The sequence below is a fragment of the Pseudomonas sp. PB106 genome, assembly GCF_009764645.1.
Classification (GTDB): Bacteria; Pseudomonadota; Gammaproteobacteria; order Pseudomonadales; family Pseudomonadaceae; genus Aquipseudomonas.
The window spans coordinates 1-56,041 of record NZ_RWIM01000051.1 but is presented as its reverse complement, the minus strand read 5'-3'; the positions used below and the strand labels follow the sequence as shown (position 1 = coordinate 56,041).

49 protein-coding genes and 1 pseudogene are annotated in these 56,041 nt (G+C 60.2%); 18 read left to right on the top strand and 32 right to left on the bottom strand.

Translation table 11 applies throughout. The annotated features are described in order from the left end of the window. Positions 1–77 precede the first annotated feature (77 nt). On the bottom strand, positions 78–1,028 hold the full coding sequence (locus EJA71_RS06705; RefSeq protein ID WP_158955359.1) for a DUF1853 family protein: 951 nt from the start codon (positions 1,026–1,028) through the stop codon (positions 78–80). A gap of 115 nt (positions 1,029–1,143) precedes the next feature. Here EJA71_RS06705 and EJA71_RS06700 point away from each other — a divergent pair, with 115 nt between their 5' ends. The 6 genes from EJA71_RS06700 to pepN are packed head-to-tail and all read left to right on the top strand — an operon-like array spanning position 1,144 to position 7,660. Then, on the top strand, positions 1,144–2,034 hold the full coding sequence (locus EJA71_RS06700) for an NAD(+) kinase (protein WP_003224174.1): 891 nt from the start codon (positions 1,144–1,146) through the stop codon (positions 2,032–2,034). Further along, a complete protein-coding gene (locus EJA71_RS06695) occupies positions 2,034–3,005 on the top strand; it encodes a metallophosphoesterase (protein ID WP_158955357.1) in 972 nt (323 codons plus the stop codon). The genes EJA71_RS06700 and EJA71_RS06695 overlap by 1 nt, the downstream gene beginning before the upstream one ends. Continuing rightward, the gene (locus EJA71_RS06690; protein ID WP_158955355.1) at positions 3,002–3,871 is read left to right on the top strand and encodes a rhomboid family intramembrane serine protease; all 870 of its coding nucleotides are present in this window, start codon (positions 3,002–3,004) and stop codon (positions 3,869–3,871) included. Before EJA71_RS06695 ends, EJA71_RS06690 begins: the two co-directional genes overlap by 4 nt. A gap of 33 nt (positions 3,872–3,904) precedes the next feature. Next, a complete protein-coding gene (locus EJA71_RS06685; protein WP_003224178.1) occupies positions 3,905–4,165 on the top strand; it encodes a YeaC family protein in 261 nt (86 codons plus the stop codon). Next, entirely contained in the window at positions 4,162–4,992 is an 831-nt protein-coding gene (locus EJA71_RS06680; protein WP_038366003.1) for a DUF2797 domain-containing protein, read from the top strand. Before EJA71_RS06685 ends, EJA71_RS06680 begins: the two co-directional genes overlap by 4 nt. A 10-nt stretch (positions 4,993–5,002) precedes the next feature. Further along, positions 5,003–7,660: an aminopeptidase N gene (gene pepN / locus EJA71_RS06675; RefSeq protein WP_158955353.1), complete on the top strand. Its 2,658-nt coding sequence runs from the start codon at positions 5,003–5,005 to the stop codon at positions 7,658–7,660. A gap of 130 nt (positions 7,661–7,790) precedes the next feature. Here the strand turns inward: pepN and katG are convergent, their stop codons facing one another. Continuing rightward, on the bottom strand, positions 7,791–10,061 hold the full coding sequence (gene katG / locus EJA71_RS06670; RefSeq protein WP_158955351.1) for a catalase/peroxidase HPI: 2,271 nt from the start codon (positions 10,059–10,061) through the stop codon (positions 7,791–7,793). Positions 10,062–10,213: 152 nt separating this feature from the next. Beyond that, positions 10,214–12,424 carry an LTA synthase family protein gene (locus tag EJA71_RS06665; protein WP_158955349.1) on the bottom strand — a complete coding sequence of 737 codons (2,211 nt, stop codon included), beginning with the start codon at positions 12,422–12,424 and terminating at the stop codon, positions 10,214–10,216. Positions 12,425–12,794: 370 nt separating this feature from the next. On the opposite strand from EJA71_RS06665, the gene EJA71_RS06660 reads away from it, so the two are divergent. Further along, entirely contained in the window at positions 12,795–13,811 is a 1,017-nt protein-coding gene (locus tag EJA71_RS06660; protein WP_158955348.1) for an ABC transporter substrate-binding protein, read from the top strand. Between the two features lie 115 nt (positions 13,812–13,926). Further along, the gene (locus EJA71_RS06655; RefSeq protein ID WP_158955346.1) at positions 13,927–14,673 is read left to right on the top strand and encodes a hypothetical protein; all 747 of its coding nucleotides are present in this window, start codon (positions 13,927–13,929) and stop codon (positions 14,671–14,673) included. 193 nt (positions 14,674–14,866) lie between these two features. Here the strand turns inward: EJA71_RS06655 and EJA71_RS06650 are convergent, their stop codons facing one another. From EJA71_RS06650 to EJA71_RS06635, 4 genes are all read right to left on the bottom strand, one after another. Next, on the bottom strand, positions 14,867–15,064 hold the full coding sequence (locus EJA71_RS06650; RefSeq protein WP_122599577.1) for a helix-turn-helix transcriptional regulator: 198 nt from the start codon (positions 15,062–15,064) through the stop codon (positions 14,867–14,869). Beyond that, positions 15,061–15,435, bottom strand: coding sequence for a hypothetical protein (locus tag EJA71_RS06645; protein ID WP_158955344.1), 375 nt, complete (start codon positions 15,433–15,435; stop codon positions 15,061–15,063). Before EJA71_RS06645 ends, EJA71_RS06650 begins: the two co-directional genes overlap by 4 nt. 137 nt (positions 15,436–15,572) lie before the next feature. After that, positions 15,573–16,052, bottom strand: a complete 480-nt coding sequence (locus tag EJA71_RS06640) for a copper chaperone PCu(A)C (protein WP_158955342.1) — start codon at positions 16,050–16,052, stop codon at positions 15,573–15,575. After that, positions 16,052–16,657 carry an SCO family protein gene (locus tag EJA71_RS06635; protein ID WP_122595523.1) on the bottom strand — a complete coding sequence of 202 codons (606 nt, stop codon included), beginning with the start codon at positions 16,655–16,657 and terminating at the stop codon, positions 16,052–16,054. Before EJA71_RS06635 ends, EJA71_RS06640 begins: the two co-directional genes overlap by 1 nt. 345 nt (positions 16,658–17,002) lie before the next feature. Here EJA71_RS06635 and ycaC (EJA71_RS06630) point away from each other — a divergent pair, with 345 nt between their 5' ends. Beyond that, complete coding sequence (ycaC, locus tag EJA71_RS06630; RefSeq protein ID WP_090284017.1) at positions 17,003–17,635, top strand: isochorismate family cysteine hydrolase YcaC; 633 nt, start codon at positions 17,003–17,005, stop codon at positions 17,633–17,635. Between the two features lie 71 nt (positions 17,636–17,706). Here the strand turns inward: ycaC (EJA71_RS06630) and EJA71_RS06625 are convergent, their stop codons facing one another. Both EJA71_RS06625 and EJA71_RS06620 read right to left on the bottom strand, forming a co-directional pair. Then, a complete protein-coding gene (locus EJA71_RS06625) occupies positions 17,707–20,169 on the bottom strand; it encodes a PAS domain-containing protein (protein WP_158955340.1) in 2,463 nt (820 codons plus the stop codon). A gap of 137 nt (positions 20,170–20,306) precedes the next feature. Next, positions 20,307–21,845, bottom strand: a complete 1,539-nt coding sequence (locus tag EJA71_RS06620; protein ID WP_158955338.1) for a cryptochrome/photolyase family protein — start codon at positions 21,843–21,845, stop codon at positions 20,307–20,309. A 278-nt stretch (positions 21,846–22,123) separates the two neighbouring features. On the opposite strand from EJA71_RS06620, the gene EJA71_RS06615 reads away from it, so the two are divergent. Then, a complete protein-coding gene (locus EJA71_RS06615; protein ID WP_158955336.1) occupies positions 22,124–24,250 on the top strand; it encodes a TonB-dependent siderophore receptor in 2,127 nt (708 codons plus the stop codon). A gap of 39 nt (positions 24,251–24,289) precedes the next feature. Here the strand turns inward: EJA71_RS06615 and EJA71_RS06610 are convergent, their stop codons facing one another. From EJA71_RS06610 to EJA71_RS06595, 4 genes are all read right to left on the bottom strand, one after another. Continuing rightward, the gene (locus EJA71_RS06610) at positions 24,290–25,246 is read right to left on the bottom strand and encodes a 2-hydroxyacid dehydrogenase (protein ID WP_158955334.1); all 957 of its coding nucleotides are present in this window, start codon (positions 25,244–25,246) and stop codon (positions 24,290–24,292) included. 32 nt (positions 25,247–25,278) lie between these two features. Next, entirely contained in the window at positions 25,279–26,037 is a 759-nt protein-coding gene (locus EJA71_RS06605; RefSeq protein ID WP_158955363.1) for an SDR family oxidoreductase, read from the bottom strand. A 50-nt stretch (positions 26,038–26,087) separates the two neighbouring features. Beyond that, positions 26,088–26,780, bottom strand: coding sequence for a fumarylacetoacetate hydrolase family protein (locus EJA71_RS06600; RefSeq protein WP_158955332.1), 693 nt, complete (start codon positions 26,778–26,780; stop codon positions 26,088–26,090). A 99-nt stretch (positions 26,781–26,879) separates the two neighbouring features. Then, entirely contained in the window at positions 26,880–28,229 is a 1,350-nt protein-coding gene (locus EJA71_RS06595) for an MFS transporter (protein ID WP_122854486.1), read from the bottom strand. A 558-nt stretch (positions 28,230–28,787) separates the two neighbouring features. On the opposite strand from EJA71_RS06595, the gene EJA71_RS06590 reads away from it, so the two are divergent. Continuing rightward, positions 28,788–29,720, top strand: a complete 933-nt coding sequence (locus EJA71_RS06590; protein WP_158955330.1) for an AraC family transcriptional regulator — start codon at positions 28,788–28,790, stop codon at positions 29,718–29,720. Between the two features lie 61 nt (positions 29,721–29,781). On the opposite strand, the gene EJA71_RS06585 is transcribed toward EJA71_RS06590, so the two are convergent. Further along, on the bottom strand, positions 29,782–30,831 hold the full coding sequence (locus EJA71_RS06585) for an NAD(P)-dependent alcohol dehydrogenase (RefSeq protein ID WP_158955328.1): 1,050 nt from the start codon (positions 30,829–30,831) through the stop codon (positions 29,782–29,784). A 189-nt stretch (positions 30,832–31,020) separates the two neighbouring features. On the opposite strand from EJA71_RS06585, the gene EJA71_RS06580 reads away from it, so the two are divergent. After that, positions 31,021–31,947 (top strand): Gfo/Idh/MocA family protein, encoded by a 927-nt coding sequence (locus EJA71_RS06580; protein ID WP_158955326.1) that lies wholly within the window; start codon positions 31,021–31,023, stop codon positions 31,945–31,947. Between the two features lie 6 nt (positions 31,948–31,953). On the opposite strand, the gene EJA71_RS06575 is transcribed toward EJA71_RS06580, so the two are convergent. Next, a complete protein-coding gene (locus EJA71_RS06575; RefSeq protein ID WP_158955324.1) occupies positions 31,954–33,075 on the bottom strand; it encodes an alkene reductase in 1,122 nt (373 codons plus the stop codon). 83 nt (positions 33,076–33,158) lie between these two features. After that, positions 33,159–33,836 carry a type 1 glutamine amidotransferase domain-containing protein gene (locus EJA71_RS06570; RefSeq protein ID WP_158955322.1) on the bottom strand — a complete coding sequence of 226 codons (678 nt, stop codon included), beginning with the start codon at positions 33,834–33,836 and terminating at the stop codon, positions 33,159–33,161. A gap of 211 nt (positions 33,837–34,047) precedes the next feature. Between EJA71_RS06570 and EJA71_RS06565 the strand changes: the two genes are divergently transcribed. From EJA71_RS06565 to EJA71_RS06550, 4 genes are all read left to right on the top strand, one after another. Beyond that, entirely contained in the window at positions 34,048–34,632 is a 585-nt protein-coding gene (locus EJA71_RS06565) for a TetR/AcrR family transcriptional regulator (RefSeq protein ID WP_158955320.1), read from the top strand. 172 nt (positions 34,633–34,804) lie between these two features. Further along, entirely contained in the window at positions 34,805–35,437 is a 633-nt protein-coding gene (gene ycaC, locus EJA71_RS06560) for an isochorismate family cysteine hydrolase YcaC (protein WP_158955318.1), read from the top strand. Positions 35,438–35,584: 147 nt separating this feature from the next. Next, positions 35,585–35,785, top strand: a complete 201-nt coding sequence (locus EJA71_RS06555) for a hypothetical protein (protein ID WP_158955316.1) — start codon at positions 35,585–35,587, stop codon at positions 35,783–35,785. A 29-nt stretch (positions 35,786–35,814) separates the two neighbouring features. Next, entirely contained in the window at positions 35,815–36,027 is a 213-nt protein-coding gene (locus EJA71_RS06550) for a DUF2945 domain-containing protein (RefSeq protein WP_158955314.1), read from the top strand. A 5-nt stretch (positions 36,028–36,032) separates the two neighbouring features. Here EJA71_RS06550 and EJA71_RS06545 read toward each other — a convergent pair whose 3' ends face one another. The 9 genes and pseudogenes from EJA71_RS06545 to EJA71_RS06510 all read right to left on the bottom strand — a co-directional run bounded on the left by EJA71_RS06545 (position 36,033) and on the right by EJA71_RS06510 (position 44,618). Continuing rightward, positions 36,033–36,971 (bottom strand): AraC family transcriptional regulator, encoded by a 939-nt coding sequence (locus EJA71_RS06545; protein WP_158955312.1) that lies wholly within the window; start codon positions 36,969–36,971, stop codon positions 36,033–36,035. Between the two features lie 11 nt (positions 36,972–36,982). Continuing rightward, positions 36,983–37,816: an oxidoreductase gene (locus EJA71_RS06540; protein WP_158955310.1), complete on the bottom strand. Its 834-nt coding sequence runs from the start codon at positions 37,814–37,816 to the stop codon at positions 36,983–36,985. 91 nt (positions 37,817–37,907) lie between these two features. Beyond that, complete coding sequence (yddG, locus tag EJA71_RS06535) at positions 37,908–38,804, bottom strand: aromatic amino acid DMT transporter YddG (RefSeq protein ID WP_158955308.1); 897 nt, start codon at positions 38,802–38,804, stop codon at positions 37,908–37,910. 60 nt (positions 38,805–38,864) lie between these two features. After that, positions 38,865–39,233, bottom strand: a complete 369-nt coding sequence (locus EJA71_RS06530) for an ethanolamine utilization protein EutQ (protein ID WP_158955306.1) — start codon at positions 39,231–39,233, stop codon at positions 38,865–38,867. Next, positions 39,230–40,561, bottom strand: coding sequence for an FAD-binding oxidoreductase (locus EJA71_RS06525; RefSeq protein ID WP_158955304.1), 1,332 nt, complete (start codon positions 40,559–40,561; stop codon positions 39,230–39,232). Before EJA71_RS06525 ends, EJA71_RS06530 begins: the two co-directional genes overlap by 4 nt. 10 nt (positions 40,562–40,571) lie before the next feature. Further along, positions 40,572–41,822, bottom strand: a complete 1,251-nt coding sequence (locus EJA71_RS06520; protein WP_256671497.1) for an FAD-dependent oxidoreductase — start codon at positions 41,820–41,822, stop codon at positions 40,572–40,574. Further along, positions 41,811–41,972: pseudogene (locus EJA71_RS27515) on the bottom strand (rubredoxin); the annotation flags it as partial. The gene EJA71_RS06520 and the pseudogene EJA71_RS27515, both read right to left, overlap by 12 nt. Positions 41,973–41,982: 10 nt before the next feature. Further along, complete coding sequence (locus EJA71_RS06515; RefSeq protein ID WP_158955300.1) at positions 41,983–43,422, bottom strand: aldehyde dehydrogenase family protein; 1,440 nt, start codon at positions 43,420–43,422, stop codon at positions 41,983–41,985. A 14-nt stretch (positions 43,423–43,436) separates the two neighbouring features. Beyond that, positions 43,437–44,618, bottom strand: a complete 1,182-nt coding sequence (locus EJA71_RS06510; protein WP_158955298.1) for an aromatic ring-hydroxylating dioxygenase subunit alpha — start codon at positions 44,616–44,618, stop codon at positions 43,437–43,439. A 300-nt stretch (positions 44,619–44,918) separates the two neighbouring features. On the opposite strand from EJA71_RS06510, the gene EJA71_RS06505 reads away from it, so the two are divergent. Beyond that, positions 44,919–46,589, top strand: coding sequence for a BCCT family transporter (locus tag EJA71_RS06505; protein ID WP_158955296.1), 1,671 nt, complete (start codon positions 44,919–44,921; stop codon positions 46,587–46,589). A gap of 54 nt (positions 46,590–46,643) precedes the next feature. On the opposite strand, the gene EJA71_RS06500 is transcribed toward EJA71_RS06505, so the two are convergent. From EJA71_RS06500 to EJA71_RS06470, 7 genes are all read right to left on the bottom strand, one after another. After that, positions 46,644–47,558, bottom strand: coding sequence for a LysR substrate-binding domain-containing protein (locus tag EJA71_RS06500; RefSeq protein WP_158955294.1), 915 nt, complete (start codon positions 47,556–47,558; stop codon positions 46,644–46,646). A 109-nt stretch (positions 47,559–47,667) separates the two neighbouring features. Beyond that, positions 47,668–48,363: a class I SAM-dependent methyltransferase gene (locus tag EJA71_RS06495; RefSeq protein WP_306110079.1), complete on the bottom strand. Its 696-nt coding sequence runs from the start codon at positions 48,361–48,363 to the stop codon at positions 47,668–47,670. A gap of 110 nt (positions 48,364–48,473) precedes the next feature. After that, positions 48,474–49,739: an FAD-binding oxidoreductase gene (locus tag EJA71_RS06490; RefSeq protein ID WP_158955292.1), complete on the bottom strand. Its 1,266-nt coding sequence runs from the start codon at positions 49,737–49,739 to the stop codon at positions 48,474–48,476. Continuing rightward, positions 49,729–51,321, bottom strand: a complete 1,593-nt coding sequence (locus EJA71_RS06485) for an aldehyde dehydrogenase (NADP(+)) (RefSeq protein ID WP_158955290.1) — start codon at positions 51,319–51,321, stop codon at positions 49,729–49,731. Before EJA71_RS06485 ends, EJA71_RS06490 begins: the two co-directional genes overlap by 11 nt. A 72-nt stretch (positions 51,322–51,393) precedes the next feature. Continuing rightward, positions 51,394–52,341: a dihydrodipicolinate synthase family protein gene (locus EJA71_RS06480; protein WP_158955288.1), complete on the bottom strand. Its 948-nt coding sequence runs from the start codon at positions 52,339–52,341 to the stop codon at positions 51,394–51,396. A gap of 55 nt (positions 52,342–52,396) precedes the next feature. After that, complete coding sequence (locus EJA71_RS06475) at positions 52,397–53,323, bottom strand: 4-hydroxyproline epimerase (RefSeq protein WP_158955285.1); 927 nt, start codon at positions 53,321–53,323, stop codon at positions 52,397–52,399. 22 nt (positions 53,324–53,345) lie between these two features. Next, complete coding sequence (locus tag EJA71_RS06470) at positions 53,346–54,971, bottom strand: APC family permease (protein ID WP_158955283.1); 1,626 nt, start codon at positions 54,969–54,971, stop codon at positions 53,346–53,348. A gap of 230 nt (positions 54,972–55,201) precedes the next feature. Here EJA71_RS06470 and EJA71_RS06465 point away from each other — a divergent pair, with 230 nt between their 5' ends. Beyond that, entirely contained in the window at positions 55,202–55,975 is a 774-nt protein-coding gene (locus EJA71_RS06465) for an AraC family transcriptional regulator (protein ID WP_158955281.1), read from the top strand. Positions 55,976–56,041 lie beyond the last annotated feature (66 nt).

Genomic DNA, 56,041 nt, shown 5'->3' with positions numbered 1-56,041 from the left:
TCGCTCCCACATTAGAATGCATTCCAAATGTGGGAGCGAGCTTGCTCGCGAAGGGGCCATATCAAACACCAAAAAACTCAGGCCTGGCCGGGGACATTCGGCCAAAGATCCGACACCAGAAACAATCGCTCCGCCTCTTCCCATTCCCCTCGCGCATTCTCGGTCAGGCGCACCAGCAACTGCGCCGGGGCCAGCGGTTCGAGATCTTCCAGCCACATCTGCAAATGCTCCGCCGCCCAGGTCTGATCCGCCGGATAATGCGCCGGTGCCAACCAGGCGTGGCGGGGCAGGGGTTGCCAGCGCCCGGCCGGGCGTTGTGCGACAAACGCCGGCCAGTCCTTCTGATGCAGCCAACTGCCACGCAGATGTTGAGGGTGCGCGCCACTCGGTGATTCGGATTGGCCGGGCCACGGATACAGCAGATAGCCGCCCAACCACAGCTGCGCACTGAACACCTCGATGTCCAGCTTCGCCAGCACTTCGCGGCTTTCCGGGCGCGCCGAAATCGGTAATTGATGTTGCGCCAGGTGCGTCAGTTTACGGTCCAGCCGATCATGACAGCCCGGCCCCAGCCACTGCGCCGAATCACGACCGTCGCCATCCTGCGGGCCGAGGTAGAGCTTGATCGCCAGTTCCAGGTGATGCACGCCATCACGGTCACGCAGCAGCATGTCCAGCTCGCCAAGCGTGTGGCCCTCGCGGCGGATTGGCAGGTTGGCGGCAATCAATTCAATGCCCGGCGCATGTTCCACGGCGAACTGCCACAGCCGTTCGTAATACAGGCCCAGGCGCCGGGTGCGTGCCTGCGACAACCAATGCAGCAAGCCATAGCTGTCGCGATCGAGCTGACGCAGCCAATGTTCCAGCCGTTGAGGGTCATGCACCCACTCGCTGCCGGCCAGCGGATGGCGCTGCGGCCATGGCGTGCTGGAGAGCATCGGCGGGGCGAGGATCACCCACGCCAGATCCCGCACTTCCGGATGGCGTAATTGGTGGGGTAACTGAAGCAAGTCGGGAAATAGGATCATCTTGCGAGCATAGCCGTAAACACGAGCACACCCTTGAGGCTGAAAGGATTTTGTCTATCTGGCGCTTTCGCCCATAATCCTGTTTTTCGCGTTTTCGATTGTCCGCAGAGGTCCCATGGAGCAATTTCGTAATATCGGCATCATCGGTCGCCTGGGCAGTTCCCAGGTGCTGGATACCGTCCGCCGACTGAAACGGTTTCTGCTCGATCGTCACCTGCATGTGATCCTCGAAGACACCATCGCCGAAGTGCTGCCGGGCCACGGCCTGCAAACTTCGTCGCGCAAGATGCTTGGCGAAGTCTGCGACATGGTCATCGTCGTCGGCGGTGACGGCAGCCTGCTCGGCGCTGCCCGGGCGCTGGCCAAACACAATATTCCGGTGCTGGGGATCAACCGTGGCAGCCTCGGTTTCCTCACCGACATTCGCCCGGACGAGCTGGAAGTCGAAGTCGCCAAGGTGCTCGACGGCCACTATCTGGTGGAAAACCGTTTCCTGCTGCAAGCCGAAGTGCGCCGTCACGCCGAGGCCATTGGCCAAGGCGATGCGCTCAACGACGTGGTGCTGCACCCCGGCAAATCGACGCGGATGATCGAGTTCGAGCTGTACATCGACGGCCAGTTCGTCTGCAGCCAGAAAGCCGACGGCCTGATCGTCGCCACGCCGACCGGTTCCACCGCGTACGCGCTGTCTGCCGGCGGACCGATCATGCATCCCAAGCTCGATGCCATTGTGATTGTGCCGATGTATCCCCATATGTTGTCGAGCCGGCCAATTGTGGTCGATGGCAACAGTGAGCTGAAAATCGTCGTGTCGAAAAACATGCAGATTTACCCGCAAGTCTCCTGCGACGGGCAGAACCACTTCACCTGCGCGCCGGGCGACACCATCACCGTCAGCAAGAAAGCGCAGAAGCTGCGCCTGATTCATCCGCTCGACCACAACTATTACGAAGTCTGCCGCACCAAGCTCGGCTGGGGCAGCAAGCTGGGCGGTGGAGGCGACTGATGCTCGATCCCGCGCGCAGTTATGACCTGATTGGTGACGTGCACGGATGCGCCCTGACCCTCGAACACTTGTTGGACCGACTCGGTTACCACAAGCAGGGCGGGGTCTGGCGGCATCCATCGCGCATGGCCGTGTTCGTCGGCGACATCATCGACCGTGGCCCGCGCATTCGCGAGGCGCTGCACATCGTCCACGACATGGTCGAGGCCGGTCAGGCCTTGTGCATCATGGGCAACCACGAATTCAACGCCCTCGGCTGGAGCACCCTGGCGCCACCGGGCAGCGGCAAGCAGTTCGTGCGCGAACACACGCCGCGCCATGCGCGCCTGCTCCACGAAACCCTGACGCAATTTGAAGGCCATCCCGCTGACTGGCATGACTTCCAGCGCTGGTTCTATGAGCTGCCGCTGTTTGTCGACGCCGGACGTTTCCGCGTGGTTCACGCGTGTTGGGATGCCGGGTTGATCGAGCCGTTGCGCGCGCTGTTCCCCAATGGCTGCATCGATGAACATTTCCTCCAGTCCTCGGCGGTCCCGGACAGCTTTGCCTGCACCGTGTTCGACCGTTTGCTGCGCGGCACCGACATGCGTCTGCCGGATGGTCTGACCATGACCAGCGGCGATGGTCTGGTGCGTTCGTTCTTCCGCACCAAGTTCTGGGAAGACGACCCGAAAACCTACGGCGACATCGTCTTCCAGCCTGATGCCCTGCCGGAGCCGGTGGCGCAGAAGCCGCTGACCTCCAGCGAAAAAAACAACCTGCTGCGCTACGGCGTTGACGAGCCGTTGCTGTTTGTCGGCCATTACTGGCGCAGCGGCAAACCGGCACCGATTCGCCCGAACCTTGCGTGTCTGGATTACAGCGCGGTGCTCTACGGCAAACTGGTCGCCTATCGTCTGGATCAGGAAACCCGTCTGGATCCGCATAAATTTGTCTGGGTCGATGTTGAGCGGCCGGAGGTGCTGCAATGAGTGCGGTAGCGGTATTGCGTCTGCCCTTGGCGGTGGACCTGAGCGGTTTCGTCAAACTGCTGCAACGCATGCAGGTCCCGCATCGGGTCAGCGAAGAGGCCGGCGAACAAGTGCTGTGGGCGCCGTCGGAGATCAGCGAAGACGTGCGTTCGCTGTACGAACGTTTCCCGGCCGGCGATCCCGAGCAAACGCTGGACATTCCCGTCGCGCAGACCGTGAAACGCCCGAGCTTCGCGGAACAATTGAAGTACGCCAAAGCCACCGGTTTCATTCTGCTGCTGTGCCTGATTGTCGGCGGCCTGACGTATCTCGGCGAAAACCTGCAGACCCTGCGCTGGCTGACCTTTCTCGATTTCCAAGTGGTCGGCGAGTACATCCATTTCGTGCCGTTGGCCGACAGTCTGGCGGCGGGGCAGTGGTGGCGTCTGGTCACGCCGATGCTCATTCACTTTGGCATCCTGCACCTGGCCATGAACGGCATGTGGTACTGGGAGCTGGGCCGGCGCATCGAGTCGCGTCAGGGCAGCATCAACCTGATCGGCCTGACGCTGCTGTTCAGCCTGGTGTCCAACTACGCGCAGTTTGTCTGGAGCGGCGCGACCTTGTTCGGCGGCCTGTCGGGGGTGCTTTACGGCCTGCTCGGGCATTGCTGGATCTTCCAGCTACTGTCGCCGAACCCGGCTTATCGGCTGCCGCGTGGTGTACTGGCAATGATGCTGATCTGGTTACTGGTGTGCATGTCCGGGCTTATCTCGGTGATCGGCTTCGGCGAAATCGCCAACGCCGCCCACGTCGGCGGGTTACTCATCGGATGCTTCACCGGTTTGTTGGGCGGTTTGTATAACCGCCGTAAACTGGCCGCCTAAATTTTTCAGTAGATAAAGAGCACGGAGACCCTGATGTCCTCTTTTAACGACATGATCAAGAACATCACCCCGGACATCTACGAGAGCCTGAAACTGGCCGTGGAAATCGGCAAATGGTCCGACGGTGGCAAGCTCACCGCCGAACAGCGCGAGCTGTCGCTGCAGGCGATGATCGCCTGGGAAATCCAGAACCTGCCTGAAGACCAGCGCACCGGTTACATGGGCCCGCAGGAATGTGCATCGAAGTCGATCGAAGTGCCGAACATCCTGTTCAAGTCGGATGCTATCCATTGATCGAGATTGGCCGCGGTGCAATCAGCAAAATGTCGGCGCGCCTGGACGGGCCGAACGTGCAATACGCGTTTCGTCTGGATGACGTCGAGGTGCCGGTCAACCCATTGATCGGCACCACAGTGCGTCTGGAGTATTTGGGGGCGATCCACTGCACCCATTGCGGGCGCAAGACCAAAACCAGTTTCAGTCAGGGCTATTGCTACCCGTGCATGACCAAACTGGCGCAATGTGACCTGTGCATCATGAGCCCGGAGCGCTGCCACTATGACGCCGGCACCTGCCGCGATCCGGCGTGGGGCGAGCAGTTCTGCATGACCGATCACGTGGTTTACCTGTCCAATTCGTCGGGCATCAAGGTTGGCATCACTCGTGCTACGCAACTGCCGACTCGCTGGATCGATCAGGGTGCCTGTCAGGCACTGCCGATCATGCGCGTCTCGACACGGCAGCAATCGGGCTTCGTTGAAGACTTGTTCCGCAGCCAGGTTGCCGACAAAACCAACTGGCGCGCGTTGCTCAAGGGCGATGCGGTGGCGGTGGATCTGGCGCAAGTGCGCGATCAGCTGTTTGAAAGCTGCGCCGAAGGTCTGCAAGGTTTGCAGGAGCGATTCGGCCTACAAGCCATTCAGACGATTGCCGATGTAGAACCTCTCGAAATCCGCTATCCGGTCGAGCAATACCCGGCCAAAATCGTCAGCTTCAACCTGGACAAGAACCCGATTGCCGAAGGCACGCTGTTGGGCATCAAAGGCCAGTACCTGATCTTCGATACCGGCGTGATCAATATTCGCAAGTACACGGCTTATCAGCTCGCCGTGCATCAATAAGGACTCCAGCATGCGCACCGAACAACCGAAGATGATTTACCTGAAGGACTATCAGGCCCCCGAGTACCTGATCGACGAAACACACCTGACCTTCGAGTTGTTCGAGGATCACAGCCTGGTGCACGCGCAGTTGGTCATGCGCCGCAACCCGGCGCGTGGCCCGGGCCTGCCGCCGCTGGTGCTCGATGGTCAGCAACTGGAACTGCTCTCAGTGACCCTGGCTGATCAAGCGCTGGCTGAAGGCGATTATCAGGTGTCCGAAAACCACCTGACCCTGCAGCCGACCAGCGAAACCTTCACGGTCGACACCAGCGTCAAGATCCACCCGGAAACCAACACCGCGCTGGAAGGCCTGTACAAGTCCGGCACAATGTTCTGCACCCAGTGCGAGGCCGAAGGTTTCCGCAAGATCACCTATTACCTCGACCGCCCGGACGTGATGAGCAAGTTCACCACCACCGTGGTTGCCGAACAGCATAGCTATCCGGTGCTGCTCTCCAACGGCAACCCGATTGCCTCGGGTCCGGGCGAAGACGGCCGGCACTGGGCAACCTGGGAAGACCCGTTCATGAAGCCGGCGTACCTGTTTGCGCTGGTGGCCGGTGATTTGTGGTGCGTAGAAGACACCTTCACCACCATGACCAACCGCAACGTCGCACTGCGTATTTACGTCGAGCCGGAAAACATCGACAAGTGCCAGCACGCGATGAACAGCCTGAAGAAGTCGATGCGCTGGGACGAAGAGGTCTACGGTCGCGAGTACGATCTGGACATCTTCATGATCGTTGCCGTGAATGACTTCAACATGGGCGCGATGGAGAACAAAGGCCTCAACATCTTCAACTCCAGCGCCGTGCTGGCCCGCGCCGAAACCGCAACCGACGCCGCGCACCAGCGCGTTGAAGCGATCGTCGCTCACGAATACTTCCACAACTGGTCGGGTAACCGCGTGACCTGCCGCGACTGGTTCCAGCTGTCGCTCAAGGAAGGCTTCACCGTGTTCCGCGATTCCGGTTTCTCCGCCGACATGAACTCGGCCACGGTCAAGCGCATTCAGGACGTCGCCTACCTGCGTACCCACCAGTTTGCCGAAGACGCTGGCCCGATGGCCCACGCCGTGCGCCCGGACAGCTTCATCGAGATTTCCAACTTCTACACCCTGACCGTGTACGAAAAGGGCTCGGAAGTGGTCGGCATGATCCATACCTTGCTCGGCGCCGAAGGCTTCCGTAAGGGCAGCGATCTGTACTTCGATCGCCACGATGGTCAGGCAGTGACTTGCGACGACTTCATCAAAGCCATGGAAGATGCCAACGGCGTCGACCTGACCCAGTTCAAACGCTGGTACAGCCAAGCGGGCACGCCGCGTCTGGCGGTGAGCGAGTCTTATGACGCCGCCGCGAAAACCTACAGCCTGACTTTCCGCCAGAGCTGCCCGGAAACCCCGGACAAAGTCGAAAAACTGCCGTTCGTGATTCCGGTCGAGCTGGGCCTGCTGGACAGCCAAGGCAACGAGATTGCCCTGCGTCTGAGCGGCGAAGCAGCGGCGCAAGGCACCACCCGCGTGATCTCGGTGTCCGAAGCCGAGCAGACGTTTACCTTCGTCGACATCGCCGAACAGCCGCTGCCATCGTTGCTGCGCGGTTTCTCGGCGCCGGTGAAACTGAGCTTCCCGTACAACCGTGATCAGTTGATGTTCCTGATGCAGCACGACAGCGACGGCTTCAACCGCTGGGATGCCGGTCAGCAACTGTCGGTGCAAGTGCTGCAGGAGCTGGTTGCCCAGCAGCAGAAGGGCGAAAGCCTGAAACTTGACCCGCGTCTGGTGTCAGCGCTGAAAACCGTGCTGTCGGACGAATCGCTGGATCAGGCGATGGTCGCGGAAATGCTTTCGTTACCGGGTGAGGCGTACCTCACTGAAATCAGCGAAGTGGCGGACGTCGATGCGATCCACGCCGCTCGCGAATTTGCCCGCAAGCAACTCGCGGACAGTTTGTTCGAAGCGCTGTGGCTGCGTTATCAGGCCAACCGCGACCTGTCGAAGAAAACCCCGTATGTGGCCGAAGCCGAGCACTTTGCTCGTCGCGCATTGCAGAACATCGCGCTGTCGTACCTGATGCTCAGTGGCAAGCCGGAAGTATTGGCGGCGGCACTGGAACAATTCGAAGCGGCGGACAACATGACCGAGCGCCTGACCGCGCTGGCGGTATTGGTCAACTCGCCGTTCGAAGAGCAAAAGGCCTTGGCACTGGCCAGTTTCGCCGAGCACTTCAAGGACAACCCGCTGGTCATGGATCAGTGGTTCAGCGTCCAGGCTGGCAGCACGTTGCCGGGCGGGCTGGAGCGCGTGAAGGCGTTGATGCAGCACCCGGCGTTCAACATCAAAAACCCGAACAAGGTGCGTGCGCTGGTTGGCGCGTTTGCCGGACAGAACCTGATCAACTTCCACGCGGCGGATGGTTCCGGCTATCGCTTCCTCGCGGATCTGGTGATCGAGCTGAACGGCTTCAACCCGCAAATCGCTTCGCGCCAATTGGCACCGCTGACCCGCTGGCGCAAATATGACGATGCGCGCCAGGCCTTGATGAAAGGTGAGTTGGAGCGGATTCTGGCGTCGGGGCAGTTGTCGAGTGATGTGTATGAAGTTGTAAGCAAAAGCTTGGCGTAACCTGATCTGAATACAGTCCCTGTGGGAGCTGGCTTGCCAGCGATTTCGGTGTACCAGTCAACGTTGATGTTGAATCTGCTGCCGTCATCGCTGGCAAGCCAGCTCCCACAATGGTTTTGCGTTTAGTCAGTTATTTCAGGTCAAAACGATCCAGATTGGTGACTTTCGTCCAGGCTGCAACAAAGTCTTCGACGAACTGCTCCTTCGCATCCGCACTGGCATACACCTCGGCCAGCGCCCGCAGTTGCGCGTTGGAACCGAACACCAGATCAACCCGCGTCGCCGTCCATTTCACGCTGCCGGTTTTCCGGTCGCGCCCTTCGAACTCGTCCGCATCCCTTGAAGTCGGTTTCCACTCCACGCCCATGTCCAGCAGGTTGGTGAAGAAGTCGTTGCTCAGCGCCTCCGTTTGCGAAGTGAAAACACCATGACGGGTTTGCCCGACGTTGGTGTTCAGCACCCGCAGGCCGCCCAGCAGCACGGTCATTTCCGGTGCGGTGAGGGTCAGTAGTTGCGCCTTGTCGATCAGCAACGCTTCGGCTGAAACGGTGTATTTGCGTTTGCTGTAGTTACGGAAGCCATCGGCAATCGGTTCGAGGAACGCGAACGACTCGACATCGGTTTGTTCCTGAGACGCATCAGCGCGGCCCGGCGTGAACGGTACAGACACCGAATGACCGGCGTTTTTCGCTGCTTGTTCAACGCCAGCATTACCGGCCAGCACGATCAGATCGGCCAGCGAGACTTTCTTGCCAGCGGCACCGCTGTTGAACTCGTTCTGAATCCCTTCGAGTGTGCTCAGCACCTTGTCCAACTGCTCAGGCTGGTTGGCCTGCCAGAATTTCTGAGGAGCCAGACGCAGTCGTCCACCGTTGGCACCACCGCGTTTGTCCGAACCACGGAACGTCGAGAGCGCCGCCCAAGCGGTCGAGACCAGTTGCGAGACCGACAACCCGGAGGCGAGGATTTTGCTTTTCAGGCCGGCGGCGTCGCTGTCGTCGATCAGCGGATGAGTGACATCAGGAATCGGGTCCTGCCAGAGCAGTTCTTCGTTCGGCAGTTCCGGGCCGAGGTAGCGGGACAGCGGGCCCATGTCGCGGTGAATCAGTTTGTACCAGGCGCGGGCGAAGGCGTCGGCCAGTTGATCCGGATTTGCGAGGAAGCGCCGCGAAATTTGCTCGTACGCGGGATCGAAACGCAGCGCCAAATCAGAGGTGAGCATGGTTGGCGAGAGTTTCTTGCTCGGGTCATGGGCATGGGGAACGGTGCCGGCACCGGCGCCGTTTTTTGGAATCCACTGATGCGCGCCCGCCGGGCTCTTGGTCAGTTCCCATTCGAAACCGAAGAGGTTTTCCAGATAGTTGTTGCTCCAGCGGGTTGGCGTGGTGGTCCAGGTCACTTCCAGGCCGCTGGTAATAGTGTCGGCGCCTTTACCGGTGCCGAAAGCGTTTCTCCAACCGAGGCCTTGCTCTTCCAAACCAGCGGCTTCGGGCTCAGGCCCGACATTGTCGGCAGGGCCGGCACCGTGGGTTTTGCCGAAGGCGTGGCCGCCAGCGATCAGCGCCACGGTTTCTTCGTCGTTCATGGCCATGCGGCCAAACGTTTCGCGGATGTCCAGCGCCGAGGCCACCGGGTCTGGATTGCCTTCAGGGCCTTCCGGGTTTACGTAGATCAGACCCATCTGCACCGCCGCCAGCGGGTTTTCCAGATTGCGTTCGCCTTGATCGGTGCGGCTCTCTTCTTTGCCGTGCAGATCCGGTTCCGCGACCAGTGTGCCGTCGCCGGGTTCCTGCATGGGTTCCTTGTCTTTGCCGTAGCGGCTGTCACCGCCCAGCCATTCGTGCTCCGAACCCCAATACACGTCTTCGTCCGGTTCCCAGACATCGGCGCGACCGCCGGAGTAGCCGAAGGTCTTGAAGCCCATGGATTCCAGTGCGACGTTGCCGGTGAGAACGATCAGGTCGGCCCAGGAAATGTTGCGGCCATATTTCTGCTTGATCGGCCACAGCAGGCGGCGGGCCTTGTCGAGACTGACGTTGTCCGGCCAACTATTGAGCGGGGCGAAACGTTGCTGGCCGGAGCCGGCGCCACCGCGGCCATCGGCGGTGCGATAGGTGCCTGCGCTGTGCCAGGCCATGCGCACGAAGAGAGGGCCGTAGTGCCCGAAGTCGGCCGGCCACCAGTCCTGGGAGTCGGTCATCAACGCATTGAGGTCTTGTTTCAGCGCCTGAAAGTCCAGACTTTTGAAGGCTTTGGCGTAGTCGAAATCCTTGCCCAGCGGGTCGGACTTGGGCGAATGCTGGCTAAGAATTTTCAGATTGAGTTGATCCGGCCACCAGTCACGGTTCGTCGTACCACCACCGGCAGCGTGGTTGAACGGGCATTTCGATTCGTTTGCCATGTTCGGGTCCTTATCAGGTCTTCTACGGCCGGCTCGTGCCGACTTCGGACTTGTAAGGCTAGACCCGACTTGGCAAGTCAGCTAATAGCCCGACTATTGGACGCTGATAGGCAAAGTCTTTCAGCGGCCCAGCAGCGGCTGGGCCCCATGGATCAACTCGATTGCGCAGTATCGTCCTCCGGCATGTCGTCGATAATGTCCTCCTGACCGGGCAACTGCGTGATGACGCTGAAGTCGGTCACTTCGACTGAACCTTGCCCATAACCCAATAGATGGAATGAAAAGGCTTTACGCTCTTGCGGGTTGTCGAAGCTGAAGTTCATTTCCAGTGGTTTGTCCGGGGTGGCGACCATTTCCTGCGGCAAACCGATCTGTACGTCCTGCTCGAACTCCTTGGCCTTGAGTTGAATGTACGCAACTTGTTCTGGATCGACCGAGCGCACGGTCAGGCGTACGCGGGTGTGCGAGCCCTTGGGCATTTCCAGGTACTGCGCACCGATCAGGTTGTCAGCCCAGTCATTGTTGATCTGCGCCTGCAACGGGATGACGTTGGTGCTGCCGAACTGATAACGATGGTTGAGCGGGGTGCGCAGCAGCGACAGGTCCAGCGCATTGGCGCGCGCCGCAATCTGCCGGGCCGGGTGACCGCTGTAGTTGCCTTTGTAGGTGGCGCTTTCGGCGATGAAACCGGCGCTTTCGTAGTAGCGGCAGCGGCGCGGCATGTCGCACTCGGAAAAGATGCCTTGACCGTTGTGATAGCGCAGTTTGCCGTTGGTGAACGACATGATTTCGCGACCGCTGTCGTAGTCGCGGAACAGCGAGCGGCCGCTCAGCGCGGAAGGCACCGGCAAGTCGAAGTAGTCGAGGATCGAGGTGCTCAGATCGACGTGGCCATAGACCCCTTTGTTCAGGCGCGGCAGTTGTTCGTGCTCCGGCGCCAGCGTCAGGTTGAAGCCCCACGAAGAAGCGAGGCGCACGCCGTCGATGCCGTGGGATTCGTCCGAGGTGATCACGACCAGGGTGTCTTTCAAAACGCCTTGGCGTTCGAGACCGTTGAGAAACTGATCCAGGGCGTCGTCGAGGTAGCCGACAGCGGCCTGCTTGGGCGTGTCGTAGCGTTCCAGATAGTCCTCGGACGCGGAGTAGGGCTGGTGGGTGCCCACGGTCAGCAGCGTGAGCATCCACGGTTTTTTCTGTTTTTTCAGTTGGCCGACGTAATCCAGCGCGCCTTCGAAGAACGCCTTGTCATCTTTACCCCACGGGAATTCCAGATAGTTACTGTTGCTGAACCACTCCAGGCCATGGGTCGCATCGAAACCGATGTGCGGCATGATCTTGTCTTTGGCCATGAAGCGCAGGCCGGCGCCTTGCAGGTAGTGGGTACTGAAGCCGTGCTCGCGTAATTGCGCGGGCAGGCAGGCCTGATTGCGATCGTTGAGGGTGAGCATTTCCACGCCCTTGGGCGTGCCGTTGTTGAGTTTGTCGTAATCGCCGCAGAGCATCGCGTACAAGCCGCGAATGGTCTGGTGGGTGTGCAGGACGTAATCCGGCGTGTTCATCCCGCGCTCGGCCCAGCGACTGAGGTTGGGCATCAGGTCTTCCTGATAGTGGCTGCCAATGGCCTCGCGGTTGGCGCGAATGTAGGCACCGGGAATGCCTTCCAGCGCAATGATCAGTACGTTGCGTGCTTGACCGGGCGCGTTCAGCAATGGGTGGCCGTTGAGATCGACATCGGTGAGTCCGGCCATGGCCGGTGCGGCCTCTTCGACATCGCCGTCGAGCCATTCCTCGGCCTGAATCTGCAGGTCGGCGACTTGAGAGGCGAGCAACTGGTGCGGCAGGTTGTACTGGCGCCACGGATCATCTTCGTTGGGCCATTGGTTCTGCACACCCCAATGCGCCGCGAACAGCACCAGCGGCACGCTCCACGCAGCGCGGGGCAGGGTCGGGCGCGACGTGCCACGCGCGGTGAATTGGGTCAGCAGCCAGAACATCAGCGCGAGCAACAGAACAATACCTACCGCCGGATGTGCGAGGCCGCCCCCCGTGGAGTTCTCGACGAACTGTGGGTCGATCAGATAATGAAAGTCAGACGGCGTCGGTAAGCGGCCAACGGCACTGACCAGTTCAGCCGTCGCCACCGCCAGCAGTCCCCAGAACAGCAACACTGGCAATGCCAGCCACCACGGGCGGCGATGCAAAACCACCATCAGCAAACTGCCGATGGCCAGATCTGAGACGTAACCCAGCGGCGTCGACCAGCCAAGTGCCGCACGGAGGCCGACCGGTACGATCAGTAGCAGAAACAATAAAGAAAAGAGGCGGGCATTGGGCTGCCGCAACCGGTGAAAAAGAGCACTCACAAAAAAAGACCTTCCAGTCATCAAAACGTCAAAAAAGTGTGGGCGATGATACCAAGGGTGGCCGGTCTGATCGCCCCTTTAAACGCTGGGGTGATCCGCTGTTCGGGTCAGTGATGAAGATGAGGATGGTCTGCAGCCCGGACGGGCTCTCGGGTTGCACGGCAATCGGCCACATTAGCGCAGGAGGATTTATTGTTTCAGGCTGTTTAAGCAGTCGAGAGCGACGAAGATCCCGTGTGGGAGCGGGTCGACGTTTGTTGCCGGGTTAACGTCCTCGTACTATCGATATTCTATAAAGGTATTTAATTTCTGTTTTTTATAGCGATAAAGTCGGGCCTTTCAGCACACCACTTTCTGCTGCGAGGTTGTCATGGCCACACCGTTCAAACGTTCCGCGCTGACCCTGTTGGCCGCTTCCCTGGCAGCGAGTGCACTGTTCAGCACTGGCGCCCAGGCCGAAGGCAAAATCAGCATCGCCCAGCAATTCGGCATCGGTTACCTGATTCTCGACGTCGTGCGTGATCAGCAACTCATCGAGAAGCACGGTAAAGAGCAGGGCCTGGATATCAAGGTCGACTGGAACAGCATTTCCGGTGCCACGGCGATGAACGAAGCGTTGCTGACCGGTTCGCTGGACGTGGTTTCCGCTGGCGTGCCGCCGATGCTCACGGTGTGGGATCGCACCAAAGGCAAGCAGAACGTCAAAGCCATCGCCGCGCTGGGCTCGATGCCCAACTACCTGCTGACCAACAATCCGAACATCAAGACGCTCAAGGATTTCAGCGACAAGGATCGCATTGCCGTGCCCGCAGCCGGCGTGGGCTTCCAGTCGCGCACCTTGCAGATTGAAACCGCCAAGGAGTTCGGGGATGACCAGTTCAAGAAGTTCGACAACATCTCCGTCAGCCTCCCGCACCCGGACGCGACCGCCGCGTTGATTGCCGGCGGCTCGGAAATCAACTCGCACTTCTCGAGCCCGCCGTTTCAATATCAGGCGCTGCAAAACCCCAACGTGCACAAAGTGCTGAGTTCGTACGACATCCTTGGCGGTCAGGCCACGTTCAACGTGCTCTACACCACGGAAAAATTCCACGACGAAAACCCGAAAACCTACAAGGCGTTCTACGACGCACTGGCTGAGGCCGAGAAGATCATCAAGGCTGACAAACCCGCTGCGGCGCAGGCCTATATCCGCGTCGAGCAATCGAAGTTGCCGCTGGCGCTGGTCGAGCAAATCGTCAAGGACCCGGAAATCGACTTCACCGTAGTGCCGCAGCGCACCTTCATTTATGCCGAGAAATTGCAGGAGCTCGGCGTGCTGAAGAACAAGGCCGCGAGCTGGAAGGACTACTTCTTTGAAGAAGCTCACGGTGGCGCAGGAAGCTGAGTCGGGCAAAGAGTGATGCGGCGGGGCGTTCTGGACAGGGGGATGGCCACTTAGTAGCATTCGCGGCCTAAGGATTTCTTTCCCCGCACGTCCATCGACGCATCAAGGACCCCCAATGCACCAGTTCACCCATGGCGATGTAACCGTTGATTTCACCGTGCTGAGCGGTGAAGTGGTGGGCAGCGAGAAAATGAGCGAAACCCACATCACCTCCACCGGTGGCAACGGTCAATTCGACAGTAATGGTCAGCCTATCGCGGTGCACATCAACTCGGTGATGGTGATCAACCATGAGTTCTGGATCAGAACGGCGGATGGCATCGAACACGATGTAAATTTTCGCGGGCTCGATATCCCGCTGCGCAGCGGCCAGGATATTTCGCTGATCAGCGCAGTGAGCAACGATCGCAAGAAGTTGCTGCACACCCATCTGCAAAACCAGGCTTCGGCCAAGACCTACCTGATTCGCGATGGCAAGGCGCTGAACACTGACCTGGGCCTTTCACCGTTTCGCTGGAAGCCCTTGCTGATTGCCTTTGCCTTGTGGATCGGCCTCGGTTTGCTTGCCGGTGTGTTGGGCTTTCTGGTGGGGACGGGCTATTACATCTATGAGTGCGTCAAAGGCTCCAAGCGCAAGAAGCTGCTGATCAGCGAACTGGACGCCTTTCTCGCCCGTTTGAACCAGCAGGTCGAAAGCAACTACCACGCCGGGCGGTCGGGCCAGGTGCAAATGCCTGAGCAACCTCAGGCTCAGGCTCAGGCGCAACCGCAACCGCAACCGCAACCGCAACCGCAGGCAACCGCCGAACCTGCAGGCATGACCAGCAGCAGCGTGCGCAAAGCGCTGTCGCGTAACGGTTGAGGGGTGATTCCTGCACTCCACACGCACATAGAAACGCTGGGGAAAGTGGATGCGGCCCGGCAAATGATTGCCAGATCCATCTCACGTGCGTTGAAGCGGCGACGGTTCAGCATTTCGCCGCTTTCGGCATGCGTTGCCCGTTAATGGTCTGTCGCTGCGTTTGCATTGGAAATTTTTTTCCTGTGGATGCAGCTCAGGTTTTACTGTCGTCGAAGATATCTTCCAATGGCATTTCGAATGCCCGGGCAATCTGAAAAGCCAATGGCAGACTCGGGTCGTAGCGTTCGTTTTCGATGGCGTTGATGGTCTGGCGTGACACGTTCAAGCGTTCCGCCAGATCGACTTGCGACCACTTGCGCTCGGCGCGCAATTCCTTGAGGCGGTTTTTCATTGGTAACGGCGTCGCGCAATTTGCAGGCCGACAATCCACATGAGTCCCATCACCGGCCACACGCACGTCCACGGAATGTGCGGCGCCCCGACGTTCTCCAGAAAACCATAACTGAAGGTCAGCAGGGCCGAGGCGGCGAAGGCAAAACCCAGGGCTTCGAACTGGATACGCAGGTGCATTTCGTCCATGCGCCGCATGTTGCGCACGATGGCCCAGCACATCAGGCCAGATGGAATGATCGGGGTCAGCGCCACCAAGGATCGCAAGATAATGTTGGCATCCATCAAGTGTTGGCTGGCGATCAGGGAAAGGATCAACACCAGCACATAGAGCAGCAATGCGGCGCCCATTTCGAGGTAGTAGCGGTTCATTCTTCACTTCCTATGTAAAAGACCCTTTACATATTTACCGAAGAGATCTCGCATGTAAAGTACGCTTTCCATCGGCGCATAAAAAACGGGGCGGTCTGATCATTGATCAGGCCGCCCCGTTTTTTGTAGCCGTCAGATCAATGCATCTTGCTGTGATCGTGACCTTCCATGTTGGTCAGTGCGCGAACCGGCGCTTTGACTTCGATGGTTTCTTTCTCGCCCTTGGCGTTCTCGACGGTCAGGGTCAGCGGCACGCTGTCGCCTTCTTTCAACTGAGCGGTCAGGCCCATCAGCATCACGTGGTAGCCATTCGGATCAAGCTTGACGGCTTTGCCGGCCGGCAGTTCGACGAACTTCACCGGGCCCATGCTCATGACGTCGTTCTTCATGGTCATTTCGTGGATCTGCACGTCTTTGGCCACGGGCGTGGCAACGCTGAGCAGCTTGCTGTCGCTGTCGGCAGTGACGGTCATGAACGCGCCGCTGGCGGTTTGGGTCGGCACGGTGGCACGGACCCAGGCGTCGTCGATTTTGGTCTGTGCCGATGCCTGGAATGCCAGGCCCATCAGCGACAGAGCCAGCGCGGCGCGTTTGATGTGGTTCAGAACAGGGTGCATCAGCAAACCTCCATAACAGTAAGCAAATCTTCCGTGCATTCTTCTGCCGAAAGCGAGGTGGACAGGCCCATGCGCAGGCCGCCACGGGAATCGTAGACGTAGCTGGTGGATGTGTGCGAGATGGTATAGGTGTCGCCGGCCGGGACTTTCTCGTAGAACACGTCGAATTCCTTGGCGGTGGCCTTGGTTTCCTCAACGGTGCCGTACAGCGCGACGAAGCTCGGGTCGAAGGCTTTCATGTAAGCGTCGAGAATTTCCGGCGTGTCGCGTTCCGGGTCCAGAGTGATGAAGATCACCTGCAAACGGTCGCCGTCCTTGCCCATCAGTTTCTTGATTTTCGCCGCGCGGGCGAGGGTGGTCGGGCACACTGCCGGGCACTGGGTGAAGCCGAAGAAGATCATCGGCATCATGCCGCGGAAGCTCGACAGCGACATGGTTTCGCCGTCGGTGTTCTTCAGCTTGAAGGTGCGTCCGAGGATCTTGTCGCTCAGATCCTTGCCGTACTTGTACGACAGTTGGCCGCGGGTGTCGCAACCGGCGAGCAGGCCGAGCCCGAGTACGCCCATTCCCGCAAGCACCTTGCGGCGAGTCAACAAAGCCGTCATCTAATACCGCCTTTTGCAGCCCGTCAGTCAGCAGGACTGGCGGGGGGTTAACCGTAAAAGCGGCGCATGATACCAAACTGAGACCAGAGGACGGCTGCGGATCGCCGTGCGGCGTGGGATAGAGCGACAAAAGGTGTAAGAAAAAGTGACGGGTGCTCGCTGTCATCGACCCACGGCCGAGAATTCCGGTGCATACGCACCGCGCCATTGCTCCTGCGTTGTATTGTCCTGTCTGTGTTGACGGTGAAACACATCCCAGCCGATTTATCCCTTTTCGATGCGTCAGTAATCTGTACCCAACTTGAACGCAACAACAAATTCCAACTTCGAAAAGGGACGCAGACCATGACCACTCCAACCTACAACCGCCTGAACAAAGACGACGCTATCGTGCTGCTGGTTGACCATCAGACCGGGCTGATTTCGCTGGTGCAGGACTTCTCGCCGAACGAGTTCAAGAACAACGTGCTGGCCTTGGCTGACCTCGCCAAGTTCTTCGATCTGCCAACCATCCTCACCACCAGTTTTGAACAAGGCCCGAACGGTCCGCTGGTGCCAGAGTTGAAAGAGATGTTCCCGGATGCGCCGTACATTGCCCGTCCAGGCCAGATCAACGCTTGGGACAACGAAGACTTCGTCAAAGCGATCAAGGCTACTGGGCGCAAGCAGATCATCATTGCCGGTGTGGTGACGGATGTGTGCGTAGCGTTCCCGACCTTGTCGGCGCTGGCGGAAGGGTTTGATGTGTTCGTGGTGACCGATGCGTCCGGCACCTTCAACACCACCGTGCAGCAGGCAGCATGGAGTCGCATGACCCAGGCCGGCGCACAGATGATGAACTGGTTCTCGGTGGCGTGTGAGTTGCACCGCGACTGGCGCAACGACATTGAAGGCCTGGGTAATTTGCTGTCGCAGCGGATTCCTAACTACCGCAACCTGATGAACAGCTACTCGGCGCTGACGGCTCAGCAAAAGTAAGCCGACGCGATTCAACCTGAAGCCTGCCCTGAAAAGCGGGCTTCAGCTATTTGAAGTACCGTGCGCGACGCTCATTCGTCGTCGATGGCCAACAGGCCACCGACCCGTGAAACCAAGGTGTCGACGGCGAAGGGTTTGGTCAGCACCTGCATGCCCGGGCCGAGTTGACCGTTACCGATCACCGAGTTTTCCGCATACCCGGTAATGAACAAGGTCTTCAGCTTGGGCCTGATTTGCCTGCCTGCATCGGCCATCTGCCGGCCGTTCATGCCGCCCGGCAAACCGACATCGGTGATGAGCAAATCGATGTGCGCGTTGGAGCGCAGGACTTCAAGCCCCTCAACGCTGTCGCCCGCTTCCAGCAGGTTGTAACCGAGGTCGATCAGCACATCCTTGAGCAGCATGCGCACGGTGGGTTCGTCGTCGACAATCAGGATGGTCTCACCTGCCTTTGTTTGCGGTGAGGTCATGCTTTGCGCGTCATCGTGATGGTTCAGTGCCTCGCCGCAGTAGCGCGGCAGGTAAATCAACATCGTGGTGCCGTGACCCACGGTCGATTGCACCCGGACTTGTCCGCCGGATTGCTTGGTAAAGCCGTAAATCATCGAAAGCCCCAGCCCGGTGCCTTGGCCCAGCGGCTTGGTGGTGAAAAACGGATCGAAGGCTTTGGCAATCAATTCAGCGCTCATGCCCGTGCCAGTGTCCGTGACGGACAGACACAAGTATTGCCCTTCAGGCATGTCCAGCAGCCGCGCCGCTTCGGCATCCAGGGCGCGATTGGCGGTTTCGACGGTGATGCTGCCGCCATCGGGCATCGCATCGCGGGCGTTGATGCACAGGTTGAGCAGGGCGTTTTCCAGTTGACTGGCATCGACTAGCGCCGGCCAGAGATCGGCGGCGGTCACTGTCTTCAGGCGAATGCTCGGGCCAACCGTGCGCTGGATCAGCTCGCTCATGCCGGCGATCAGCGCATTGATTGCGGTCGGTCGCGGATCGAGGGTCTGGCGGCGGGAGAAAGCCAGCAGGCGATGGGTCAGGGCGGTCGCGCGTTTGGCGGCGTCCTGGGCGATCAGCATGTATTTGTCGATGTCGTTCACACGGCCTTGGGCGATGCGCTTTTCCATCAGCTCAAGCGATGCGCAGATGCCCGCCAGCAGGTTGTTGAAGTCATGGGCCAGACCGCCGGTGAGTTGCCCGACCGCTTCCATTTTTTGCGATTGGCGCAGCTTTTCTTCGGCCTGCATAAGGTCAGCGGTACGCGCCGAAACCCGCTGTTCCAGTGTGTCGTTGAGCGCTTTCAGGGCGGCGGTGACGCGGTCGCGCTCGGCTTCGACATTGCGCCGGTCTTCGACATCGATGAGCACGCCGGGAAAGCGCAGCGGCGTGCCGTCTTCAGCGCATTCAACGCGCCCGTTCGCTTCAATCCAGGTGTAATGACCATCGGCACCGCAGACCCGGTACTGGTGAGAGTAGGGGCCGCCGCGGGCGATGACTTCATTGATCGCTGTCGTGAGTCCATCGCGGTCATCGGGGTGCACGGTCCTCACCACTTGCTCCAGGCTCAGACCGTCACGGCCCAGCGCTGGATCAAGGTTGAACACCCGAGCGAAGGCTTCATCGACGCTGAAGCGATCGGAAGGCAAATGCCAGTGCCAAGTGCCGATAATGGCGCCTGCGGAGAGGGCCAGTTGCACGCGCTCGACGTTTTCCCGAGCGACGGCTTCGCTGATGCGCAAGCGTTCTTGCGCATCGCGGCGCTCGGTCACGTCGCTGAAGAAAATCGCAATCTGCCGTTCGGCCGGGTCGCCGACACGCACGGCGCGCACGTCGAACCAGCGTTCGAAGGTATTGGCGTAATTCTCGAAGTTCGCCGGCTCGCCGGTCTTGGCGACATGGCCGTAAGTTTCGAACCAGAAGCTTTCCAGATTGGGCGCGAACTCGGTCACCCACTTGCCGCGCAAATTGACGCCGGCCTGACGTTCGAACGCTGGGTTGGCTTCGACGAAGCAATAGTCGATCGGGCGGTCGTCGGCGTCGAATTTGACTTTGACGATGGCGAACGCGGCTTCGATGGTTTCCAGAATGGTGCTGAAGCGCTCCTCGCTGCGGCGCAGTGCGGATTCGGCGCTGCGCGAGCGGGTCAGGTCGAGCATCGCACCGATCATGCGTTCGGCCTGGCCCTCGATATTGCGGATCAGATGGCCGCGATCCAGCACTTCGGCGTAGGAACCGTCCTCACAGCGGAAGCGATATTCAGCGCTCCAGACAGTGCCCGCGCCATCGATCGCCGCGCGAATGGAGGTCTCGACCCGCGCGCGATCCTGCGGGTGGATCTGCGCAAACCGCCAGTCACAGGTGGGTTCGATGGCCGTCGACGCGTAGCCATAGGCCTCCTGCAGCGCGTCGCTCCAGCGGATCTTGTCCGTCGTCAGATCCCAGTCCCAGACGGCATCGCTGGTCGCCTTGACGGCCAGACGCAGGCGCGTGACCTCGGACTCAAGCTCCTCGCGATTAAGCTGTTTCAGGATGTCCACCCTTCTTGCGTTGTGAGTTGTCTTGCTTGCGCGCAATCAGCGTTTATCCAACGAACGGCCGTGAGCTTCACAAGTTTTGTCAGCCATTGACCCGAGGCCACTGGTTTAAGTTGCACGAGGTCCAAGGCTTGCGCGTTTCATAACGATTCGCCGCGATCCAGTCGGTCGAGCAGACTCTGCCCGCGTTGCCACAGTGCCTGCTGCTTTTCTTGCGGCATGCGATCGAGGTTTTTGTACATCATGCCCATGCGCTGATTGCCGCGCAGCAGGTCGCCGTGGCGCATCAGAAAGTGCCAATACAACGCATTGAACGGGCAAGCGTTGTCAGCCGTGGTTTCGCGCACCGAGTAAGCACAGTCGCGACAGTAGTCGGACATCCGATTGATGTACTGGCCGCTGGCGCAATAAGGCTTGGAGCCGAGGTAACCGCCATCGGCGTGCATGACCATGCCGAGGGTATTGGGCAGCTCGACCCAATCGAACGCGTCCATGTAAATGGCCAGATACCACTCACAGATCTGACTCGGCGCGATGCCGGCGAGCAGGGCGAAATTGCCGGTCACCATCAGGCGCTGAATGTGATGGGCGTAGGCGTGCTTGAGGCTTTGGCCGATGGCCTGGCGCATGCAGTTCATCTGCGTGGCGCCGGTCCAGTAAAACTCGGGCAAAGGCCGGGTGTTACCGAAAGCATTGCCCTCGGCGTACTCGGGCATGGTCAGCCAGTAAACGCCACGCACGTATTCGCGCCAGCCAATCAGTTGACGGATGAAACCCTCAGCCGCGTTCAGTGCGATGCTGCCGGACCAATAGGCAGACTCGACATCGCTGCACAGCTGCCGCAGGTCGAGCAAGCCAATATTGAGCGCAGCGCTGATGCGCGCATGGAACAGAAACGGTTCGTCGCTGGCCATGGCGTCCTGATAATCGCCAAACCCAGCCAGGCCGTAGTAGAGAAACCACACCCACAACGCCTGGGCGTCGGCGTGGGTCACCGGGTAGTTGAACGTATCCAGGCTGCCGTAGTGACTGGCGAAGCGTTCTTTGACCAGTGCGAGCACGTCGAGGGTGATTGCATCGTTGGCAAAACCAACTGGGTAGGGCGCCTTTACGTGTTTAGGCAAGGTTTTGCGATTGTCTTCATCGAAGTTCCACGCACCGCCGACCGGCGTGCCGTCACCGTTGAGCAACAGGCGACTTTTGCGGCGCATCTCGCGATAGAAAAACTCCATGCGCAACTGCTTTTTGCCAGCAGCCCACGCGCGGAATTCGTCGCGACCGCAGAGGAAACGGTTGTCGGCATGCCAGTGGATCGGCAAGCCGCAATCCTTGAGCGACTGCTCCAGACGCCAGTCGCCGCATTCGGTCAGGTGCAATTCGCTCGCCTGCAGGTGCGCCTGCCAGCGCCTTAATTCGCCGGATACCGAGCCGCTGTTCTGCGGGTCGTCGAGGGTCACGTAATGCACGCGCAGACCCTGCTGCTGCAGCGCCTGAGCGAAGTGACGCATGGCGCTGAAGATCAGCGCGATCTTTTGCGGATGATGGGCAACATGGGTGGCTTCCTCCATGACCTCGACCATCAGCACACTGTCGTGCGCGCGATCCAGACCTGTCAGTGAAGCCAGATCAAAAGACAATTGGTCACCGAGGACCAGGCACAGCCGTTGGGTTTTGTTCATGGGCACGGGTTCAGCGTAATAAGCGATAACGCTGGATAGTTGTACAGATTGTAGTTGGTGTATAGGTTTTTGCCGGTGAATCAAGAGAAAAGCAGCATTTTGCTCTTGGAAGCACCCTAAAAATTGCGCCATTCGCCACGAAGCGGACTGGCTCGGTATTCCTGACTCTCGCGGCAAATAAGAATAAGTGTCAATTACGCGAAACTGGTATACCATGCGCCGCGTTTTGCTGGCAGTTCCGCCCTCCGTTTTGGCTTATTCGTAAGGTTCTCACCCCCATGCGTCGAACTCTGCTTTCCATTTGCGTGCTGCAAGCCTTGTCGCCTTCTGCGTGGGCTGAAGAGACCGATGCAACAACTTCAGCTTTGGAGCTCGAAGCCACTGATGTCATCGGTGCCGCAGATTACGAACGTGCCGACGGGCCGGTGCAAGGCTATCGCGCCACGCGCTCTGCCAGCGCCACGCGCACCGATACCTCGATCCACGAAACGCCTCAATCGATCAGTGTGGTGTCCCAGGATGCCGTCGAAGACCTCGGCGCCACGCGTCTGCAGGACGCCCTGGATTACGCCGGTGGCGTAGGCCGGGCGAACAATTTTGGCGGACAGGGGCTGACCACGTTTACCGTGCGCGGCTTCACCACCGGCGAGTTTTACCGCAATGGTTTCCCGATCAATCGCGGCTATCCGAACATGCCCGACGCCAACACCATTGAACGTCTGGAGGTGCTGCGCGGCCCGGCCACGATGCTGTACGGACGTGGCGATCCGGGCGGCACTTTCAACGTGGTTTCCAAGCAGCCATTGCCAGAAAGCAAGGTCACATTGGGCAGCCAACTGAATGACCAAGGCATGAAGCGCGGGACGCTGGACGCTTCCGGTCCGATCGACGAGGACGGTCGACTGGCTTACCGACTCAATGTCATCGGCGAGGGCGGGGATACCTTCCGCGATCATGTCGAGACTGAGCGCTATGGTGTGGCGCCGGTCGTGACCTGGCAGGCGACCGACGCTACCCGCGTGATCTTCGAGGGCGACTTCATGCGCAACAACGCGCCGCTGGACCGTGGCGTCACGCGCTACCCCAAGCAGATCGGCACCGCCTCGCGTGACACGTTCTTCGGCGAGAAAGACGTTGGCAAGTTGCATAACGACAACAACATGGCGCAGTTGCGTTTCGAGCACATGCTCAATGATGACTGGACATTGGGCGGCGGTTTCCAGTGGCTTGATGGCTCGCTCAAGGGCGACGCGATCGAGGCGAATGGCATCGGCGCTGACGGTCGAACCCTGGGGCGCAACTTCAACTACCGCAAGCTCGAGTGGACGGACAAGGACACTCAACTCAACCTGACCGGTCACTTCACCCTGGGCGGCTTGCAGCACACATTGCTGACCGGCGTCGAATACGAAGATTACGACTACCAGTCGATTATCCAGCGCTCCAGCGGTGCGATCAGCGCCTACCCGATCGACATTTTCAACCCGGTCTACGGTCAGCCTCGCCCGGCATTGACCCGGACACCGACTCACGACAAAGAAAACCTCAAGACCTACGCAGCGTTTGTGCAGGATCAAGTGGCACTGACCGAGCGCTTGAAAGTGCTCGCTGGGGCGCGTTTCGAGCGTTTCGAACACGATTATGAAACTTATGTGCCGGGCGGCAAAAACTGGCAGGCCAGTGACAACGCGGTCACGCCGCGCCTAGGCGTTTCCTATGACTTGACCGACACGGTTGCGCTGTACGCCGACACCGCGCGCTCGTTCAAGCCCAACACCGGGGCCAGTCGCCAGGGCGGTGGTTTTGAACCCGAGAAAGGCAAATCCTGGGAAATGGGGGTGAAGTGGGAGGCACTGGATCAACAGTTGAGCGTCGATGCCGCGATCTATCAGATCGAAAAGCGTAACGTGCTGACCACCGATCCCGTGGACTCGACGTTCAGTGTGGCGGCGGGAGAAGTGCGCAGTCGTGGTTTTGACCTGAACGTCGCCGGCAATCTCACCCCCGAGTGGCGAGTGATCGGCGGCTACGCCTATGTGGATGCCGAGGTCACCAAGGACAATGTGATTCGTTCGGGCACACGCCTGATGAACATCCCGCAGAACAGCTTCAGCCTGCTCAACGTCTATGAGTTTCAGGACGGTACTTTCAAAGGCCTGGGTCTGGGCACAGGGTTGAAGTATGTCGATGAGCGCGCCGGGCAAACGGCCAACACCGCGTTCTCGATGGGCAGCTACACCGTCGTCGACCTGCTCGGTTTCTACAAGGTCAATGACAAAGTGCGGCTCAACCTCGACGTGAAAAACCTGTTTGACCGTGATTACGAAGAAGGCGCGTTCGGCAACGTCTACGCCTATCCCGGTGCGCCGAGAACGCTGCAGGTCGGGATTGCCTATACGTTGTGATTCGCAGCGGGGGCTGTTCGCCCCCGCTGGGATCAGGGCTTAGCCGGTGACGCATCCTTGCGGTGTTTTGCCGGCAAAGCTGTCCAGCAGACTGGCCACCACCATCTCCCCCATTCGCGTCCGCGTCTGCAATGTCGCGCTGGCGCGGTGCGGCTGCAATACCACGTGTTCGTTGCCGAACAAGGCTTCTGGCACGTTCGGTTCATCGACGAACACGTCCAGCCCGGCACCGGCAATTTCGCCCCCGGCCAAGGCCGCCACCAGATCGGCCTCGTTGACCAGTTTGCCGCGTGCCACGTTGATCAGATAACCATCCTTGCCCAGTGCCTGCAGCACTTCGGCGTTGATGATGGCTTCAGCCTTGTCGGCAGCGGCCGCGAGAATCAGCGCATCGCTGTCGCGGGCCAACTGCTTGAGGTCGGCAACGAAGGTGTGGTTCACATCGCTCATCGGTTGCAGATCGGTGTAGCTGATCGGACAGCCAAATGCGGCGGCGCGAGTGGCGACCGCACGGCCAACCCGGCCCATGCCGACGATGCCGACACGCATGCCGGACACCTGGCGCGCCAGAGGCAACGGTGCCAGCGGTGTCGCGCTGTGCGGCCATTGGCCGGAGCGCACGTAGCGATCGCTGGTGCACAGGCCGCGGCATACCGACAGCAGCAAGCCGATGGCGAGGTCGGCGACGTCCTCGGTCAACGCGCCGATGGTCGCCGTCACGCGGATTCCGCGATCCCGGGCGTAGGCCAGGTCAACGGCATCGGTGCCCACGCCGTTGACCGCCACCACTTCGAGTTTGGGCAGTTGCGCCATGACTGCCTGGGTGATGCCGGTGTGGCCGCCGGTGATCACGCCGCGAATATTGGCACCGTGTTCCTGCAAATAGGCCGGTTTGTCCGCCTGCTGAAAGTAGCGTCGAACGGTAAACAGTTCGTCGAGACGCGCATTGATTTCAGGTATCAGGATCGGGCTGAGCTGCAAGACTTCTGGCTTCATGTGAACCTCACTTACCGAATAAAAAGGCCGGCTCAACCGCGGCCGGCAAACGGCATGGCGGTGGCCATGACCGTCATGTTCAGAACGTTGGCCGACAGCGGCAGGCCAGCGATATAGCGCACGGCATCGGCGACATGCTTGACGTCGACCATCGGCTCGACGGCGATTGTGCCGTTGGCCTGGCGTACGCCTTTGGTCATGCGCACCGACATTTCGGTCAAGGCGTTGCCGATGTCGATCTGGCTGCACGCGATGTTGAACTCGCGACCGTCCAGCGCCAGGGATTTGGTCAGCCCCAGCACCGCATGTTTGCTGGCGGTGTAGGCACTGCTGAACGGACGCGGTGTGTGTGCCGAAATCGAACCGTTATTGATAATCCGGCCGCCCTGAGGCTGCTGGCGACGCATGAGTCCGAAGGCGCCACGGGCACACAGGAAGACCCCGTTGAGATTGGTGTCGATCACGTTTCGCCATTGTTCGAACGTCAGTTCGTCCAGGGGCACGGCGGGGGCATTGACCCCGGCATTGTTGAAGACCACATCCAGACGTCCGTAAACTTCGGCAATGGTTGCGAACAGCGCATCGACACTGGCCGGGTCGCGCACATCGGTAGGCACCGCCAAGGCTTCGTGGCCTTCGCTCGCCGCCAGTTCGACCAGGGCCTGCAAAGGTTCCGGCCGGCGCCCGGCGAGGACCAGGGTGTAACCGTCGGCCAGCAAACCCAGCGCTACGCTGCGGCCGATACCGCTACCGGCGCCGGTGACCAGCGCGACTTTCAGAGGTTGAGTGATGGACATGTTGTTGTTCTCCTGTCTTCAAATCACAAAGGCGTGCGAGCGGTTCAGGCCCGTGGGCCGACGCGCATTTCGAGTTGGCCGATACCGTCGATTCCGGCGTTGATCACATCGCCCGGATGCAATCCGTCGACGCCGGCCGGGCTGCCGGTCATGATCAAGTCGCCGGCCCTGAGCGCCACGGATCGGGAGATCCGGCTGATGACTTCAGCGACCGACCAGATCTGGCTGTCGAGGCTGTCGCGCTGCCGCTCCTCGCCGTTGACGTTCAGCCACAGCTCACCTTCGGGATGGCCGGCGCGCGTCACCGGCACAATCGCCGTCATCGGTGCGGCGCCGTCGAACACCTTGGCACCTTCCCACGGCAAACCGCTGCTCTTGGCGGTGCGCTGAACATCGCGACGGGTCAGGTCGAGCCCGGCGGCGTAGCCCCAGACATAAGCCAGGGCCTCGTTCTCAGGGATATTGGCGCCGCCTTCACCGATGGCCACCACCAGTTCGATTTCGTGGGCGAAGTCTTCGGTCAGCGACGGGAACGCCACCTCACCGATAGCATCGACAACGCTGCTCGAAGGTTTCATGAAAAACACCGGCGGCTGGCGCGACTGCCCCTGGGTATCTGGCCATGGGTAATTACGGCCGACACAAAACACTCGACCGACGGGAAACCGTTGTTCAGTGCCGACGATGGGCAAGGTCACGGGCAGGTCCGGGGTGAAGGCGTATTCGGTCATGTTCATCCTGTTGTTGTCCTTGTCTGGAGAGTCAGCGTACGGCGGCAATCGTTGGCGAAGTTGGACGAATGCCGCCTCTTGTTGGAGAAAACGGTGTTCGTGGGCTCAACGCACTTTCAATTCGATGCGGTACAAGCGGCCCAGCAACAGCGAATAGGAGAGGGTGCCGATCAGGGCCACGCCGCCGATAAACCAGAAGGCCCAGGCGAATGAACCGGTGGCGTGAACAATCGCGCCAATCACGATCGGCGTAACAATGCCGCCAATGTTGGCGGCCAGGCTGGTGATCCCGCCGGTCAGCCCGATCAGTTCCTTGGGCGCCACTTCTGACACCGCTGCCCACGAAGATGACGCGATGCCTTGCGCGAAGAACGCGATGGTCAGCACGGCAATGCAGATCAGGTTCGAGTCGGTGAAATTCACCAGCACGATGGACATGCCCAGCATCGAGCCGATCACCAGCGGCAACTTGCGGGCAAATGACATCGAGTAGCCACGGCGGATCAGCAAGTCCGAGACAATGCCGGCGAGAAGGATGCCGACCGTGGCGCCCACGAATGGCAGGACGGCGAAGATCCCGGCCTTGATCATGGTCAATTTGCGTTCTTCGATCAGGTAGGTGGGGAACCAGGTCAGGAAGAAATACAGCGCCGAGGTGCTGGCGAACTTGCCGATGCAAATCGCCCAGATTTGCCGATAGCTGAACAATTCAGCGATCTGTCGCCAGTTGAATTTTGTGCGCTCCTGACTGCTTTTGACCAAGCCGCCACCGGCTTCGATGTATTGCAATTCGGCTTTGCTGACTTTCTTGCAGTTCAACGGGTCGCGATACAGATACAGCCACAACACGCCGAATACGATGCCGAGTACGCCGGTGCTGTAGAACACGTGACGCCAGTCGAAGGTTGTCGCCAGCCAGAGCAGGGCGCCGGTAAACAGCGCCGTTCCCAGGTATTGGCCGCACACGTAAATGCTGCTCGCCAGCCCGCGTTCTCGCGCCGGGAACCACACCGTGACCGCGCGGCTGTTGGCCGGAAATGCCGGGGCCTCCATGGCGCCGACCGCCAGACGCAAGCCGAACAAGGAGGCGAAGCCCGTGGCAAACCCTTGGCACACGGTCACCGTTGACCAACTGATCAGTGAAACGCCGTAAGTGAAGCGCGAACCGAAGCGATCGGCGATAAACCCGGCAGGCACCAGGGCCAAGGCATACGTCCAGGCAAATGCCGAGAAAATCAGGCCCATCTCGATCTTGTCCAGCCCCAGATCCTTGGCCATGAACGGTGCGGCGATCGAAATGTTTACCCGGTCAATGTAATTGATGATCGTCGCAATCAGCAGCAGCGAGAGCATGAACCAGCGACGTCGTGAGGGCAGGCGTTGCGGCACCACGGCGTCTCGGGGGCCGGCGATCACTGGCGGCACGCTGGCTTGGGAAGCATGTGAGTTGGACATGAAGAAACCTCGTTATTGTTAGAAGAATCGAGATGTTTTCGAGCAGCCGAAGGCGTTGCCCGCGAGGGTCGGGGCATAGCAATCGAACGGAACTGGCTGCCGGCGTCGGACGTTCAGAGACGTCTTGCGGGCGGCGTGATCGGAGAGATGTCGGGAGGGGCGGCGAGGGGCAATAGCAACTTCATGACGTGCACACCTTTGATTATTTTTGGAGGAGGTTGGGCTGCGTCGTTCAACAGTGGTCGTACAACATTGGTAAATCAACCGATGGGTTAGATCATTTTTTCTCTATGGGAATCGCGTTGTTAAACGTGTCCAAGAATTCAAATGAGGGAGTGGCCGAGGTTTTCATCTGATTAGTTTTTCAAGCCATTGATAATTAATGGAAAAATATTCCACGTAGTTACAGGATCTTTTGGACAGGCAAAACGCCACCGTGAAGACGAAAAAATCGTTTCAGATGGATGTCGTCGTATGACTGCTTGCGTGCCTGGCCGGCTTGTCGGCAAGATGAAGGTCGCCTGTTCACTGTAAATACCTGTCGAGGATTCCGCGCCGATGTCGTCCCCCAGTCGTATTCCCACCTATGTCATGCAGCAGCGCAGCGAACTGACGGACTTCTATATCCGCGACAAAAAGGGCCGTCGGGCCGAGACCGGGCCCCATCGTCACGAGTATTTCCAGATTCAGGTCAACCTCGGTGGCGACACCGTGCAGCACATCGGCAACGTCGTGCGTCCATTCCCGCGTAACACGCTGGCGTTCATCCTGCCGCACCGCATGCATGTGATCCCGCACCCGGCGGACAGCAATTTCATGGTGATCAATTTTTCCCAGACCTTTCTCTTGCCGCATTTGCAGTGCGATCCGATGGATCTGGAAGAAGTGTCAATCCTCCTGGCACCTGAGTTGTCGCCATTCCGTTTTCAGGAACATCTGGATTTCATTTTGGGCGATCAGGATTTCCACAAAGTCTGTGGCTTGATCGAGCAGATGCGCACCCTCGACGAGAATCGTCAGTTCGGTACGCGTGAAATGCTCAAGGGCTTGTTGCTGCAACTGATTGGCAGCGTGTGCTTTCTGTATGCCGAACCACTCAAGCGTCTGGCCGAAGAGAATGCGGCCGAGGTCAGCCGCCGGGATGCGCTGAGCCGAATGTTCGAGTACTTGCGCAAGAACATCGCCGACCCCGACCTCAATCTGATCAAAGTGGCGGCTGCGACGTACCTGTCACCGACCTACCTGACGCACTGGCTGCGCAAGGAAATCGGCAAGACCTTCACCGAACTGGTACTCGAACGCAGGATGCATGCGGCGCGCAATTTCCTGCTCAACAGCACGCGCTCGGTGGGCGAAGTGGCGCGGCTGTGCGGCTTCGCGGACGAAGCGTATTTCTCCCGACGTTTTCGCCAGATTCACGGCCAGCCGCCGGGACAATTTCGCCGCCGGCAACTCAATCCCGATACGCCGCAATCGCCGCTCAATACCTGACGTTGCCTTTCGCCAGAACCTGTTCGACGTACTGCGACGCTTCGCCCGCTGATGCTGCTTTTCAGCCTGCCAACGTCGCGTTATCGATCACGAATCGATATTTCACATCGCCCTTGAGCATGCGCTCGTAGGCATCGTTGATTTGATCGGCGCGGATCAATTCGATGTCGGAGACGATGCCGTGTTCGGCGCAGAAATCCAGCATCTCCTGGGTTTCGGCAATGCCGCCGATCATCGAGCCGGCAATGGTGCGACGCTTCATGATCAGGTTGAACACGTTCGGTGACGGGTGCGAGGTGGCGGGCGCGCCGACCAGGGTCAAGGCACCGTCGCGCTTGAGCAACACGAGGAAGGCGTCGAGGTCGTGCGGCGCGGCGACGGTGTTGAGGATCAGGTCGAAACTTTTCGCATGCGCGGCCATTTCTTCCGGGTTGCGCGAGACCACAACTTCATCGGCACCGAGTGCTTTTGCCGCTTCGCGCTTGGATTCCGAGGTGGTGAAGGCGACAACGTGCGCGCCCATGGCGTGGGCCAGTTTGATGCCCATGTGACCGAGGCCACCGATACCGACCACGCCAACTTTCTTGCCGGGCCCGGCGTTCCAGTGACGCAGTGGCGAGTAGGTGGTGATGCCGGCACACAGCAGTGGCGCGACGGCGGCCAATTGCGCCTCGGGATGGCCAATGCGCAACACGTAGCGTTCATGCACGACGATGTTTTGCGAATAGCCGCCCAGCGTCCAGCCCGGTGCGTCCGGGGTCGGGAAGTTATAGGTGCCGATCATGCCGTCGCAATAGTTTTCCAGGCCGCTTTCGCAGTCGTCGCAGTGTTTGCAGCTGTCGACGATGCAGCCGACACCGACCAGATCACCGACTTTGTAATCCGCGACGTGGGCGCCGACGGCCGCGACGCGACCGACAATTTCGTGCCCCGGCACACAGGGGAATTGCGTCCCGGCCCATTCGGCGCGGACCTGATGCAGGTCCGAATGGCAGATGCCGCAGAAGGCAATGTCGATCTGCACATCGTGGGCCGCAGGTTCGCGACGGTTGATCTGCATCGGCTCAAGGGGTTTGTCGCCAGCGTGGGCGCCGTAGGCTTGTACAAGCATGGGAACATCCTCAATCGTTTGGTCGTGGGACCATTCTTGCGGTTCCGCCGGGCCGCGCACTAGTGCATTCCTGTGCAATCCTTGCCTGATCCTGTGAGTCGTTGTGACGTTGCGTTGACAGACGTCCGACGCGTTTGCCGTTAATCTGCCGACTCGCTGACTAAAACAAGATAAAAAACGGAGTCATTGATGCAACCGATTCGTCTCGGTCTGGTGGGCTACGGCAAGATTGCCCAGGATCAACATGTGCCGGCGATCCTCGCCAATCCGGCGTTTACGCTGGTGTCTGTCGCCACCCAGGGCAAGCCTTGCGCCGGCGTGGAAAACTTTCAGTCGTTGGCTGAGTTGCTGGAAAACGGCCCGGCGGTAAACGCGATTGCGTTCTGCACACCGCCACAAGGGCGCTTCGCTTTAGTGCAACAGGCATTGGCTGCGGGCAAACATGTGCTGGTGGAAAAGCCGCCGTGCGCGACCTTGGGGGAAGCGCAGGCGCTGGTTGATCTGGCTGCGGAGCAGGGCGTCAGCGCCTTGTTCGCCTGGCATTCGCGTTACGCGCCGGGGATCGAAGCCGCGCGTGACTGGCTCGCCTCGCGCACCTTGCAAAGCGTGCAGATCGATTGGAAAGAAGACGTGCGCAAGTGGCATCCCGGCCAGACATGGATCTGGCAACCGGGTGGCCTCGGCGTCTTCGATCCGGGCATCAATGCCTTGTCGATCGTTACCCATTTGCTCGAACTGCCGCTGTTTGTCGAATCCGCAGAACTGCGCGTGCCAAGCAACTGCCAATCGCCGATTGCCGCGTCGATCAAGATGTCTGACGCGCGCCACCTCGATGTGCGTGCCGAATTCGATTTTGCCCATGGCCACGACGAACTCTGGAGCATCGAGATTCGCTGCGCCGAAGGCACACTGCGTCTGGACAACGGTGGCGCACTGTTGAGCATCGACGGGGTGCGCCAAACGGTGTCGGAGGAGGGTGAATATCCGGCGGTGTATCGGCATTTCCAGCAGTTGATCGCTGACAAGGTCAGCGATCTGGATTTGCAGCCGCTGCGCCTCGTGGCCGACAGTTTTTTTGTCGGCAGCCGAGTGTCAGTCGAGGCGTTTTATGACTAGCGCTGACTAGGCGCTGTAAACCGGGTAATCGACATAGCCTTCACCAGTCCCGCCATACACCGTGGCGGGATTCAGCGCATTCAACGGCCAGTCATTGGCAATGCGCGCTGGCAGGTCCGGGTTGGCCATGAACGGGCGACCGAACGCGACAAAGTCCGCCAGCCCGGAGTCGAGCAGACGCGCACCTGATTCGGCGTTGTAGCGCCCGGCGTAAATGATCGCGCCGCTGAAGGTGTCGCGCACCGCCTGACGAAATGTCTGCGGCATCGCCGGGGCGTTGTCCCAGTCGGCTTCGGCGATGGACAGGTAGGCAATGCCCACGTCTTCCAGGACCTTGATCGCCTCGATGTAGGTGGTGTGAGGATCTTCCTCGACCATGCCCAGATAGGTCCGCGCTTCATCGGTGGTGGTGAACAGCGGCGCAAACCGAACGCCGACTTTTTCCTTGCCGATGCACTCGGCGACGCCGGCCACCACTTCCTTCAGAAAGCGCAGGCGATTGTGCAGCGAGCCACCGTATTGATCGGTGCGCAGGTTGCTGTGGGCGGAGATGAACTGGTTGACCAGGTAACCGTTGGCGCAGTGCAGCTCGATGCCGTCGAACCCGGCTTCCATCGCATTGCGCGCCGCTTGAATGTACAGCTGAACCAAATCCTGGACTTCGTCGGTGCTCAGCGCGCGCGGCGCGGACGGTGGCACCAGTTCGCCGGCCCCGGGCGCGGTTTCGATGAACACGCTGACCCGGTCAGTGGCCACGGCGGAGGCAGACACGGGAGCGGCGCCACCCGGCTGCAACGCGGTGTGGGATACACGGCCAACGTGCCAGAGCTGGGCGAAAATCACGCCGTCCACGGCATGCACCGCTTCGGTGACTTTGCGCCATCCGGCGATTTGCTCAGGGCTGTGAATCCCGGGTGTCCAGGCGTAGCCCTGGCCTCGCGGTTCGATCTGCGTGCCCTCGGTCACCAGCAGACCGGCGCCGGCACGCTGCTGGTAATACTCGGCCATCAGCTCATTGGCAACGTTGCCCGGTTGCGTGCTGCGCTGACGTGTCAGCGGTGGCAGGACGATGCGGTTTTTCAGGGTATGCAGACCCAGTTTTGCAGGGGTGAAGTAGGCGCTATTCATATTTATTAGACCAGTCAACTATTGAGTAAGCGAAAAAAAAGCCGTGCAACACGCACGGCGTTCAGAGGATGTAGACGCTCGGCTCAGCCCAAGATCTTCAGCAGCTTTTCAGCGACAGCGGCAGAGCTGGCGGGGTTTTGACCGGTTACCAGTTTTCCATCGACGACCACATGAACCTGCCAGTCCGCGACTTTCGAATAGTAGCCGCCGAGGCGCTGGAACTCGTCTTCGATGAGGAACGGCACCACGTCAGTCAGGCCGACGGCGGCTTCTTCGGCGTTGGTGAAACCGGTCACTTCGCGATGCTGGATCAGCGGTTTGCCGTCAGCGGCGAGTACATGACGCAGTACGCCGGGCGCATGGCAGACAAAACCGTGCGGCTTGTTGCTGCGGTCGAACGCTTCGATCAGGGCGATGGAGTGTTTGTCTTCAGCCAGATCCCAGAGCGGGCCGTGGCCACCTGGGTAGAACACGGCATCGAAATCGTCGGCACTCACATCGGCCAGCAGACCGGTATTGGCCAATGCCTGCTGGGCAGCCGGGTCTTTGCGAAAGCGATCGGTCTCGGCGGTTTGCGCATCGGGCTCATCGCTTTTCGGATCGAGCGGAGGCTGGCCACCGGCTGGCGACACCAGCGTAACGTCGGCGCCCGCGTCCTTGAAGGCGTAGTAAGGGGCGGCGAACTCTTCCAGCCAGAAACCGGTTTTTTTGCCGGTGTCGCCGAGCTGATCGTGGGAAGTCAGAACCATCAAGATTTTCATAGAGCACCCTGGGTTGGTCAGGTGGTAGCGCTGCACGAGGCATTCGTGTCGCATCGACACCCGTTGAATTAGGTTGACGAAGCGCAGCATAGTTTCCTATTAGACCAGTCGTCTAGTAATTTTTTTCGACGGAGGTTTTTCCCGCTTGGCTGTGGCAAACTCCGCAGCCTATGAAATATACGACTGGTCTATTGTCTGGACTTTGCGCCCCATGAAACCGACTTACGACGATACACGCCAACACTTGCTCGACACCGGCCACCGAATGATGGCCGAGAAGGGCTTCACCAGTGTTGGCCTGAATGAAATCCTGCAAACCGCCGGCGTGCCCAAGGGTTCGTTCTATCACTATTTCAAATCCAAAGAGCTGTATGGCCAGGCCTTGCTCGAGGATTACTTCGTCGGCTACCTCGCCGACATGGAGCGACGCCTGACGCTGCCGGGGCTGACGGCGTTTGAGCGGCTGATGGACTACTGGCAGGGCTGGCAAAATCGCTGCACCCTCGAAGGACACGGCGATGAGTGTCTGGTGGTGAAGCTCAGCGCCGAGGTCGCCGATTTGTCCGAGTCGATGCGCCTGACCTTGCGCGATGGTGCCGAGCGCGTGGTGGCGCGCATTAGCGTGTGCATCGAAGAAGGCCAGACGCAAAAGAGCCTGCCTACTGGCGACGCGCGGCATCTGGCGGAGACGTTGTATCAGCTGTGGCTGGGTGCGAGTTTGCTAAACAAACTGCAACGGACAGGGCAATCGCTGAACACATCGATGGCGATGACCAAACAGCTTTTGCGGGTCTGAGGCCGTTTTGGCTTAAGCCTCTCATCGTTCATAGAGTACTTGCATCTCTATTGTCCCGTTCGAGTTGACGGTGAAACACATTCCAGCCGATTTATCCCTTTTCGATGCGTCAGTAATCTGTACCCAACTTGAACGCAACAACAAACTCCAACTTCGAAAAGGGACGCAGACCATGACCACTCCAACCTACAACCGCCTGAACAAAGACGACGCAATCGTGCTGCTGGTTGACCACCAGACCGGGCTGATTTCGCTGGTGCAGGACTTCTCGCCGAACGAATTCAAGAACAACGTGCTGGCCCTGGCTGATCTGGCCAAGTTCTTCGATCTGCCGACCATCCTCACCACGAGTTTCGAACAAGGCCCGAACGGTCCGCTGGTGCCGGAGTTGAAAGAGATGTTCCCGGATGCGCCGTACATTGCCCGTCCAGGCCAGATCAACGCTTGGGACAACGAAGACTTTGTTAAGGCGATCAAAGCCACCGGCCGCAAGCAGATCATCATTGCCGGTGTGGTGACGGATGTGTGCGTAGCGTTCCCGACCTTGTCGGCGCTGGCGGAAGGGTTTGATGTGTTTGTGGTGACCGATGCGTCCGGCACCTTCAACACCACGGTGCAGCAGGCAGCATGGAGCCGCATGACCCAGGCCGGCGCGCAGATGATGAACTGGTTCTCGGTGGCGTGTGAGTTGCACCGCGACTGGCGCAACGACATCGAAGGCCTGGGCAATCTGCTGTCGCAGCGCATTCCTAACTATCGCAACCTGATGAACAGCTACTCGGCGCTGACCACGCAACAGAAATAAGTCCAAACTCACCCCGCGAAAAGCCTGCCCTGAAAAGCAGGCTTTTTTCGTTCGCGCGCCGTTCGTCCAGTGCCCGGCACTTGCGCTGCGCTGTTGCCTCTCACGTTTAGGCACGGATTTCCCGTGTGTCAGTACGGAGAGCCAGGCATGGACATCGATGAAAATGCACCGGGCAACCGGTCACAGCAAGACGTGACCCGAACCACCGACAATGAGACGGGGCATGACCCGAAACGCGATCAGCCCGAGGTTCCATTGCCCGCCGATGACGAGGCGCCGCTTGATGAAGACATGTCGGATGTGGCGGCCAACAACTCGGTGTCGAGTGAGCATCCTGAGTCGCAATGACTCGATTGAACAACGGTTGAGGGCAGACCATGAGCACGTCATTCAAGGTCGGCGACGCGGTTCATTGGAACAGCGAGGCCGGCGAGATTCGCGGCAAGGTTGTCAAAGTGCACACACGGGATGTCGAGTTCATGGGGCGCCATCGGCCTGCTTCGAAGGAAGCGCCGCAATACGAAGTCAAAAGTGACAAGACCGGGCATCTGGCGATGCATCACGCGGCCGCGCTTCATCCCGCGAAGTGACCGATCTAATGCGACGAAACATATTCTGAAGGCGTTGTCGGTGCCGGCAACGCATACGTCGCCTTCATCCATTCAATCTCGGCCTGCGGCGTCCGCCCGAAAAAGCGTTTGAACTCGCGGCTGAATTGCGAGGCACTTTCATAGCCGACGTCGAACGCTGCCGCCGATGCGCTCATGGACTGGCGCAGCATCAGCAACCGGGCCTGATGCAAGCGTGTCGACTTCAGGTACTGCATCGGCGAGGTATCGGTCACGCTGCGAAAGTGCAGGTGAAAACTTGGCACGCTCATGCTCGCTTCGTGGGCCAGTTGCTCGATGTCGAGGCGTTGCTGATAGCAACTGTGGATCTTGCGGATCGCTCGGCTGACCTTGCCGAAATGCCCCTGACGCTGCAGCGCGGCGCGCATTGAGCCTCCTTGCTCGCCCGTGAGAATGCGGTAATAGATCTCCCGTACCAGCGCCGGCCCGAGGATCTGCGCCTCACCGGCCACGCTCATCGCCTCAAGAAAACGCAAGGTTGTGGCGCGCAACGCGTCGTCCATCGGCGAGGCGTACATGCCTTTGGGTTGGGCATCGCTGGCGCCGTGCACCTCATCGACTTGCAGCATCAACTCGCTGGCCAGATGGAAATCCAGGTGCATGTAAATCGCGAGCATCGGCTCGGCGGCCGTGGCGTCGGTCTCCATGGTGAAGGGAATCGGCACAGAGACGACAAGGTAATGCTGAGCGTCATAGACGTAGGTGTCCTCGCCCAGATAACCGCGTTTGCGACCCTGGCAGAGGATGACGATGCCCGGGTCATACAGCACTGGGGTGCGGGTCAGCGGCCGATTCGAGCGCAGAAAACGCACGTCATCGAGCGCGCTGAGGTTGTAGCCCTCGACCGGCGCGAGGGTCTCCATGAGTTGCACCATGCGGGCGGTGGTTGCGTCGGCCTGGGTCATTGCGTCCTCTGTCAATGGTCGGTGGAGCGGGTCAGGGCTTGCCATTGATCGATCTCGTCGAGGGCCCGTTGCAGCTTGTCCCGCACCAGCGATAAAGCATCGCTACCGAGCAGCAGATGGGCGGGCGGCGTCGGGCTGGCGATGATCTGCAGCATCGCTTGCGCAGCCTTTTGCGGATCGCCGAGCTGTTTACCGCTTTTCTCTTCCCGGGCTTGGCGGATCGGGTCAAAACTGGCGTCGTAGTCAGCAATGCTGCGCGCGGTGCGTTGCATCGAGCGGCCAGCCCAGTCCGTGCGAAACGAGCCGGGCGCCACCGCGGTGACGAAGATATTGAAGGGCTGCAGCTCTTTGCTCAGGGTATCGGAGATTCCTTCAAGGGCAAATTTGCTGCCGCAGTAATAGGCGATGCCGGGCATCGTGATCGTGCCGCCCATGGACGTGATGTTGAGGATGTGCCCCGCGCGGCGCTGACGAAAATAGGGCAGGAAGGCCTTGGTTACGGCGACCGCGCCGAACACATTGACGTCGAACTGCCGGCGCATGTCCTCCAGCGGCGATTCTTCGAAGATGCCTTCGTGACCGTAACCGGCGTTGTTGACCAGCACATCGACCGGGCCGTGAGTCGCTTCCACCTGGGCGACGACGCTGTCGATCCGCTGAAAGTCGGTGACATCCAGCAGCACGGCGTGTGCATTGTCCGGGGACAGCGACTGGAAGTTTTGCAGGTCGGTTTCATTGCGCACCGTACCGATGACGCGGTGGCCCGCAGCCAGCGCTTCTTTCGCCAGGGCGTGGCCAAAGCCGCTGCTCGCGCCGGTGATGAACAGGGTTTTGCTACGGTTCATGACAATCTCCCAAAGGCTGGTGTGAAGTCATGGTAGCGATCAGGCAGCGAGGCACCTATGCCGGTTTGTCTTGGAGCCTTGCCTATTCCTATCAGGCGTCGCTGTGTTGACGAGTCGCCCACCAACACAGCAGCGAGCCCACCGTCACCAGCACCGCACCTTGCCAGAACTGAGCGGCCAGCGCCGCCCCGAGCCAAACGGATGCAAACGCCGAGGACAACACTGGCGCCGAATACGAAGCGGTGGCGAGCAGGGTGAGGTTGCCGCGCAAGATGCCGATATTCCACAACGCGTAACCACCGGCCATGGCGGTGCTCGCGGCGATCAATTCGAGGCTGTTGCGCAGGCTGAACGGCGGGATCACCTCACTGCTCAAGGCGTATTTGCCCCACAGCACAAGGGCGGTCAGCGCAAAGAACAACACCACCAGATTCTGTCCGCCGGCATAGCGCCTAGTGATGTTGCAGTACAAGGCAAAAGTGATCGCGCAGGCCAACGCCAGGCTGTAGCTCAACGGGTTGGATTGGACGTTGGCCACAATCGAGTCAACGGAAAGTCCCTCGCCACTGACCACCCAGACGATGCCGAACAACGCCAGCGCGGTGCCCGGCACAATCAGCCAGCGCGCCTTTTGCCCGTTCATGACAATCGCCAGCAGCACGGTCAGGCATGGCCAGAGGTAATTGACCACGCCCAACTCGATGGCCTGATGCCGGTTACTGGCAAAACCCAGTGCCAGCGACAAGCACACTTCATAGGCGACAAACAGCGCGCTGCCCCAGATCAGATAACGCCACGACGTCGCACGCAAACGCGGCCGGCCGAGCAGGGCAACGAGCATCACCGCGCCCAGCGAGTAGATCAGCGCCGAACCGCCCAACGGGCCGAACATCTCGCTGACGCTACGGATCAGCGCGGCGGCGGTGCTCCACAACAGGATTGCCAACAAGCCACAGGCTGTGGCGCCACGCTCACTTCTGACTGACATCAACGCTCTCTATCGCGACGGTTTGTTCACTGCGCTGCCTGATCAGGCAGCGCCACACTTTCAGCTCAAACCGTGTCGTTGTTTCCAGTCTCCCGGATAAACCACGTAGCCAAACAATGCATGGCCGCCGTAAACGAGCTCGGTGCCTTCGGGAATCCACAGCATCTGTCCGGGTTCGACCCGATGATGCTCGCCGTTGGCCTTGAGCTCGAAGCAGCCTTCGATGACAAAGATGACTTCGTCATAGAGCAAAGTCCAGCTGACCTCGGCGCCTTCCCAGCGCGCGAAGCCGACGCCGAGATTCGGCGAGACTTCGTTGCTCAGCGCGCGAGCAACCATCGCGCCACCGGGCGGGCCGCCGCGATGAACGAAGTCGAGGTCGCGATGGTCGATCCGCCGCACCGGGCCTTTTCCAGAGGTGCGGCTCACAGTTCGCTCCGGCTGTTCCACGCGGCCAGGCGGATGCGTGTGCGGACGCCCATCCCGAGTAACGGCTCGGGCGGATTGCGCGACGGCATGCCGGTGACATTGCGAATATCGCGCAGCGATTGCGAGTCGGCGCCGACGGCCAGATCCGCCAGCAGCGTCCCCGACACCGTGCCCCATGCAGCGCCGACTCCGTTGTCGCAAGCCGTCGCGTAGACACCGTCTTCCAGTTCACCAAAGAAGTTGGTGAAGTTGCGCGAGATCGCGTAGACGCCACCCCAGGTGTGAGTGAATTCAACGTTGGCCAGTTGCGGATAGCGCGACACCAGCGCCTTGCGATGGCCGGCGCGGATCTCCTGGCGAGTGCTGTCACTGACGCTTTTGCCGTAGCGCGGCACATGCTTGTAGGTGTTGCGGATCATCAAACGGCGATCCTGGGTCATGCGCACCGTAGTGCCAGCGTGGTCGGCCGGCGTCAGGCCCCAGTCTGCCTGGATGCCGATGGCGTCCATTTCGGTCTGCGTCAGCGGCCGGGTCCAACTGGCAAACGTCATCACCGGCAACAGACGGCTGCGCAGATAGCCGAATTCCTGGGTGAAAATGCTCGTTCCCAACAACAGGCGCGGCGTGCGGATTTGCCCTTCGCGACCTTGCAACAGCCATTGGCCTTGAGCGTCACGTTGCAAACCCTGAATCGGCGATTCTTCGAGCAACTCGACATTGCCCGGCAACGAATCAGCCAAGCCGCGCACCAACGCCGCCGGTTGCATCAGATAGCTGCCCGGCGTGTACACCGCACGGCTGTAATGGCGAGTGCCGAGAACGTTGGCCAGCTCATCACCCTCGACACTGCGAAACGGCTCGCCGAGTTCGCGCATCAAGTGTTCGAAATGCTCGAGATACGCCAGGCCGCGCGCACCGACTGCGCCCTGATATTTACCGGCGTGTGACCATTGGCAGTCAATTCGGTGTTCACCGATCAAGCGCTGCAACTGGGCGATGGCGGAACGGTTGAGGCCGAGCAGGCGCTGCTTGTGCGCGGGATCGGGATGTTCCAGGGCCATTTTGTGCGGCAAGTCGATGACGAAACCCGAGTTGCGTCCCGACGCGCCGTAACCGACACGCTGAGCATCGACCAGCACAATGTGTGCATCGGGCTGGTGGTCGGCGAGTTGGCGGGCGGCGGCCAGGCCGGCGAAACCGGCGCCGATCACGGCGTAGTCGACCTGTTGCCGACCCGTCAACCGGCGTGGCGCGGCGGGTGCGGGCAGGGCGGCGTACCAGCCGCAGTCCTGGTCATCGTGTGGCAGGTGAATAGCGCGGTTGTTCATATTGTTGTTCTCAGGCCACGTTGGATTGAGCGAGTTGGCAGTTCTGCAGCCAAACGCTGCGTTGTTGCTGTGCCTGCCGACCGAGCAGGGCAAAGGCGCGCAGGGCACCGGCGTCGTCGTGAAACGCCGCGCTCAGGCCATCGGCAGTCGGTTCGATGCGCCATTCGCCTGTGCAATCGAACGGCACCGGCAACAGGCACAACGGCGCCGCCGGGGTTTTCACCGTCACCGGCATAAGCGGATAACGCACGGCGGTCGGCTGTCCCAGCAGGGTGCGGGCCAAGGCCTCGATGCCCTGATTGATCGGCGCCAGATACGGCAGCAGTTGCCCGTTGATCTCGATGCAGTCACCCAAGGCGTAAATTCCCGGTGCGGACGTCTGCAGATAGTCGTCGACCTTGATCCCGCGTCCGCACGCCACGCCGCTGGCCATAGCCAAATCATGGTTGGGGCGCAGGCCGACTGCCGACAAAACCAGATCAGCCTGATGCTTTTCACCGTTGGCCAGGCTCAGGTTGAAGCCATCTTCACCGCGATCAATGCGCTGCAACGTGGTTTGCAAACTCCAGTGCACGCCCAAATCGGTCAGAGCCTTTTGCAGATGCTCACCGGCCGCTTGCGGCAACAGGCGCTCCATCGGCCACGTGCCGAGGCCGATGACGCGCACCTCGTAGCCACTGCTGACCAGGTCGTTGGCAAACTCGCAGCCGATCAGTCCATCACCGAGAATCGCGATGCGCCGCACGCCTTCGAGTTGCGTACGGAAGGCCTGGTAATCGGCGAGATTGTTGACGCTGACCATGGCCTGCGCATCGCCCTCGACCGGGATGCGAATGGGCGCCGCACCGCTGGCCAGCACCAATTGGCCGTAGCTCATCTCGCCGAGGTTGGTGTGCAGGCGTCGTGACTGCACGTCAATGCGCTCGACATGGCAGTGCGGGTAAACGCGAATGCCCAAGCGCTGCTCGATGGCCAACGGACTTTCACTGGCCAGGGCTGCCGCATTGCGCCCCTGAGCCAGAGCAATCGAGAGAGCCGGTTTCGAGTACACATGCCCGCACTCACGGGTCAGCACGCGAATGTCGATGTTCGGATCCTGCTTGCGCAGCGCCGCCGCCAAACCGTAACCGGCATGACCGCTGCCGATGATCACCACCGGGCCGGCAATAGCGGCCAAGGGTTTTGGTGCGACGACGGGCGCAATCACTGGTTTGATGCCGACGGCGACGACCGGAGCCGGGGCTTCACTGATCTCGATCATCTCGAAATCACTTTTACCGACCTTGCACTCCGGGCACAGCCAGTCTTCGGGCACATCTTCCCAGCGGGTGCCGGCGAGGATGCCGTCCTCGGGCCAGCCGAGGGCTTCGTCGTAGATCAACCCGCAGATAATGCACAGCCACTTTTTCATGGTTCAGTCCTCACTCGCCCTGGATACGCACGGCCAGATTCTTGGTGCGCACATAGCTGTAGAGCGCTTCCTGACCTTTTTCACGACCGTAGCCGGACAGGCCGACGCCACCGAATGGCGTTTCGATGCCGCCGGCATACCACTCGTTGATGAAGACCTGCCCGGCGCGCAAACGTCGCGCGCAGCGCAGGGCACGGTTCAGATCCTGGGTGAAGACACCGGCCACCAGACCGAAATCCGTGCCGTTGGCCAAGGCAATCGCTTGTTCTTCGCTGTCGAACGGCATGATCGCCAGCACCGGGCCGAACACTTCGCTGCTGGCAATTTCCATGTCCGGGGTGACGTCGCAGAACACCGTCGGCTGCATGTAGTTGCCGTGGGTGCCGCTGACGGCTTCGCCACCGGCCACCACCCGCGCACCTTGCGCCTGCGCCCGTTGGCACATGGCTTCGATCCCGCGCAACTGGCCGGCGGAAATCACTGGGGTCAGCTCGGCGTTTTCCACGCCCGGGCCAACGCGCAGATTGCGCGCCATGTCGGCGACTTGCTCGACCACTTCGGCGTAAATCGAGCGCTCCACCAGCAACCGTGACATCGCCGAGCAGACTTGCCCGGCATTAAAGAAAATCCCGTTGCGCACGCTGCTTAGCAGTTGCTCACGATCAACATCGGCGAATGCCAGTGCGGCGGATTTTCCACCCAGTTCCATCACACTCGGCACGGCGTTTTCAGCGGCGGCACGGAGGATGCTTTGCCCGGTCGGCACCGAGCCGGTGAAGACAATCTGGTCGACCTGCTTGTGTCCGGCCAGATAAGCCCCGACTTCGCGGCCACGGCCACAGATCAGGTTGACCGCACCTTGTGGCAGGCCGGCGCGTTCGATGGCCTGCATCAACACGCACAGGCCCAGCGGCGAAAGCTCGGGCGATTTCACCACCACGGCATTGCCCGCCGCGAGGGCTGGTGCCAGTGAGCGCGCACAGATCGACACGGGGAAATTCCACGGCACGATCTGCAGCGAAACGCCCATCGGTTCGTACACGGTGAAATCCATGTAGCCGTTGCCCAGCGGCACGGAGATGCCTTCGATCTTGTCGGCCATCCCGGCGTAATACTCGAAGTACCGCGCCGCTTCGGTGAACTCGTCGCGGGCGTCGTTCAGGGTCTTGCCGTTTTCGGCGCAGAGAATCTGCGCGCCTTCATCGGCCACCAGACGAATCTGCCGGGCAATTTCCAGCAGCCAGGTGACGCGCTGCGCCGGCCGCACACGCGTCAGCTCGCCGCTGTCGGCGCAACGCCGGGCGGCTTGCAGCGCACGCTCGGCATCAGCGACGCTGGCCTGGGCCATGGTTGCCACCGGCTGATTGTCCGCCGGGTTGAGAATGGTCAGTTGCTGATCGCTGTCGAGCCACTGTCCGTCGATGTAGTTGAGCCAATGTGTGATGGTCATGGTGATTCTCCGGCTCAGGCTGGTTTGACGGTGTCGAGCAACGAACGCGCGGCCCACTTGTGGAAGTAGTGAGTCGGCAGGTCCATTTCCGGCGAGAAAGCGCCGCCGTTATAGCCCGGTGAGCTGCGACCTTTCTGCATGCCTTCAACCGAAGCGATGTCCTCGGCAAACACCACGCGCCAGGATTCCATCACCGCGTTGCGCGCGGCTTCGTAATGGGGGTCGAGCGCTTCGTCACCGACGTAGAACAGGCGCAGGTGCTCGACGGTTTTGCCGGGGGCGATTGGCTCCAGCATCATCGCGAAGGCGTGGTCGGCCTGGATGCCCAGCAGCACGTTAGGGAAGAACGCTACGTATTCGGCGTTGCGCAGTCGGTCGGTCGGCCACGACGGGAACATCGGCAAATGCGTGCCGGCGACGTCCGAGAGGTTGTAGGCGTAGCTGCCCTGACCGGCGAACTGGTCGAAGAGAATGTTGTAGTGATCTTCCAGGCGCGAGTAGGTGTTCAGGCTCGGGTGCACCCACGGCAGGTGATAGGCCTCGCAATAGTTCTCGACCGCGAGTTTCCAGTTGCAATTGACCTCGATCGCCATCGCACCGCTGTGGGCTTCGCGACGCATCAGACTCATGCCGTCGTCGCCAAGGAATTGCTTCCAGCGTTCAGTCAACGGGGCGAGGGCGTCTTCCAGTGCCGGGGCATCGCCGGACAGGTTAACGAAGACCATGTCCATCCAGATCGCACTACGCAATGCTTTCAGACCGTGCTTTTCACAGGCGAAACGTTCGTCCTTGTGCTGGTTGATCCCGCCCACATGCGGCGTGCCGCGCAGGGCACCGTTCAGATCATAAGTCCAGGAATGGTAAGGGCAGCGGATCATGCCTTGAATGGTCCCGGCCTCCTGCACCAGTTTCACGCCACGGTGGCTGCAGACGTTGTGGAACACCTGCACCTGGCCTTCGCGGTTGCGCATCATCAGCAGCGGCAGGCCCATGAAATCGACGGGTTTGACGTAGGCATTGGTCGGCAGGTCAGTGGCAAAACCGATGCACGCCCAGTTCTTGCCCAGCACCTGATCACGGTCCAGTTCGAAGTAGCGTTGTTCGGTATAGAAGTCGTTGGTCAGGCCGTGGGCGTGCTCGATAGGGGCGAGGACGTTTTCCAGGCTGTGGACGGGAATGAGGTTGGCGATGCCCATTATTGTTTTCTCCAGATCGCACGGTAGGTCGGCCTTGTCGGCCTGTTGTCCGGAGTGATTCTTCAGGGCGTGGCGGGTGGCGAACAAACCATTTTTCAACGCCGATTAATGAGAAAAAGTCATTTATGACGGAGTAGAAAACCGCATGGATACTCATGCTGAAATCTCATTAATCCATGAGATTAAATGGTTTGTTGAGCGCTCAAGGCTCGCTCATTGTTGGCCGCGCAATGAGCGACAGACATTGCCTACAAAAAAATCCCGTAAAGCGCTGTACTACAAAAACAAGGGAGACAGCTGATGCGTGCCACCAGTGGCCTTTTCAAAGGGCTCAATCCAACCGTGACTGTCGTGTCGGTCGCCATGGTCATTGCCTTCGTTCTGCTCTGCGCCCTGAAGGGCGATCAGGCAACCGTCGTGTTCAAGACCGCTTCCGATGCCATCCTCCACAACTTCAAATGGTTCTATCTCGCCTTGGTCAGCGGCCTGCTCGGCGTACTGCTGATGATTGCGTGCAGCCGATACGGCGCACTCAAACTGGGTCGAGAGCATGACGTTCCGGAGTTCAGTTTCAGCGCATGGATTGCGATGTTGTTCAGTGCCGGCATGGGCATTGGCTTGATCTTCTGGTCGGTCGCAGAACCGGTTCTGCACTACGCCAATAACCCCTTCGCACCTGGCCTGAGCGACGAAGCGGCGACCGTTGCGATGCGCCTGACCCTGTTCCACTGGGGCCTGCACCCGTGGGCGATCTTCACCATGATCGGCGTCAGCCTGGCCTATTTCGCCTACTGCAAAGGCTTGCCGCTGGCGCTACGTTCGATTCTTTATCCGCTGATTGGCAAGCGCATCTACGGGCCGATCGGCCATGTGGTGGACATCCTAGGCGTGGCGATCACCGCGTTCGGTGTGTCGCAGTCGCTGGGTCTTGGCGTGGTGCAGATCAACACCGGTTTGCATCAGGTGTTTCAGTTGCCGGTGAGTATCGGTTTTCAGCTGTCGATCATCGCCTTCGTCAGCTTGATTGCGGCGGTGTCGCTCGTGGCCGGGTTGTCCAAGGGCATGAAGCGCCTGTCGACGCTGAACATGTGGATGTCGTTCGCCTTGATGCTGGTGGTGCTGTGGCTCGGTCCGACCCGTTACATCCTCAACTTTTTCTTCGAAGCGACGGGCGATTACGTTCAGCACATCGTCGGCCTGAGTTTGTGGACGGACACCCAGGCCGACAGCGGCTGGCAGAACAGCTGGACCGCGTTCTACTGGCCATGGTGGATGACGTGGGGGCCGTTTGTGGGCTTGTTCATCGCGCGCATTTCCAAGGGCCGGACGATTCGCGAACTGATCCTCGGCGCGCTGGTGGTGCCGACGCTGGTGACCATTCTATGGATGTCGGTGTTCGGTGGCTCGGCCCTGAATGATGAGCAACAGGCCCGCCACGCCCATGCACAATTGCCGGTGGCCGAGCAGGTTGAAGCAACGCCGTTTACTGGTGGCCCGGTGTTGCAGGCAACCCAAAAAGAAACCACGGCCGCGATGTTTACCTTGCTGGAACGTCTCGACGGCCCGGTCACTGGCGGCATTCTTTGCGTGATCGTCTGCCTGCTGTTGGCGGTGCATTTCGTCACCGCCGCCGATGCCGGGACGCAAGTGCTGTGCATGCTCAACTCGGTGGGCAGCATCAATCCGCCGAACTGGATCCGCGTGCTGTGGTGCGTGCTGGAAGGGGCGATTGCTGGCGGATTGTTGTTGGCTGGCGGCCTGGTGGCGATTCAGATGGCAAGCATCATCATCGGTTTGCCCATCGCGGTGTTTCTGTTGGTCACCGGCTACAGCCTGCTGCGCAGCTTGCGCGCCGACACCATGAGTTCTGCGGAAGGATTGATGGTGATGCGTGCGACGGCCAATGAGCCGATGGCGGCAGACAATAACGGTGCTTTCGCGGCGGTGATGCCATCCCGAGAACTGGCATAAATCAACCTGCAGCGAACCCATGAAAAAACCGGCGAATCAATCGCCGGTTTTTTTTCAGCCGTGGATCGTTTCTGCGATGTGGTGCATCAACCATTGGCGGAAGCGGTTGACGCTTTGGCGATTGGCCGCGCGCCCCAAGGGCTCGAGCAAACAGAATTGCGCCTCGGTGCGCAGATAAATATCCACGGGTTTGACCAGATTGCCGGCCTGCAAGTGATCGCCCATCAGGTTCGACCACGCCAGCGCGATCCCTTGGCCGGCCAGTGCCGATTGGATCAGCATCGAATAACTGTTGATATTGATCCGCCGGCGCGGCTCCGGCACCGGGTAGCCCAGATGATTGAACCAATCCTTCCAGCCGATCCAGTCACTCTGCGGGTCTTCCAGCCATAACCAGGTGCATTCGCCGAGGTGCTGCGGGTCGGTGATTTGCGGGTGTTGCGCCAGATACGCCGGGCTGCACACCGGAAAAATCTCTTCGCTGAACAGCGGCGTCACCTGCATGTTCTTCGGTGGCTTGCTGCAGTAATACAGCGCCAGATCACAATCCAGCCGCGAGAAGTCACTGATCTGATCCGTGGCAATAATGCGCAGGTCGATCTCTTCATGCTGACGTTGAAACTCTGACACCAGCGGCAGCAACCATAGCGATGCCATCGCCGTACTCGTCACCACGGTGACCTGCTGCGCACCGCGCCAATGCCGCACACCGGCGGTAGCATGGGCGATCTGTTGCAGATTTTCGCGCACGGTTTCGCAGTAACTCTTGCCGGTGACGGTCAGGTTGATTTCGCGGGTGGTGCGGGCGAATAAAGGCGTGCCCAGATAGTCTTCGAGCACACGGATCTGGCGGCTGATGGCGCCTTGGGTAACGTTGAGTTCACGAGCGGCCAGGGTAAAGCTCAAATGCCGAGCGGCGGCCTCGAATGCCACTAGGCTGTTAAGCGGTGGCAGGGGTTGCAGTTTCATCGGGCGATCACTTTCTTATAGGTTTTGTGCAGCGTGCGCCGATTGTGCAGAAGGCGTTCAAGGGCCGCCAGTTTTTTGTGACCGGGCAGTACCGGGTACGACAGATGGCTTACGCCAGCATTTCAGTGATCCACTGCGCCTCTCGACGAACGTCCGCGATTTTGTCTTCTGGCAACGCCTGCTGCGCGCGGGCGAGGTGGCTGAGGGTCTTCTGCTTGTGGTGAAGTTTGTGCTGCCATTTGATCAGGAATGCCGGGCTGCGCGCCTGCATTTGCAAGGGACCGAAATACAATTCCTTGTCGGTGTAGCGGACCGCTTCGGCGCGCTCGGCGACGATGATTTCGTAGTCGAAGCGACTTTCGCGCAGCACTTCTTCGCTGAGGATGCGGTAGCCGTTTTCCATCAACCACAGGCGCAACGGTTGCTCGCCACCATTGGGCTGCAGGATCAAGCGCTCGTCGCCGCTCAGGTGCGTTTTGCCGTTTTCGAGAATGTCGCGGATGGTCTCGCCGCCCATGCCGCAGATGCTGATCGCGGTGATCCGGTCTGCGGGTTTGATCGCCGCCAGGCCATTGGCCTGGCGCACGGTGATTCGCGCTTGCAGGTCGTTTTCACGCACCGTGCGCTGCGCCGCCTGAAACGGCGTCAACGCCACTTCACCCGCCACCGCCGCCTCAATCGCGCCACGGCGCATCAACGCCACCGGCAGATACCCGTGATCGGAACCGATATCGGCCAGCCGCGCACCAGCCGGCACGTGTGCGGCCACACGCTCCAGGCGCATGGACAAAGTGTTTTCGTTCAACGGCAACCCCTGATGTGCCTGATGTTTGCGGCATCGTTGGCGGGAAAAAGGGGTGCGACTTTGTCGGGCTAAGGTTGGCCTGTCAAATTTTCGCGACCACGGCCGTTTTTTTAAAAGCGATCAAGCCTGTAGGCGTCGTTGGTGGGTAAGTCGCCCGGAGCAATCGCTGTGGGTATCGCAGCCATCCGCACCACCATCTCCGCCGTCACCGCCGCCTGCGTCAATCCTAAATGCTGATGCCCGAACGCAAGCAACACCTTGCCATCGCACACTTGATCAATCACCGGCAATGAATCCGGCAACGATGGACGAAAGCCCATCCACGGTGTCGCTGCATCTACGTTCAAATCCTTGCGAAATAACCCCTGACTCAAACGAAGCAGTTGCCATGCGCGCTCCATGCTCGGCGGCTTGTGAAGCCCGGCGAACTCGACGGTGCCGGCCAGGCGCAAGCCTTCGGTCATTGGCGTCATGATGAATTTGCGCTCCAGCGAGGTGACGGGGAAGGGCAGGCGATCGTGTTCCTGCGGCAGCATCAGGTGATAGCCGCGCTCGGTGTCCAGCGGGACTTTTTGGCCGGTGAGTGCGGCGGTGAGTTTTGCCGAGTGCGCGCCGCAGGCAATCAGCACGCGGCTTGCACTGATGCCGCCATCGCCGGTGAGCAGCGAAACGCCGTGTTCCTGCACATAGCCCCCTTGCACCTGTTGTTGCAGGAAACTCACGCCGCTGGCTTGCGCCGCTTCCACCAGTTCGCAGACCACGCGATAGGGATCGATGAAATGCCCGGTGCGCGGGAAGAACAGGCCGCCCTGAATCTGTTCGCTGAGTTGCGGCGCGGTGTCGCGGATGGCACTGGCCTGCCAGTAATCGACCGCGACCTGCTGCTGAGTCATCCGCGCTTGCAGGGCTTCGATGGCTTGGCGGGACTCAGGCTTTTCGAACACCAACAGTGAGCCGTCGACCTTGAGCAGATCAGGACGCTGGATATCGCTGAGCAATCGATGCCAAGCGTCGAGACTGCTTTCGTTGAGTGCGCGTAGTCCGGCCACGGTTTTCTGAAAAGGCTCGGCGCGCAGGTTCAGCAACAGTCGGGTGAACCACGGCAAGGCGCGGGGCAGGTATTTCCAGTCCAGGCGCAGCGGCCCCATCGGATCCAACAGCATCGCCGGCAGGCGTTTGAGGATGGAGGCGTCGGCAATCGGGAACACCTGTTCGGTCGCCAGATGTCCGGCGTTGCCAAACGAGGCGCCGTGGCCGGGCGGCTGCTGATCGATGACCATCACGCGCAAACCCTGGCGCGCCAGACGCAGTGCGCAGGCGACGCCGATGATGCCGGCGCCGACCACTGCGATGTCGCAGGAGACGTTATTCGCCATGGTTCGCGGCTTCCCTTTGCCCGTCGAGCAAGCGCCGCAAGTGCAGCGGATTGGCCTGTTTCAGTGCGGCGGGCAACAAGCTGTCGGGGAAATCCTGATAGCAGACCGGGCGCAGGAATCGCAGGATAGCGGCGGTGCCGACCGAGGTCGTGCGCGCGTCGGAGGTGGCCGGGAAAGGCCCGCCATGGACCATCGCATCGCAAACTTCCACACCGGTTGGCCAGCCGTTTACCAGCAGGCGACCGGCCTTGCGCTCCAGTGTCGGCAGCAGGGAGCGAGCCTGTTCAAGGTCGGCGTCGTCGAGGTGCAGAGTGACAGTCAGTTGGCCTTCGAGTTGCTCGGTAACCTGACGGATTTCCTCGTCGCTGCTGCATTGCACGATCAACGACGCCGCGCCGAAGGCTTCGGCTTGCAGGTTGTGATCGCTCAGGAAATTCGCCGCTTGCGTGACGAAGACATGCGCCTGACCCTGATTCGCCCCAGTGCCGATTTGCCCCGCCGCAACGATACGTGCACCCGCGTTCTCGGCTAGCGCTTTCACGGCCGATTCGTACGCGTTGTAGATACCCGGCGTGAGCATCGTTTGCGCCGCACGCGTCTCGATGCACTTGGCTGTTGCCCCCATGAACTCCTCGAGGGCCGGGCCTTTACGGGCAATGACCAATCCCGGATTGGTACAAAACTGCCCGGCGCCCAAGGTCAGCGAACCGACAAACCCTTCAGCCAACGCCTGCGCGCGGTTGTGCAACGCCGCCGGAAACAGCAACACCGGATTGATCGAACTCATTTCCGCATACACCGGAATCGGCTCGGGCCTGGCCTGCGCCGCTTGAATCAAGGCCAATCCGCCAGCGCGGGAACCAGTAAAACCGACGGCTTTGATGCGCGGATCGCTGACCAGCGCAATGCCGACTTCGCGCCCGGAACCGTACAACAACGAAAACACGCCCTCTGGCAAACCGCAGGTTTTCACCGCTCGCGCGACGGCACGACCGACCAGTTCACTGGTGCCGGGGTGCGCGCTGTGCGCCTTGACCACTACCGGGCAACCGGCCGCCAGTGCCGAAGCGGTATCACCGCCGGCCACCGAAAATGCCAGGGGGAAATTGCTCGCACCAAACACCGCCACCGGCCCCAGTGCAATCTGGCGCTGACGCAAATCCGAACGCGGCAATGGCTGGCGCTGTGGCTGTGTGTTATCGACACGTACATCCAGCCATTCACCGGCGCGCACGGTGCGGGCGAACATTCTTAATTGTTGGCAAGTACGCCCGCGTTCGCCCAGTAAGCGCGCTGTGGGCAGGCCGGTTTCGGCGTGTGCGCGGTCGATCAATTCATCGCCAAGGGCTTCGATTTCAGCGGCAATGCTTTCCAGAAAGTCGGCGCGGGCACTGAGGGTGGTTTCGCGGTAGGCGTCCAGCGCCGCCCAGGCCAATGCGCACGCCTGCTCGACGTGCTCGGCCGAGCCACCGGCATAGGCCGGTTCCAGCGCAGCATCCGTGGCCGGGTTGATTGCGTGAATGGCGGTGCGGTTGCCCGCAACCGTGTGCTGCCCGATCAGCATGTGGCCCGTCAGAGTCATGGTGTCTTCCTGATGAAAAAAGAGGGAGGCCTGCCGTGCAGCACAAGGCTTCGCGACAGGTGAGGGGACGTGTCAGGCGAAGTTTTGCTCGGCCGACCAGTTCTCGTACCAGTGACGGAACAGCGAGTACTGCTGCTCGGCATAACGCCGTTGCGAGTCGCTCAATACATCGGTTTCGTTGAAGTGCAGGGTGTATTCCTTGTCGCCGTTGAGCACCATCAAATGCTTGTAATACAGCACCAGATCGCAACCTTCATCGAACGACGACAGCACCGCCAGCGCCGATTCCAGCTCCCGCGCCTGACGTCGCGCCTTCGCATCGCCCTTCGCCGCTTGCTTGCTCAGCGCCACCAATTGCAGCACTTCGCGGGGCAGGGCGTTGCCGATGCCGGTGATGGCACCGGTGGCGTTGCAGTTGACGAAACCGTGCACCACTTGCGTGTCGACGCCGACCATCAGGGTCACGTCATCGTCCTTGGAGGTGATGTTTTCCGCGGCATAGCGCAGGTCGGCGCCACCGCCGAACTCCTTGAAGCCGATCAGGTTCGGGTACTCGCGACGCAGTTCGAAAAACAGGTCAGCGCGGGTGGCGAAGCCGTAGTAAGGGCTGTTGTAGATCACTGCCGGCAGATTCGGTGCGGCTTGCAGAATGGCCGCGAAGTGAGCCTTTTGCGCGGCTGGCGACGCACCACGGGACATGACGCGTGGAATCACCATCAAGCCTTGCGCGCCGACTTTCGCCGCATGTGCCGCATGGGAAACCGCTTCACGGGAATTCACCGCGCCGGTGCCGACAATCGTTGGAATACCAGCGGCGACCAGACGCGCCACACCTTCCTGACGCTCGGCCTCGGTCAGCAGCGGCCAGTCGCCCATCGAACCGCAATAGACCACGGCGCTCATGCCGATATCGATCAGTTCGCGACCCTTGGCCACCAGCGCGTCGAAGTCCGGTTTGCGTTGGGCGGTGCATGGGGTCATCAGGGCTGGCATGCAACCGGTGAAGATGTTGTCGCTCATTGTTTTAACTCCTTGGCACATCATTCAAATTGAGGTGAAAAGTCATCGCAGCGGTTCAGATGCCCCACGCGAACGGATCGGTTTCGTCGATCAGCAGCGTGCTGTCGGCGGTCATGTAGGCGCGGCCAGTGATGTACGGGCGAATGCGCTCGCCCTCCCATTCGAAGCGGCCTTCGAACTGGCTGCCGGTGATGCTTGCCTGCACCCAGGTCGCGCCGGGTTGCAGCTTGTCGTCGGCGGCGAGGCAGGCGAGTTTGGCGCTGGTGCCGGTGCCGCACGGGGAGCGGTCGTAGGCTTTGCCGGGGCACATGACGAAGTTGCGGCTGTCGGCGTTGGCGTCATCGGCGAACAGTTCGATGTGGTCGATCACCGCGCCGTCTTCGCCGTAAATGCCTTGGTCTTCGAGGGCCTTGAGCATCGCCCAGGTGTAGGCGGTGAGGTGTTCGACGTTGTCCATCGTCAACGTTTGGCCGTGCTCCGAGACGAGGAAAAACCAGTTGCCGCCATAGGCGATGTCACCGAATACCTGGCCGAATCCCGGCACGTCCACCGGCACCTGTTTGCGGTGGCGGTAGGCGGGGACGTTGCCCAAGGTGACGGAGCCGTCGTCATGCAGCGTGGCGCTGACCGGGCCGACCGGCGTGTCGATCTTGTGCACGCCCGGCTGGATTTTTCCCAGGTACTGCAACGAGTTGATCAGGCCGATGGTGCCGTGGCCGCACATGCCGAGGTAGCCGGCGTTGTTGAAGAAAATCACCCCGCAGGTGGCCTCCGGCGAGACCGGCGCGCAATACAGCGCGCCGACCAACACATCGTTGCCACGCGGTTCCAGCAGGCAGGCGCGGCGCCATGCATCATGCTGATTGCGCAGGGCATCGCGTTTTTCCACCATGCTGCTGCCCGGCAGATCAGGAAAGCCGCTCATCACCAGGCGCGTCGGTTCACCGCCGGTGTGGGAATCAATGACGTGTAGTTCTTTCATGAATGGATCCCGTTGGGTGAGTTCAGTAAGCGCCGGCAGGGCGCGCAGACACGGTTGAGGCGGGCGCTACGACTTCGCTTTCCTCGTCGTCATCTTCAAGGCGCAGCAGGTGCGCCGGCACGCCTGTCGCGGCGCCCCAGTAATAGATACCGGTGGCGCAAGCGGCGACGACGATGGTGTCGAAGGGGTGAGTGAGGATGCCGAGGCCACCGAAGGTGCCGAGTTTCGACAGGACGATGGTCACCGCGTAGAAGGCGATCAGCCACGCCGACGAGCGCACTTGGCGGGCCAGATTGAGGTGAGCGGTCGGCACGAAACGACCGCACAGCAGATAAACCACGAACATCAGAATCTGCAGGCCGAGCAGCCATGACACGGTGTTCCAGCCCGACCAGTAAACGATCAGCGCGGCGATGATGAACGACACCGGCCCGAGCACGCCCATGCACTTGACCCGGAACGGGCGCGGCATGTTCGGTGCGTTGCGGCGCAGGGCCGCCACGGAAACCGGGGCCACGGCGTAGCTCAGCACCAGCGCAGCGGAGACCACGTTGATCAGCGCTTCCCACGACGGGAACGGCAGGGTCCAGAACACCGACAGGGCAAAGGTCAGCCACAACGCCGGGCGCGGAATGCCGGACTTCTCATCAATGTGGGTGAAGACTTTGAAGAAGGTCCCGGTCTGTGCCCAGCCGTAGATCACGCGCGGGGTCGCGTTCATGTAGATGTTGCCGCAGCCGCTCGGCGAGATCACCGCGTCGGCCACCACCAGATACGCCAGCCAGCCCACGCCCAGCGCCAAGGCGATGTCGCGATAAGGCAGGGCGAATTCCTTGCTGATCCCGGCCCAGCCGTTGGCGAGCATTTCGGTCGGGATGCTGCCGAGAAAAGCCATTTGCAGCAGTACGTAAATCAGCGTCGACAGCAGCACCGACAGGATCAACGCGATCGGAATGGTGCGCTGCGGATTCTTCACTTCACTGGCCACCGAGATGATCGGTGTCAGTCCCAGATAAGCGAAAATGACGCCACCCGCCGACACCGCCATCTCGACACCGGACAGGCCGAACGGGGCGAAGCCCTGAACCTCGAAGTTGGCCGGTTTGAAGAAGGTGAACAGCACACCGATCACCAGCAGCGGCACGATGAACTTGAACACGCTGATCAAATTGTTGGCCTTGGCGAAGGTCTTCACGCTGCGATAGTTGAGCAGGAAAAACACGCACAACAGGCCGAACTGCACCATCCAGCCGAGGATCGTCGGATCGCCGCTGCCTGCCTTGGTCAGGCCGGGAAACCAAGCCGCCGCGTATTGGCGCGAGGCAACCACTTCGATGGCCACCAGACTGGAAAACGCGATCAGCGTGATGAAGCCCATCAGATAACCGAGCAGCGGCCCGTGGGAGTAAACCGGGTAGCGCACCACGCCGCCGGCACGCGGTAGGGCTGCGCCCAGTTCGCAGTAAACGATGCCCAGCAACAGCACGGCAAAACCGCCCAGCAGCCAGGAGAAAATCCCTGCCGGCCCGGCAATCGCGGACACGTGACTGGCCGCGAACAACCAGCCGGAGCCGAAGATCGCGCCGAGTCCGATAAATGTGAGGTCGATCAGTGAAAGCTGTTTTTTGAACTTGCCTTGGCCTGACATGGCATCGCCTTCTTGTGAGTTATTGGATAGGCAGTTGTGTCACTGGGACGGCCAGACTTTGAACTCATCGGTCGCGCGGCGATTGATGTTTTGCGATGGGTTGGATGACGAATTCAGCACAATTGCGCCGATTAAACGCGGCTCTCGACATGCGCTGAACGATCCTGCAATCTGCACGCGAACGCTGCAGGGCGGGCACTTGGCCAATCCGGTTACGAGGGGATTCTTTGATGCAGCACGCGTTTTCGCTCCTGGCCCAAGGCGTTGGCGACAATCATCCGCAGACTTTGGAAGAGCTGTTGGCCGGCGCGGCATTGCTGTTGCCGATGCTCGACGTGATCCCCAACGCGGCGATTTTCATCAAGGATGTGCAGGCCCGTTACGTCCTCGCCAATCGCACACTGGTGCAACGCTGCGGCTTGAAAGATTTGGGGCCGCTGCTCGGTAAAACCAGCGCGCAGGTTTTCCCTGCGCAGCTGGGGCCGGGTTACACCGAGCAGGATCGCAAAGTGCTGGAGGAGGGCTTCGTGCTGGAAGATCAGCTGGAGCTGCATCTGTATGGCAGTCGCGAACCGGGCTGGTGCCTGACGCACAAACAGCCGTTGTATAACCGCGATGGCGAGATCATCGGTCTGGCGGGTATCTCGGTCGATCTGCAATCGGCCAGCGAAACCCATCCGGCGTTCCAGCGACTGGCTGCTGTCGATGAGCATATTCGCGCGCATTTCAATCGGCGCGTGACCCTCGGCGAGCTGACTAAAATCGCCGGTATTTCAGTCGCGCAACTGGAGCGCTACTGCAAGCGCGTGTTTCACCTGACGCCACGGCAGATGATCCAGAAAGTGCGCCTGGAACATGCCCATCGATTGCTGCATACGGACTTGCCGATCACTGAGGTCGCGCTGCAATGCGGTTACACCGATCACAGCGCCTTCACCCGTCAGTTCAAAGCCTCGACCGGATTCACCCCCCGCCAATATCGCCAAGCCACCTCACCTCTGTAGGAGCTGCCGCAGGCTGCGATCTTTTGATCTGTCTTTTTAAAAACAACATCAAAAGATCGCAGCCTG

Coding starts and splice junctions, on each gene's coding strand:
- EJA71_RS06570 (WP_158955322.1), bottom strand. CDS start 33,836: ATGAAAATCTTGATGGTTCTGACTTCCCACGATCAGCTCGGCGACACC.
- EJA71_RS06525 (WP_158955304.1), bottom strand. CDS start 40,561: ATGAACAACCGCGCTATTCACCTGCCACACGATGACCAGGACTGCGGC.
- EJA71_RS06500 (WP_158955294.1), bottom strand. CDS start 47,558: ATGAAACTGCAACCCCTGCCACCGCTTAACAGCCTAGTGGCATTCGAG.
- EJA71_RS06655 (WP_158955346.1), top strand. CDS start 13,927: ATGCACCAGTTCACCCATGGCGATGTAACCGTTGATTTCACCGTGCTG.
- EJA71_RS06565 (WP_158955320.1), top strand. CDS start 34,048: ATGAAACCGACTTACGACGATACACGCCAACACTTGCTCGACACCGGC.
- EJA71_RS06510 (WP_158955298.1), bottom strand. CDS start 44,618: ATGGGCATCGCCAACCTCATTCCCGTCCACAGCCTGGAAAACGTCCTC.
- EJA71_RS06650 (WP_122599577.1), bottom strand. CDS start 15,064: ATGAAAAACCGCCTCAAGGAATTGCGCGCCGAGCGCAAGTGGTCGCAA.
- EJA71_RS06660 (WP_158955348.1), top strand. CDS start 12,795: ATGGCCACACCGTTCAAACGTTCCGCGCTGACCCTGTTGGCCGCTTCC.
- EJA71_RS06475 (WP_158955285.1), bottom strand. CDS start 53,323: ATGAAAGAACTACACGTCATTGATTCCCACACCGGCGGTGAACCGACG.
- EJA71_RS06480 (WP_158955288.1), bottom strand. CDS start 52,341: ATGAGCGACAACATCTTCACCGGTTGCATGCCAGCCCTGATGACCCCA.
- EJA71_RS06465 (WP_158955281.1), top strand. CDS start 55,202: ATGCAGCACGCGTTTTCGCTCCTGGCCCAAGGCGTTGGCGACAATCAT.
- EJA71_RS06700 (WP_003224174.1), top strand. CDS start 1,144: ATGGAGCAATTTCGTAATATCGGCATCATCGGTCGCCTGGGCAGTTCC.
- EJA71_RS06610 (WP_158955334.1), bottom strand. CDS start 25,246: ATGAAGCCAGAAGTCTTGCAGCTCAGCCCGATCCTGATACCTGAAATC.
- EJA71_RS06615 (WP_158955336.1), top strand. CDS start 22,124: ATGCGTCGAACTCTGCTTTCCATTTGCGTGCTGCAAGCCTTGTCGCCT.
- EJA71_RS06620 (WP_158955338.1), bottom strand. CDS start 21,845: ATGAACAAAACCCAACGGCTGTGCCTGGTCCTCGGTGACCAATTGTCT.
- EJA71_RS06490 (WP_158955292.1), bottom strand. CDS start 49,739: ATGGCGAATAACGTCTCCTGCGACATCGCAGTGGTCGGCGCCGGCATC.
- EJA71_RS06585 (WP_158955328.1), bottom strand. CDS start 30,831: ATGCTTGTACAAGCCTACGGCGCCCACGCTGGCGACAAACCCCTTGAG.
- EJA71_RS06600 (WP_158955332.1), bottom strand. CDS start 26,780: ATGAACATGACCGAATACGCCTTCACCCCGGACCTGCCCGTGACCTTG.
- EJA71_RS06595 (WP_122854486.1), bottom strand. CDS start 28,229: ATGTCCAACTCACATGCTTCCCAAGCCAGCGTGCCGCCAGTGATCGCC.
- EJA71_RS06705 (WP_158955359.1), bottom strand. CDS start 1,028: ATGATCCTATTTCCCGACTTGCTTCAGTTACCCCACCAATTACGCCAT.
- EJA71_RS06685 (WP_003224178.1), top strand. CDS start 3,905: ATGTCCTCTTTTAACGACATGATCAAGAACATCACCCCGGACATCTAC.
- yddG (WP_158955308.1), bottom strand. CDS start 38,804: ATGTCAGTCAGAAGTGAGCGTGGCGCCACAGCCTGTGGCTTGTTGGCA.
- EJA71_RS06470 (WP_158955283.1), bottom strand. CDS start 54,971: ATGTCAGGCCAAGGCAAGTTCAAAAAACAGCTTTCACTGATCGACCTC.
- pepN (WP_158955353.1), top strand. CDS start 5,003: ATGCGCACCGAACAACCGAAGATGATTTACCTGAAGGACTATCAGGCC.
- EJA71_RS06575 (WP_158955324.1), bottom strand. CDS start 33,075: ATGAATAGCGCCTACTTCACCCCTGCAAAACTGGGTCTGCATACCCTG.
- EJA71_RS06690 (WP_158955355.1), top strand. CDS start 3,002: ATGAGTGCGGTAGCGGTATTGCGTCTGCCCTTGGCGGTGGACCTGAGC.
- ycaC (WP_090284017.1), top strand. CDS start 17,003: ATGACCACTCCAACCTACAACCGCCTGAACAAAGACGACGCTATCGTG.
- EJA71_RS06635 (WP_122595523.1), bottom strand. CDS start 16,657: ATGACGGCTTTGTTGACTCGCCGCAAGGTGCTTGCGGGAATGGGCGTA.
- EJA71_RS06505 (WP_158955296.1), top strand. CDS start 44,919: ATGCGTGCCACCAGTGGCCTTTTCAAAGGGCTCAATCCAACCGTGACT.
- EJA71_RS06520 (WP_256671497.1), bottom strand. CDS start 41,822: ATGATCGAGATCAGTGAAGCCCCGGCTCCGGTCGTCGCCGTCGGCATC.
- EJA71_RS06695 (WP_158955357.1), top strand. CDS start 2,034: ATGCTCGATCCCGCGCGCAGTTATGACCTGATTGGTGACGTGCACGGA.
- EJA71_RS06515 (WP_158955300.1), bottom strand. CDS start 43,422: ATGACCATCACACATTGGCTCAACTACATCGACGGACAGTGGCTCGAC.
- katG (WP_158955351.1), bottom strand. CDS start 10,061: ATGGCAAACGAATCGAAATGCCCGTTCAACCACGCTGCCGGTGGTGGT.
- EJA71_RS06485 (WP_158955290.1), bottom strand. CDS start 51,321: ATGACTCTGACGGGCCACATGCTGATCGGGCAGCACACGGTTGCGGGC.
- EJA71_RS06645 (WP_158955344.1), bottom strand. CDS start 15,435: ATGAACCGCTACTACCTCGAAATGGGCGCCGCATTGCTGCTCTATGTG.
- EJA71_RS06555 (WP_158955316.1), top strand. CDS start 35,585: ATGGACATCGATGAAAATGCACCGGGCAACCGGTCACAGCAAGACGTG.
- EJA71_RS06640 (WP_158955342.1), bottom strand. CDS start 16,052: ATGCACCCTGTTCTGAACCACATCAAACGCGCCGCGCTGGCTCTGTCG.
- EJA71_RS06545 (WP_158955312.1), bottom strand. CDS start 36,971: ATGACCCAGGCCGACGCAACCACCGCCCGCATGGTGCAACTCATGGAG.
- EJA71_RS06580 (WP_158955326.1), top strand. CDS start 31,021: ATGCAACCGATTCGTCTCGGTCTGGTGGGCTACGGCAAGATTGCCCAG.
- EJA71_RS06550 (WP_158955314.1), top strand. CDS start 35,815: ATGAGCACGTCATTCAAGGTCGGCGACGCGGTTCATTGGAACAGCGAG.
- ycaC (WP_158955318.1), top strand. CDS start 34,805: ATGACCACTCCAACCTACAACCGCCTGAACAAAGACGACGCAATCGTG.
- EJA71_RS06540 (WP_158955310.1), bottom strand. CDS start 37,816: ATGAACCGTAGCAAAACCCTGTTCATCACCGGCGCGAGCAGCGGCTTT.
- EJA71_RS06590 (WP_158955330.1), top strand. CDS start 28,788: ATGTCGTCCCCCAGTCGTATTCCCACCTATGTCATGCAGCAGCGCAGC.